Source organism: Nocardioides sp. NPDC101246 (assembly GCF_044767415.1).
Taxonomy (GTDB): Bacteria; Actinomycetota; Actinomycetes; order Propionibacteriales; family Nocardioidaceae; genus Nocardioides.
The window spans coordinates 375,674-433,344 of the sequence record NZ_JBIWNX010000002.1; the positions used below are offsets into that span (position 1 = coordinate 375,674).

The following is a 57,671-nucleotide window of genomic DNA, read 5'->3' on the forward strand; positions in this document are numbered from 1 at the left end:
CTCGTGGTCGAAGCGATGGATCAGCCGAGCTCGGAGTAGCCCGGCTCGTGGAGAACGGTGTCGATACCGGCGACCTCGTCCTCCTCCTTGGCGCGGAAGCCGACGGTCTTCTCGATCGCGAACCCGATGACGAAGGCGATCACGAACGAGTAGGCGATCACGGTGAGCGAGGAGAGGACCTGGGCACCGAGGAGCTTGAAGTTGCCACCGAAGACGAGGCTGCCACCGGTGAGCGTCTCCATGCCGAAGATGCCGACCCACACGCAGCCGATGAAACCGGCGACGAGGTGGATGCCGACGACGTCGAGCGTGTCATCGAAGCCGAGCTTGAACTTGAGCTCGACGGCCAGGGCGCAGATGGCACCGGCGACGAGACCGAGGACGAGGGCCCAGACCGGGCTGACGAACGCACAGGCCGGGGTGATGGCGACCAGACCGGTGACGATGCCGGACGCGGCACCGACGGCGGTCGGCTTGCCGTCCTTGAACTGCTCGACGACGATCCAGCCGATCAGGCCGGCGGCCGGGGCCAGCAGGGTGTTGAGGAAGATCAGCGAGGTCTGGCCCTCGTCGGCACCGAAGACACCGGTGTTGAAGCCGAACCAGCCGAACCAGAGGATCGCGGTGCCGATCAGCACGAGCGGTACGTTGTGAGCGACCGTCTCCTCCTTGGAGAAGCCGACCTTGCGACGACCGAGCACGAGCGCCAGGGCGAGCGCCGCGGCGCCGGCCGACTGGTGGATCACGGTGCCGCCGGCCCAGTCGAGGGAGCCACCGAGGCCGTAGACGTTGTTGGCGAGCCAGCCGTAGAAGTTGCCCTCGGAGTCCACGCCCCAGATCCACCGGAAGGTCGGGAAGACCACGAAGGTCGCGAAGAAGACGGCGAAGATCATCCACGGCCAAAAGCGCGCGCGGTCGGCGACTGCCCCCGAGACCAGGGCGACGGTGATGATGCAGAAGGCGACCAGGAAGGCGTGGCCACCGAAGAGGTTGCCCGCGTCGCCGCTACCGGCGGAGGTGACGAGGTCGGTCATCCCGAAGTCCTCGAACGGGTTACCGAAGAGCTTGCTGCCACCGCTGGTGCCGTTGCCGGCGATGCCGGTGCCACCGTAGAGGACATAGAGGATGGTGACGACGGCGATCGAGCCGAAGCTCAGCATCATCATCGAGACGACGGACTTGGCCTTCACCAGGCCGCCGTAGAAGAACGCGAGACCAGGGGTCATGAAGATGACCAGGGCCGCGCACAGGAGTTGCCATGCAAGTTCGACAGACATTCAGTGCCTCATAGATCTGAGTCTCGGGATGGGGCTGTGACGTCACGCGAGCCACATCGCTCGTCGTACGTATTGCCCGGCATCGTTGCGACGCTTCGTTTCAGGAACAGATGTCTGGTGTTACAGAAAAGTAACAGAGTGGTCGGTTGACGAACCGTTACCGTCGACGAGCGTGCGGCTTCGTCAGGATGACGGCACCTGGCGGGGCCTCCAGGTCACGGCGAAGCCGGAAACCGGCCTTCTTGTAGATCTTCTGGTTGCGCTCGCTCTTCGCCCCGGTGAAGAGCGAGAGCGTTCTGGCGCCCTCCGGCGCGACCGCCTGGATGTGATCCAGCAGCTGACGCCCGAGACCCCGTCCCTGCATGTCCGGGGCGGTCATCAGCCGTCCGATCTCCCACATGTCGCCCTCGAGCCGGGCACGGACCGAGCCCACCAGTCGCCCTGCGGAGCGGACCACGTAGACGTCGTGCGTCTCCAGAGCGCGCAAGGTGTCGTCGAGCGACTCGTGCAGCGGCGGGATCGCGACACCGGGGTTGTCGTGCATCTCCTGCACCCAGCAGGCGAGCTGGAGCGTGTGCAGCTCGGGCACATCGGCGCGTACGGCGGGCACGATCTCCCACTCGGTGGGTGCCTGGGAGGCGTGGAGCAGGTCGGGGCGGCGTACGGAGGTCCGGGCCACCGCCTGGTCGTGACGCCACTGCGCGATGCGCTTGTGGTCGCCGCTGAGCAGCACCTTCGGGACCTCGAGGTCACGCCATGAGGCGGGCTTGGTGTAGACCGGGTACTCCAGCAGGCCGTCCTCGTGGGACTCCTCCACGAGGGACTCGGCGTTGCCCATGAACCCTGGGAGCAGGCGTACGACGGCCTCCGTGATCGCCATCGCGGCCACCTCTCCCCCGTTGAGGACGTAGTCGCCCAGGGAGATCTCGCGGACCTCGGCGCGGGTCGCGGCGTGGTCGAGCACGCGCTGATCGATGCCCTCGTAGCGACCGAGCAGGAAGACCAGCCGCTCTCGGGTGGAGAGGTCACGAGCCAGCGCCTGGGTGAACGGCTCGCCGCTCGGGGTGGTCACGATCACGGTCGCGCCGTCGATGGCCAGCTCGTCGAAGGCCTCACCGAACGGCTCCGGCTTCATCACCATCCCGGCGCCACCGCCGTAGGGCGTGTCGTCGACGGTGCGGTGGCGGTCGTGGGTCCAGTCGCGTACGTCGTGGACGTGCATCTCCAGCAGCCCGGACTCGATCGCCTTGCCCGGCAGGCTCAGCCGGAGCGGCGCGAGGTAGTCGGGGAAGATGGTGAGGTAGTCGAGCCTCACCTGGCGTCGTCCTCGTCCTCGGCGAACGGCGTGACCAGGCCGGGGCGGTCGGCGATGACGACCTTCCTCTCGACCAGGTCGACGACCGGCACCAGCGCCTTCACGAACGGCACCAGCGCATCGCGCCGGTCCGGGGTACGGATCGTCAGCAGGTCCTGGGCTCCCCCGTGGACCAGCGCCTTCACCGTGCCCAGCTCGCGGCCCTCCTCGTCGAAGGCGGTCAGGCCGACGAGCTGGTGGTCGTAGTACTCGTCGGGGTCCTCGGGAGTCTCCTCGGCCGGGACGTCGGCGAAGAGCAGCGTCCCGCGAGCCGTTTCGGCCTCGTTGCGGTCGGTGATCTCCTCGAAGGCGACCTGGAGCACCTGCCCGTGCCAACGAGCGCCCTCCACGGTCAGCTCCTTGGCGGCGTACGCCGATCCCTTCGGCGGCTGCGCCCGCAGCACCGTGCCATCGGCGAACCGCCGGTCGGGCTCGTCGGTGCGCACCTCGACGGTCACGAACCCCCGGATCCCGTGCGGCTTGCCGATCCGTCCGACCAGCACCTCGATCAACTCCACGAGGTGAGCCTAGAGGGTGGCGTACGTCGGGCCGAACTTCTCAGCGTGGGTGGCGCCGCTCGCTGTAACACGAGTTCGGCGGCCCGAGAAGAGCAACAGGCGCCACCCCCGCGATGGGGATGGCGCCTGTCGTGAGTTGATGCAGCCGTGCTCAGCGACCGCCGTCGACGTCGACGAAGTCGATCCGCGCGCCGCCCTTGCCGGCCAGCGCTGCGATGACCGTACGGAACGCGGTGGCGGTGCGGCCGCCGCGGCCGATCACCTTGCCGAGGTCATCGGGGTGGACCCGGACCTCGAGGACGGAGCCGCGACGAAGCTGCTTGTCGCGCACGCTCACCTCGTCGGGGTTGTCGACGACTCCTCGGACGAGGTGCTCGAGAGCTTCGGCGAGCATGCTGCTCAGGCCTCGGCCTCAGCGGCCGGGGTCTCCTCGGCCTTGGGCTCCTCGGCCTTGGGCTCCTCAGCCTTCGGCTCCTCAGCCTTGGGCTCCTCGGCCTTCTTGGCGGACTTCTTCGTCACGGCCTCGGAACCGGCGGAGGCGTGCGCCTCGGCGAGAGCCTTGTTGAAGAGCTCGAGCTTGTCGGGCTTCGGCGGGGCGACCCGCAGGGTGCCCTCGGCGCCCGGGAGGCCCTTGAACTTCTGCCAGTCGCCGGTCACCTTGAGGATCGCCTCGAGAGCCGGGGTCGGCTGGGCGCCGACACCGAGCCAGTACTGGGCGCGCTCGGAGTCGACCTGGATGAAGCTCGGCTCCTCCTTGGGACGGTAGAGACCGATCTCCTCGATGACAGCGCCGTCGCGCTTCTTGCGCGAGTCGACGATGACGATGCGGTACTGCGGAACCCGGATCTTGCCCAGGCGCTTCAAGCGGATCTTGACAGCCACTGTTGGTGGTATTCCTTTGGAATCGAATATGGGTGAAGAGGCCCGTGTCGGTGTGGGGACACCCGTCAGGCAACTTCGGCGGGCACTGTCGCGCTGGGTGAGAGGGTCCCTGCGCACAGGACACGCGCCTCAGTTTGCCAGAGGTGGACGGAAGCGGCGAAATCTCAGGCGTAGATCTTCCCGCGGAGCACGACGGCGGCCGGACGCGCCAGCACCGTGAGGTCGTCGAGGGGGTTGGTGTCGTAGACGACGAAGTCGGCGGGGTCGCCCTCGGCGAGGCCGGGGTTGTGGCCGAGCCACTCCCGGGCGCGCCAGGAGGCGGCGCCGAGGACGACGTCGGCCGGAAGACCGAGCCGGTGCATCGCGAGGACCTCGACCGGGAGTACGCCGTGCAGCTGGTCGCCCGCGCCGTCGGAGCCCGCGTAGAGGGCCACCCCCGCCTCGTAGGCGCTCATGATCGTCTCGCGACGGCGAGCGTAGAGGTCCTCCATGGTGGCCGCGTACGTCGGGAACTTGGGTGCCGCAGCGGCGGCCAGATCGGGGAAGATCTCCAGCTGGGCGACGGTGGGGACCAGAGCGGTGCCCTGCTCGGCCATGGCCTCGACGAGGTCCGGGGTCAGCCCGGTGCCGTGCTCGATGCAGTCGATCCCGGCCTCGATCAGGCCGGGCAGGACCTCGTGGCCGAAGCAGTGCGCCGTGACCCGGGCGTCGTTGTCGTGGGCGACCTTGATCGCCTCGGCGAACGACTCCTCCGGGAAGGAGGGCTTCAGGTCTCCCTCGGCACGGTCGATCCAGTCGCCGACCAGCTTGACCCAGCCGTCACCGGAGCGGGCCTGCCGCTCGACGGCCTGGGCCAGGCCCTCGGGCTCGACCTCGTCGGCGTAGTTGCGCATGTAGCGCTTCGTACGTCCGATGTGGCGGCCCGCGCGGATCAGCCGGGGCAGGTCCTCGCGGGACTGGACCCAGCGGGTGTCGGCGGCCGAGCCCGCATCGCGCAGAAGCAGCGCGCCGGCGTCGCGGTCGGCGAGCGCCTGGGCCTCGGCGGTCTCGGCGTCGACCGCGCCGTCGGGCCCGAGCCCGATGTGGCAGTGGGCGTCGACGAGGCCGGGGACGATCCAGCCCGAGGCGCCGGTCTCCGCCCCCGACGGCCGCTCGTAGGTGATGCGGCCGTCGAGGACGTAGAGGTCCCGCACCTCTCCATCGGGAAGGACCGGGCCGGAGAAGCGCAGAGCAGTCATGTGACGCAGGTTACCTAGGGCGTGTCTCTTAAAGACACGGCGGCCGCGAGCGGCGTTTCGGGCCGATCTGGCAAGGCGCCCGTCGCGACGGCATCCTCACCGGCTGTTGAGCGGCGGCAACGCCGCCAGATCGGATGCGAAACGCCGCGTAGCGGGCGTGGATTTGAGAGACGCGCCCTAGTTGCCCGGGGTCGGCACCTTCACCCCGGCCGCCTCGAGGATCGGGAAGTGCTGGGCGAGCGGGATGACCTGGCCTGTGACGACGTTGTTGTCGTCCCACCCGATGGAGGTCGGTACGCCGACGAGCTCACCGTCGTCGTTGACCGCGGCGCCACCGGAGTTGCCGCTGGAGATCCGGGCGGTGACGTCGAAGACGGCCCGATCCTCCCCCTCGAAGGAGAGGATCGTCGCCACGTTGCCCTCGGCGACGGTCGGCGGCTGGAAGAGCACGCCCTCCTTGTCCGCGAAGCTCTCCTTCGGCAGCATCGGGAATCCGATCGTGGCGATGAAGTCGCCGCGGTCGACCGCGTTGGAGTCGCCGAGCGAGATCGTCGGCAGGTTGAGCGAGGACGGGTTGACCGGGTTGCCCTCGCCGTCGGCGATGATCTGCACGACCGCGCTGTCGACCTCGCCGTCGGACTCGATGACCTTGGCGATGTAGTCGGGCTCGCCGACCTTGTAGCCCTCGGCCGGGTCGGTCAGGTGGATGTTGACGACCTCGGGCGAGACCTCGCCCTTGGCGGCGTACTCCGGGATCTTCGCCGGGTCGGCGACGTGGGCGTTGGTGAGGATCTTGCCGTCCTCGCTGACGATCGACCCGGACCCCATCGCGATGGTGTCCTCGGTCGGTGCGTAGGTGATCCAGACGGCGGCTCGCTGCGCGCTGTTGAGCTCCTCCTTGGTCAGGCCGGTGTCCTGGGCGGCCGGGTCGCCGCCGGGCACCACGAACATCGCGACGACCAGTCCGATGACCACGACCGCAGCCGCGGCCCCGATCCCGCCCCACAGCAGCAGCTTGTTGCGGCGCTTGGCGGCGGCACGGGCGACCTCGACCTCGGCGGCGTAGATCGGGATGACCTTGAGGATCTCGCCGGCGACCGGGTGACCGAGGCGGATCTCGGTCTCCTCGTCGATCTCCTCGCGGATCAGCGGCTTCCCCTTGAGGAACGACCCGGTCTGGGAGCCGTTCTCGAAGGTCCAGCCGCCGGGGGTGGCCACCAGCCGGGCGTGCTGGCGGGAGACGCCCTGGTCCTCCAGCACGACCGAGTTGTCGGCCGCACGGCCGATGGTGACCGTGACCGGGTGGCGGAAGCGGTGCTCCTTGCCCTCGGCGACCAGCAGCAGGTCGGGGCCGCTCGGCGGGGTCGGCGGCTGGCCGGGAGCGACCGGGCGGGCCATCCCGGGAGCGATCGTCATCTCGGAGATGTCCTGGGTCGCCGAGGGCGCCGGGGGCGCGGGCGGCAGGTTGCCGGGCGGGGGCGGGGCCGCCGGTGCCGCCCCGGAGGGCGGAGCGGCCGTGGCGCCCGCCATCGCCGGCGGAGGCGGCGGAGCCGGCGCCTGAGCACGCGGAGCACCCGCCGCGACCGGCGCGTCGTCGAGGGTGACCGTGATCGTCGAGCCCGGCCCCGCCGGGCCGAGCTGGACCTCGGTCGCACCGGTCAACGGCACCTCGGTGACGCGGCTGCCGGAGACGTACGTCCCTCCGGCGGAGCCGACGTCGACCAGCTTCCACCCGGACGGGTCCGGGCGCAGCTCCGCATGAGCGCGGGAGACCGAGGAGGACGAGAGCACCACGTCGGCATCGATCGAGCGCCCGATTCGGACGATCTTGTCGGGCGGGAAGCTGAGCGCACGTCCCGATACGTCTACGCGTAGCGTCTGCATGCACGAATCATGCACCGAAATGGCCCGATCCAAGCGTCGCGAATCGAAGATTCGCAGAACTCGGACCGGGCCAGTTCCGTTATCGGTGGGTCTTCAGACCGTGTCCGTACGCAAACAGCGGGTCATAGTCGGAATCGCCGATGTTGATCGGCTCCTGGTCGACCGAGCGGGGCCAGGTCACCGGGAGCTTCCCGGTGAAGGGGCGCTTGCCGAAGAGCACGTCGGCGACGCCCTTGCCCTCGCTGCCCGGCAGCCAGGAGGCCACCAGGGCGTCGATCTGCCCGAGCAGCTCGGGCGGGATGATCATCGGACGCCCGGAGACGACGAGCACCGTGCAGGTCGCCGCGGCCGCGCAGACCGTCTCGATCGCCGCCGTGTCGGTGTCGCTGAGCTGCATCGTCAGCGCCGGCCGGAGCACGCCACCCTCACCGGGGTCGTAGCCCCAGCGCGGGCCGCCGACGTCACCGAAGCCCTCGGCGTACGGGTGCTCGCCGACGACCACGACGCCGTGTGCCCCGGCCGGGACCGGCGCGGAGGCGTCGGGCGAGTGGGTCACCTCGCCGCGGGCCGCGGACTCGATACCGTCGAGGATCGTGTCGCCGGGGATCTGGTGGGTCGAGTTGCCCTGCCAGGTGATCGTCCAGCCGCCGGCCTGGTCACCGATGCTGTCGGCCTTGCTGCCCGCGACGTAGACGTCGTCGCGGCCGGAGAGCGGCAGCGTGTGCCTGTTCCGGAGCAGCACCTGCGACTTCGCCACCGCCTCGCGCGCGACGCGACGGTGGTCCGCACTGCCGATCTCGTCGATGTTGCGCCGGTCGGTGAACGGCTTCTCGAAGAGCCCGAGGTCGAACTTCGCGGTCAGGATCCGGGAGACCGCATCGTCGATACGGGCCATGGGGACCTTGCCGGTCTCGACGGCCGTGGTCAGCGCCTCGATGAACTGCGGGTAGCCGACGGTGTCACCGGAGAACGGCTCCATGAACATGTCGAGGCCGGCGTTGACCGAGGTGGCCACCTGCTCGGCGTACGTCCCCGGGATCTGGTGGATCCCCCGCCAGTCGGAGATCACCAGGCCGTCGAAGCCCTGCTTCTCCTTGAGCCAGCCGGTGACGAGCTCCTTGTGGGCGTGCATCTTGAGCGGGTTGCCGAGTCCGTCCTCGGTCCAGTCGACGCTGGAGAAGGACGGCATCACCGAGCCCACGTCGTGCTTCTTGATGGCGGTGACGTACGGCGAGAGCGCCAGCTTCTCGAACTCGGCGCGCGAGGCCTGGGTGATGCCCTGGTCGATGGTGTAGTCGCCCTCGCCCGTGCCGAACGTCGTGAAGCCGTCGCCGGCGAAGTGCTTGGCGGTGGCCAGGACGCGGTCGGGATCGTCGAGCTCACGCTTGTCGCCCTGGAAGCCCTCGATCATCTGGGCCATCTGGGCAGCCAGCTTCGGGCTCTCCCCGAAGGACTCGTACGTCCTCCCCCACCGGTCGTCGCGGGCGACGCAGACGCACGGGGCGAAGGTCCACTGCGGCCCGGACGCGCGGGTCTCCTCCGCGGTGATGTGCCCGATCCGCTCGGCGAGCTTCGGGTCGCGGGTCGCGCCGAGGCCGATGTTGTGGGGGAACACGGTCGCGCCGTTGAGGTTGCCGTGACCGTGGACCGAGTCGACGCCGTAGAGCAGCGGGATCCCCAGCCGGGTCGAGAGCGCCTGCTCCTGGAAGGCGTCGACCGTGTCGGCCCAGGCCTCCGGGGTGTTCTCGGCCGGGGTCGAGCCGCCGCCGGAGAGCACGCTGCCGAGCCCGAGCTCGGCGATCTGTGCGGGGTTCGCGGCGACATCGGCACGCTCGGCCTGGGCCATCTGACCGACCTTCTCGGCGAGCGTCATCCGGGCGAGCAGGTCGGCGACGCGGGTCTTGGTCGCCAGACGTGGGTTCTTGTAGGGCAGCGTGTGGCCCGAGCGCGTGAGCGCATCGGTGGACACGCCGGCGGGCGCGCTGGTGGGCGCCGCACTGGACGCGGGGGCAACGAAGAGCGTGGCGCAGAGCAGACCGGCGAGAGCCGAGGCTCCACCGATCGCGCCGCGCCGTCTGTGTGATCGCACGGGACAGGCCTCCTGAGAGTGATCTGCCGGCACCTCGGCATTGGGGTGCCAGGACTCGTGAGAGCGCTCCCAGCGTGACGGCGATCACATCGTCGGTCAATGGCTACGCGTGCGTAACCCCGTGAATTTCCTCAGATCTGGTCAAGCAACCAGGACGGTCCCAGGGCCGTGGCGCCGCCGCAGCGTGCCTGCAGCATCCGGTCGGCGGTCACCAGCGTCACCCGGTCACCCTTCTCCTGCGCCTCACGGACGGCACCGACGATCGCGGCGTCCCCGTCCTTGGGCGCATGGACGGTGAGCACGTGGGCGTCGCGGCCGGGACGTACGCCGCCCTTGGCCTGTCCCTCCAGGACCAGCACGATCCGGTCGTGCGGGAGGTCGGCGACCAGCAGCGCCTCGTGCAGCCGGCGGGCCGCGCCGGCACGGTCCTTCCACCAGCCGTCGGGGCGGGCACCGACGACATTGGCGCCGTCGACGACCAGAACCGTAGCCACGCCGCCAGGATATGCACCCACCCCGGCGCAAGCCGCTGGGACCCTCTGCAAGAACCGCGCATGTGCGCCGAAGTCGCAAGCCGCGAGGGCCTCCGAGGTGCCACTTCCACGCATGTGCACGGAAGTGGCTGGACAGTCAGTTCACGGTGATCCGGGACAGCACCGAGGTGATGAAGGGAGCTTTCCCTGCCCGGTAGGTCACCCTGTCCTCGTCGTCGGCCTCGGAGAGGCGGCGCTTGATCGCGGCGTACGCCTCACGGTCCTCGGCGTTCGTGCGCAGGTGGTCGCGGAAGGCCAGCCAGGTCGGCCAGCCCTCCGAGGACTCCTCGACCACGTGCAGGTGATGGGTGCGATGAGCGATCGACGGCGAGCACCACGACCACTTCCGCTGCTCGACGTCGCGAGGCTCGGGGGCCCAGACCCAGCCGACCTCTTCCAGCGCAGGAAGAGAGCTCGCCACCGCCTCGTACGAGCTCACCACGGCGAGCATGTCGATGATCGGCTTGGCGGCCAGGCCTGGGACCGACGTGCTCCCGATGTGCTCGACCGGGCGCACCAGCTGCTCGGCCAGGAGTGGTTCCACCAGCGACCGCGCCGACTCGAAGGACCGTGCCCACTGCGGGGAGTGGTCGACGACGACGATGCGGTCGAGGCGGGTCACTTCAGGAACTTGGAGAAGTCCCCGGGCAGGTTGAGCTCGGCGGCGGCCTTCTCGTAGTCGATCTCCTCGCCGCCCGGCACACCGAACGGGTTGGCGGCGGCCGGCTTCTTCTCGGCGTCCGCCTTGGCCTGCTGGGCGGCCTTGGCCGGGTTGCCGGACTTGCGCGCGCCCTTGCCCTTCTTCTTCTGGGCCACCTGCTTGGCGCCGGCGCGCTTGCCGAAGCCGGCACCGGGCGCGCCGGGCATCCCGGGCATGCCGCCACCGGAGGCGAGCTGCTTCATCATCTTCGACGCCTCGGTGAAGCGCTGGATGAGCTGATTGACGTCGGAGACCTGGCGGCCCGAGCCCTTCGCGATGCGGGCGCGGCGGGAGCCGTCGAGGATCTTCGGGTTGGCGCGCTCGGCCGGGGTCATCGACTGGATGATCGCCTTGATCCGGTCGATCTCGCGCTCGTCGAAGTTGTCGAGCTGCTCGCGGAACTGGCCCATCCCCGGCAGCATGCCCATCAGCTTCGACATCGAGCCGAGCTTCTGGAGCTGCTGCATCTGCTTGAGGAAGTCCTCGAGCGTGAACTCGCCGGTCGCGAGCTTGGCCGCGTCCTGCTGGGCCTGCTCCTGGTCGAAGGTCTTCTCGGCCTGCTCGATCAGGGTGAGCATGTCGCCCATGTCGAGGATGCGGCCGGCCATCCGGTCGGGGTGGAACAGGTCGAAGTCGGTCATCTTCTCGCCGTTGGAGGCGAACATGACCGGCTTGCCGGTGATCTGGACGATGGAGAGCGCCGCACCACCGCGGGCGTCGCCGTCGAGCTTGGTGAGGACCACGCCGTCGTAGCCGACACCGTCGAGGAAGGCCTGCGCGGTGTTGACCGCGTCCTGACCGATCATCGCGTCGACGACGAAGAGGACCTCGTCGGGGTTGACCGCCGCCTTGATGTCGGCGGCCTGCTTCATCAGCTCCTCGTCGATGCCGAGGCGGCCGGCGGTGTCGACGATGACCACGTCGTGGAGCTTGCGCTTGGCCTCCTCGATAGCGCTCCGCGCTACATCGACCGGGTCCCCACCGTGCTCGATTCCTCCGGCGTTGCCGGGCTGGGGCGCGTAGACGGGGACGCCGACACGCTCACCGTTGACCTGGAGCTGGTTGACCGCGTTGGGTCGCTGCAGGTCGGCGGCCACCAGCAGCGGGGCCTTGCCCTGCTCCTTGAGCCACAGCGCGAGCTTTGCGGCCAGGGTGGTCTTACCGGCACCCTGCAGACCCGCGAGCATGATCACCGTCGGGCCGGTCTTGGCGTAACGGAGACGGCGGGTCTCGCCACCCAGGATCGTGACCAGCTCGTCGTTGACGATCTTGACGATCTGCTGGGCGGGGTTCAGCGCCTGGCTGACCTCCTCGCCGCGCGCCCGCTCCTTGACCCGGGCGACGAACTCGCGCACCACCGGCAGCGCGACGTCGGCCTCGAGCAGCGCGATGCGGATCTCGCGAGCGGTGGCGTCGATGTCGGCTTCGGTGAGGCGGCCCTTGCCCCGAATGTTCTTGAACGTCGTGGCGAGCCGGTCGGAGAGCGTGGCGAACAAAGCGGTCCTTCAGCAGAGTGGTGGTCCTGCCAAGACTAACGAACTGTTGTGTGTGGGGTGCTATTCGGCAGGCGTCATCGGAGGTGGCACGGTGCCGCTCAGCACTCGAGCGCCGCGCGGACCGCATGGGCCGCCTCGGCCGCCCGATGCTCGGCGAGGACTCCGGCCGAGGCCTCCTGGAGGTAGAACACGTCGACGGCCTGCGGGCCGAGGGTGGAGATATGGGCGGAACGGACGGCGATCTCCATCCGCGCCAGCGCGACGGCGACGGTGTAGACGACCCCGGGACGGTCGATGGTGCGCACCTCGAGGACCGTGGCCTTGCTGGACGCCTCGGGACGTACGACGACCGAGGGCTCGCTCCCCCGCGCGGCCGCGCTCGGCGCCAGCCGGGTCGTCGGGTCGAGGCGGCCCTCGGTGATGGCGGAGAAACGGGTGCGAAGCACGGCGGCGTCGACATAGGAGTCGTCGAGGTCCCACACGCTCACGCCGAAACCGCCCTGCTGCCAGGCGCGACAGGCCCTGACGGGCAGCCGCGCGACCGCGAAGGTGGCGGCCAGGTCGGCGAGCAGGCCGAGCCGGTCCGGCGCGATCACCCACACCCGGGCGCCGTCGGCGAGCGGCTCGGCACGGAAGGAGGTCGAGCCCGAACGTACGCTCTCGGGGATCTCCACCGCGGCCTGCGACCGCTCCCCCGCCGCGACGCCGGTGTCGAGGACCCGCGCGGCCCGGCGGGCGAGGTCGAGGATGAGCCGGGCCCGCCAGCTGGTCCAGGCCTGGGTGCTGGTCGCCCGCGCGTCCGCCTCGGTGAGCGCGGTGAGCAGGGCGAGCGCCTCGGCGTCGCCCATCGTGTCGACCACCAGGTCGACGGTCGCCGGGTCGTCGGGGTCACGGGTGGTCGCGGTCACCGACAGCAGCAGGTGCCAGCGCACCAGCTGCGAGATCAGCTCGACCTCGTCGTCCGGGAACCCCATCCGCGAGGCGATCCGGCGGGCGATCGGCTCCCCCGCGACGCTGTGCTCGGTCAGCGACCCCTTGCCGATGTCGTGGAGCAGCGCCGCGACCAGCAGCACGTCGGGGCGAGCCACGCGCGGCAGCAGCGCGACCGCCTCGATGCAGGTCTCGATGGTGTGCCGGTCGACGGTGAAGCGGTGGATGATCGAGGCGTGCGGGAGGAGCCGGATCCGCTCCCACTCGGGCAGGATCCGGGAGACCGCGCCGGTCTCCTCCAGGGTCTCCCAGACCGCGAGCAGCCCGCGCCCGGCACCCAGCAGACGTACGAAGAGCCGACGGGCGTCCTCCGGCCACGGCTCGGCCAGCGCCGGGGTGTCCTTGGCCAGTCGGGCGGCGGTCGGCGGCGCCAGCGCGACCCCGTGCTCGGCGGCCAGCGCCGAGGCGCGCAGCAGCATCAACGGATCCCGAGCGGGGCGGGCGCCCGGCACGAGCACGACCTCCCCGGAGGCGAGCGCCAGCCCGCCGCCCAGAGGCGTCAGCCGCGGGCGGCGCGGCGCTCCGGGCCGGGATCGCTCCAGGACCCCGTCGACCCGTCGCCAGGCCAGGCGGGAGAGGTGGGCGAGGCGGCGGCCGATGGTGCGTACGTGGGCCTGTGCCGTGCGGGCGTCGGCCAGCTCGAGCCTCTCGGCGAGCTGGTCCCACATCTCCGGCACGACCCGGTCGGTGGCCCGGCCGCCGGTCTCCTGCACGAGATCACGGACGTCGAGCAGGGCGCGGCGCGACTTCTCCAGGTCGACCGCGGGTACGTCGACCAGCCAGGTCGCCACGATCGCCTTGATCACGACCGCGTCCCGCAGCCCGCCGTACATCTCCTTCAGGTCCGGCACCGAGGCGTGGGCGAGCTCACCGGCACGCCGGTGTCGCTCCACGCTCATCGTCCTCAGCTCGGGCAGCAGGGCCCGGGCGTGCTTGCGCCAGTGCGCCAGCATCGTCGTACGCAGCCGCAGCACCAGGCCGCGGTCGCCGGCCAGGTGCCGGATGTCGAGCAGCCCGAGGGCGACCCGGAGGTCGCCGGTCGAGGCCGAGAGCATCTCGGAGAAGGAGCGCACCGAGTGGTCGAGCTTGGGGGCGGTGTCCCAGAGCGGGTACCAGACCTGCTCGGCGACCGGGCCGACGACGATGTCGTCGTCGTGCACCAGGACCACGTCCCAGTCGGAGAAGGGCGCGAGCTCGCCGCGCCCGTATCCCCCGACCGCGACCAGGGCGACCCCGACCTCGGGGCCGCCGGCCGCGGCGTACGCCTTGGCGCACTGCTCGTCGGCCTCGGCTGTGCGCGCCGCCCGGCCCTCAGCGGTCACGCCCAGCCCCCTTCATGGGATTCAGATAGCGGCGTCGTCGCGGTCGCCGGTGCGGACCCGCACGATGGTCTCCAGCGGGGAGACCCAGACCTTGCCGTCACCGATGCGCTCGGTCTTCGCCGAGGTCTCGATGGCGCTGACCACCGACTCGACCTCCTCGTCGGGAACGGCGATCTCGATGCGGATCTTCGGCACCAGGGCGACGTCGTACTCTGCGCCGCGGTAGACCTCGGTGTGGCCCTTCTGCCGGCCGTAGCCGGAGACCTCGGAGACGGTCATGCCGGTGACACCGACAGCTTCCAGGGCGACGCGGACGTCCTCCCACTTGTGGGGTTTGATCACTGCGGTGACGAGCTTCATTTCTCTCCTCCGGTGGGATTCGATGGACCGGCACTCGGACGAAGCCTAATGGTCGAGCGGTCCACTGGATCAGAGCGCCTCGGCGTCTCGCGCACCGGTCCGGACCCGGACGACGGACTCGATCGGGCTGAGCCAGACCTTCCCGTCGCCGATCCGTCCGGTCTGCGCGGTCTTCACGACGATCCCGACGACGTCGGCCGCGTCCTCGTCCTCCACCACGATCTCGATGCGGATCTTCGGCACCAGGGCGATGTCGTACTCCGCGCCGCGGTAGACCTCGGTGTGGCCCTTCTGCCGGCCGTAGCCGGAGACCTCGGAGACGGTCATGCCGGTCACGCCGAAGGCCTCCAGGGCCTCACGCACGTCCTCCCACTTATGCGGCTTGATCACTGCGGTCACGAGTTTCACGAGAGGGCGCCTCCAGAGGTCCTTGATCCTGTCATCTTCGCCGCCACCTTCACCCGGGGACGTTTCGACACCCCGAAGCGTCTGTTTCCACTGTGTAACAGACCATTTCCCCGTACGTCGCCGAAGCGTCGAAACAGCCGGTGAATCACCCGTGCCGAACCCGCGCGGCGCCACCAAAGGTCGCTACCCTCGTCGCATGTCGCACTACGCCGTCGAGATCGACCTCGATCACGCCAACACCAGCCATGTGCAGGTCATCGACCTGGCTGCGCCGATCTCCTCGGCAGACGGCGGGAAGCGGGTCCTCGACGTCGGCTGCTGGACCGGTGAGATCGGCCGGATCCTCACCGAGCGCGGCTGCACCGTCACCGGCATCGAGATCGACCCCGAGGCGGCGAGCCTGGCCGAGAAGGTCCTCGAGCGGGTGGTCGTCGCCGACGTCGACGCGACCCCGCTGACCGAGATCGTCGAGCCCGGCTCCTTCGACCTGGTGATCTTCGCCGACGTGCTCGAGCACCTCGTCGACCCGCGGGCTGCGCTCGAGCAGGCCCGCGACCTGCTCGCCCCCGACGGCCGGGTGGTCATCTCGATCCCCAACGTCACCCACGGCTCGGTCCGCCTCGCCCTGCTCCAGGGCCGCTGGCAGACCACCGACACCGGTCTCCTGGACCGCACCCACATCAAGTTCTACTCCCGCGAGGGGCTGCTGCAGCTCTTCACCGACGCGGGCTACGCGGTCGAGGACCTGCGCGGCACCACCGCCGACCCGCTCAACGTCGAGGTCGCCGTCGACCCGGGCCTGCTTCCCGAGGTGGCCGTGGAGTGGGTACGCCAGCAGCCCGACGCGCTGGTCTACCAGTTCCAGCTCTCCGCCCGGCCGCTCGCCGACGGCGAGCTCGCGCCGGCCGCCCCCGAGCTCGTCCAGGCCGCGCCTGCCGACGAGGTCCGGCTCCGTGACGTACACACCCGGAAGTTCGAGGAGGTCACCCGCTCCCGGCTGGCCACCCGTGACCACATCCTCGGCATCCAGGCCTCCGCCAACTCCGCCCAGGCCCGGGTCGGCACCCTGTCCAAGCAGCTGCGCGAGGCCCGCGAGGTCAACCGGCGCCGCCGCGAGCGCATCGAGCGGCTGCGCGGCAGGGTCGCCGGCCTCGAGGCCGACCTGACCTACGCCACCCGCCACCCGGTGCGGAACTTCGGCCGACGAGTCGTCCGCCGCCTCCGTCGCGCAGCCCAGGGCTGAGCGCCGAGTCGGCTCGTCCTGACCAACACCGCGGCCGAGTCGGCTCGTCATGACGCGCCGACTCGGCGATGAATCCGGTCAGGATGCGCCGACTCGGCGGTGTTTCTCGTCAGTTTGCGCCGACTCGACGACTTGCGGCGTCAGGATGCGCCGGGTCAGCGGACGCCGTTGGAGTAGGCCTCGCGTACGTCCTTGTAGTTGCCCCAGCGGTTGTTGATGAAGTCCTTCTCCCAGTCGTGGACGGCGTTGTCGCGGCTGACGGACTCGAAGTGGAAGAGCGTGACGTCGTGGAGCCAGACGAGGCGCAGACCCAGTGAGCGACGGACCTTGAGGCACAGGTCGACGTCGTTGTAGTTGACCGGCAGGCGCTCGCTGAAGCCACCGGCGTCGAAGAAGACCTCGCGCCGCATGGCGAGGCAGGCGCCGGTCAGCGCGGAGGTCTCCCGGTTGATGTGCAGCTCGCCGTGATTGCCGCGCTCCTCGGGGCGGGCCCGATAGTAGGCGTGGGTGATGGTGCCGCTGCCGTAGACCAGGCCGGCGTGCTGGATGCGGAAGTCCTCGAAGAGGAGCTTGGGGCCGGTCATGCCGACGTCGGGCTCGCGCAGCGGCGCGATCAGGTTCTCGATGACGCCCTCGGAGTAGGCCTCCATGTCGTCGTTGAGGAAGACCAGGACGTCACCGGTCGCATGGGCGGCGCCGACGTTGCACTTGGCGCTGAAGCTGAACTTCTCGGTGAACTCGACCAGCTTGATGTCGGCGCCCTCGATCGCCCGCAGCGCCTCCAGCACCGGGGCCGGGGTCGGGGTGTCGTAGACGATCACGAACTCGACGTTGCGGTGCTCGGTGGAGGCCACCACCGAGCGGACGGTCTCGACGACCATCGCGCGCTTCTCGCCCCACACGATCGCGCTGGTGCCGATGGTCGGGATGATCACGCTGACCGGGGTGTCCAGGTCGGGCTCCCGCTCGACGCGGTAGAGCCCGGGCGAGACGCCGTGCGAGGCCGTGGCCCGGATCCCGAGCCGGTCGAGATGGGCCTGCACGGCGCGTACGCCGGCGTCCCAGGCGTACGGCTTGGCGTGGTTGTCCGCGGCGGCGGAGCCCGGCACCTGGCGCCAGTGGTAGAGCACGCCGGGTACGTGGACGATGCGGCGCGCGCGCTCGCTGACCCGCAGCACGAGGTCGTGGTCCTGGGAGCCGTCGAAGCCCTCCTGGAAGCCGCCGACCTCCTCCACGACGGAGCGGCGCAGCACCGAGAAGTGGGTGCAGTAGTTGTGGTGGCGCAGTCGCTCCGGGGACCAGTCGGGCTTGTAGTAGGCGTCGCGGAGCTCGCCCGCGTCCGACATCAGGTCCTGGTCGCTGTAGGCGTAGTCGAGGTCCTCGAACCGGTCGTAGGCGCTGGCCATCTTCTCCAGCGCGTTCGCCTCGAGCACGTCGTCGTGGTCGAGCAGGGCGATCAGCTCGCCGCTCGCCTCGGCCAGCGACGAGTTCGAGGCGGCCACGATGCCACCGTTCTCCGCGCGCTCCACGATGCGCACCCGCGGCTCGTTCGCGGCCAGCTCCCGCAGCCGCGGCAGCACCCACGCAGCCGGCGAGCGGTCGTCGCTGAGGACCCACTCCCAGTCCTCGTGGGTCTGGCCGAGAACCGACGCGATCGTGTCCTCGAAGGCATCGGCGGGCGGGTTGTAGACAGCGGTGATCAGCGATACCCGGGGCGATGGCATGGTCTTCAGCCTATGACCCTCCTGGATGGTTCACAGGGCCCGACACGGGGCGCCCGGCCGTTTGGGGATGGTCGTCATCTCAACTTCTCGGCGAGTTCACCGGGTGTCCGCAAGACGACGGCAGCCGCCCCGGAGGGAGGGTCGGGGGCGGCTGCCGGGTCAGGAGTGGCGTACGTCAGAAGCGCAGGCCACGCAGGTAGGAGTAGCCCACCTCCGCGGTCTGGATCGGGGTGACGTCGGGACTGTCGTTCTCCACGATGTAGTCCTCGACCTGGTGGGCGCGGAAGATCTTGGCGAAGTCGATGAACCCGGTGCCGAGGTCGACGTGGTCGCCGGTGGCCTCGTTGCGGTCCTTGACGTGGTACTGGCGGACCTGGAGCGGAGCCCGGTCGACCACGTCGATCGCGAAGTCGATGGCTTCGTCGCTGGACATGCCGAGGTTCACCCCGCCGGTGACGGCCCAGTAGAGGTCGACCTCGAGGTGGACGTAGGCCGGGTCGAGCTCCCGCATGAACACGTCCCAGGGCGTGACCCCGCCACCGAGGTCGGTGGTGAACTCATGGGCGTGGTTGTGGTAGCCGTAGCGGAAGCCGCGCCGCTTCGCGGCCGCCGCCTCGTTGTTCATCTGGTCGGCCCAGGCCTGCCAGTCGGAGAGCGAGCTGGAGGCCAGGTAGGGGACGTTGAGGTAGCGGACCCCGAGCGTCTCGGAGTTGTCGAACTTGGTCTCGAGCGCCGCGAAGCTGCTGCTCAGGCCGTCGTGGCTGGAGTTGGAGCGGATCCCGAGGCCGTCGAGAACGCCTCGGATGTCCGCGGCGGTACGCCCGTAGAGACCGGCCAGCTCGACACGGTCATAGCCGATCTGCGCCAGCTTCTTCAGCGTCGCGTCGACACCGGCCCCGGTCATGATAGAGCGCAGCGTGTAGAGCTGGATGCTGATCTTGTCGGCCGGGACACGGCGGCCGCCGTGTCCACGGCCGGAGCTGACGGCGGCCTGTGCCGGCGCGGCCAGAGCACCGCCGACCCCGAGTGCGGCTGCACCCGCGGCGGCGCCGCGGATGAGGGAGCGCCGGCTCAGCCCGCGCTGTTCGAGTGAGCGCTGCAGCGCACCGTCACCGTCGAATCCAAAACACATCTCGTAACTCCTTCTTCTTGGGTGTTGCGGGTCAGTCGGCGGTCGAGAACGCCGCGTCGAAGGAAGCCTCAGGGGCGTCGAAGGCGAGCCGGCGGACGAACTCGAGCGCCTCGGGGGCGCCGATGAGGCGGTCCATGCCGGCGTCCTCCCACTCGATCGAGATGGGGCCGTCGTAGCCGATGGAGTTGAGCATCCGGAAGCACTGCTCCCACGGCACGTCGCCGTGGCCGGTCGAGACGAAGTCCCAGCCTCGGCGCGGGTCGGCCCAGGCGAGGTGGGAGCCGAGCCGGGCGTTGCGGCCGTTGCCGGTCTGCATCTTCGTGTCCTTGCAGTCCACGTGGTAGATCCGGTCGCGGAAGTCCCACAGGAACCCGACCGGGTCGACCTGCTGCCACACCATGTGGCTGGGGTCCCAGTTGAGCCCGAACGCCTCCCGGTGGCCGATCGCCTCCAGCGTCGCGACCGTCGACCAGTAGTCGTAGGCGATCTCGGAGGGGTGCACCTCGTGGGCGAACCGCACCCCGCACTCGTCGAAGACGTCGAGGATCGGGTTCCACCGGTCGGCGAAGTCCTGGTAGCCGGCCTCGACCATCTCCGCGGAGACGGGCGGGAACATCGCGACGTACTTCCAGATCGAGGAGCCGGTGAAGCCGACGACGGTCTTGACGCCCAGGTTCTTGGCCGCCCGGGCGGTCATCTTCATCTCCTCGGCGGCCCGCTGACGTACGCCCTCGGGGTCGCCGTCACCCCAGATCTTGGCGGGCAGGATGTCGCGGTGGCGCTGGTCGATCGGGTCGTCGCAGACCGCCTGGCCCTTGAGGTGGTTGGAGATCGCGAAGACCTGCAGGTTGTGCTTGGCGAGCAGGTCCAGCTTCGCCTGGACGTACGTCTCGTCCTCGGCCGCCTGCCAGACGTCGAGGTGGTCGCCCCAGCAGGCGATCTCGAGGCCGTCGTAGCCCCACTCGGAGGCGAGGCGGCAGACCTCCTCGAACGGCAGGTCGGCCCACTGGCCGGTGAAGAGCGTGATCGGTCGGGTCATGGTGTGTGTCCTTCCTCAGGGAGCAGAGATGCAAGCAGGTCGCGGACCTCGGTGGCCTCGAACCGGTCGCGCTTGACGGAGGCGTCGGAGCAGACGAGCACGGGTCCGTGCTCGGGGTCGTCAGGCAGCCGGCCGTGGCTGCCGGAGACCGGGGCGGGGTCGAGCGGCACGACGCTCATCGCGTAGCGCAGCCCGGCCGTCTTGCGGGCCAGGGTGGTGGCGGCGCGCAGCTTGACCCAGCGGTCCTCGGGGTCGAGGAACAGCTCGGCGGGGTCGTAGCCGGGCTTCTTGTGGATCTCGACGCCGCGGGCGAAGTCGGGCGCGTTCGCGTCCTCGAGCCAGTAGTAATAGGTGAACCAGGCATCCGGCTCGGCCACCACGACCAGCTCACCCGCGCGCTCGTGGTCGAGTCCGTACGCCGCCTGACCGGTGCGGTCGAGCACCTCGGCGACCCCGTCGAGGTCTTGGAGGAGCTTCCGGACCCGTTCCAGGTCGGCCGGGTCCTTGACGTAGACGTGGGCGATCTGGTGGTCGGCGACCGCGAAGGCGCGCGAGGTCCACGGGTCGAGCAGCTCGCCGGTGGCGTTGTGGTGGACGTGCAGGAGGCCCTCGCGGCGCAGCAGCCGGTTGACGTCGACCGGGCGGGTGGCGCGGGTGATGCCGTACTCGCTCAGCAGCACGACACGGACGCCCGCGGCCTCGGCGTCGTCGAGCAGCGGTGCCAGAGTGGCGTCGACGTCGCGGGCGGCCTGGGCCGCCTGCGGGCTGTCGGGACCGAACCGCTGCAGGTCGTAGTCGAGGTGCGGGACGTAGACCAGGGTCAGGTCGTGGTCGGGCATCACCTTGCGGGCGGCCGCGACGATCCAGGCCGAGCTCTTGATCGAGGCGGTGGGACCCCAGTAGGTGAACAGCGGGAACGGGCCGAGCTCGGTGGTGAGGGTGTCGTGGAGCTCGGGCGGCCAGGTCCAGCAGTCCGGCGACTTCTTGCCGTCGGCGTGGTAGGCCGGGCGCGGGGTGACGGTGGTGTCGACGTCGGCGCCCATGGCGTACCACCAGCAGATGTTGGCGACCTTCGCTCCCGGGCGCCGTCGGCGGACGATGTCCCACAGCTTCTCCCCCTTGACCAGCGCGTTGTGCTGGCGCCACAGGAGCACCTCGCCGAGGTCACGGAAGTACCAGCCGTTGCCGACGATGCCGTGCTCGCGCGGCAGCGCGCCGGTCAGGAAGGTCGACTGCACCGAGCAGGTGACCGCGGGCAGCACGGTGCCGAGCTCGGCGGTGAACCCCGACTCCCCCACCTGCCGCACCCGCGGCATGTGTCGGAGCAGCTCGGGGGTCATCCCGACCACGTCGATGACCAGCAGCTTGTCACTCATGCGGAGGCCTCCTGCAGCTGTTCCAGACCGGCCTCCAGGAGCCGGTCGCGTGTCCAGGCCAGCTCGGCCGCGATGCCCGCGACCAGACCGGCGTCCTCGTTCGGGCGGATCTGTTCGGGCAGGACCCCCCAGGTGTACGTCTCCACCTCGAGGTGGTCGGTGTGGGCGACCGGGCCGCCGAGGAGCGCGTCGAGCGTGCCGGCGAGGTGTTCGCGGGTGCTGCGCAGCGGCGGTGCCGGATCGGCATGGAGAGGTACGTGGAAGTGCACCCGCCAGGGATGCTCGGCCGGCAACGGGCGATGGCCGGTGAGCGCCTCGGGCAGGTCGTCGCGGCTGTCCACCCGTCCTCCGCGCGGCTCGCGGGTCTGGTGCAGGAAGCGGTCCTCGGCGTAGGAGGCCAGGGCTTCCCGCGTCGCCGGGTCGCTGGGGTCGTCGGCGTGCAGGGCCGCGGAGACCTGGACCTTGACGACCGGCAGCCCGGCCACGTGCAGCCGGTCGAGCGCCTCGGTGGCGTCCTCGAACTGGGTGGCGAGGTGGCAGGTGTCGACACAGATGCCGAGGTGGTCGGGGTCCAGCCCGGCGAGCCGGGTCACCGCGTCCCGGGTCGTCTCCACGACGCAGCCGGGCTCCGGCTCGAAGCCGACCCGCACCGGCCGGCCGTGCTCGGACTCGATGCCGGCCAGGCCGTCGGCGAGCTCGCCGATCAGCTCCCGCGCGGCCCGGTCGCGGTCGGTGAACCACGGGGTGCGCCAGCCCAGCGGGAGGGTGGAGATGCTGCCGCGGGCGGCATCGTCGGGCAGCAGCGCCGCCAGCACCCGGGCACAGTCGAGGGTGTAGTCGAGGCGGCGTCGCGTCGACCAGTCCGGTGCGTAGACGTCGCGCTTCACCACCGGGGCGTGGAACCCGGCGTACGGGAAGGCGTTGAGGGTGACGACCTCGAGTCCGTGGCGGTCGAGTCCTGCGCGCAGCCGGTCGAGGGTGGCCGGGTCGGCGGCCAGCTCGTGGGCGGTCGCGGCCGGGAGCCAGAGGCCGAGGCCGAGGCGGGAGACCCCGAGCCGGGCCCGCACCTCGCCGGCGTAGCGGCGCAGCTGGTCGAGGATGCCGTCGACGTCCTCGGCGGGGTGCACGTTGCTGCAGTAGCCGAGGTGGACGACCGTGCCGTCGCGGTGCCGGAACCTCATGCGCGCTCACCTCGCAGCAGCGAGTTGCCCGCGAAGGTGTCACCCTGGCCGGTCTCGGGAACATCGAGCAGGAGCCGTCCGCTCTGACCGAAGAACTCCACCGGGTTGCGCCACAGCACCCGGTCGACGTCGTCCTCGGTGAAGCCGGCCGCGAGCATCGCCTCACCGGTCGCCCGGGTGCGCAGCGGGTCGCTCTTGCCCCAGTCGGCGGCGGAGTTGACCAGCACCCGGTCGAGGCCGCGCCGCTGCAAGATGGCGACCATCCGGTCCGGATCCATCTTGGTGTCGGGGTAGATCGAGAAGCCCATCCAGGCACCCGCCTCGTCGACGACGTCGACGGTCATCTCGTTGAGGTGGTCGACGAGGACCATCCCGGGCTCCATCCCGGCCGCCTCGACCAGGTCGAGGGTGCGGCGGGTCCCGGCCAGCTTGTCGCGGTGCGGGGTGTGCACCAGCGCCGGCAGCGCGAACTCGCGAGCCAGCTCCAGCTGACGGCTGAACGCCTTCTCCTCGTCCTCGGTCATCGAGTCGAAGCCCACCTCGCCGACCGCGACCACCCCGTCCTTGGCGAGGTAGCGCGGCAGCAGGTCGAGCACCGGGGTGCAGCGCGGGTCGTTGGCCTCCTTCGGGTTGAGCGCGATCGTGCAGTGGTGGGCGATGCCAAACTGCGAGGCCCGGAACCGCTCCCAGCCGACCAGCGCGTCGAAGTAGTCGACGAATGAGTCGACGCTGGTCCGCGGCTGTCCGAGCCAGAAAGCCGGCTCCACCAGGGCTTGGACCCCGGCGGCCGCCATCGCCTCGTAGTCGTCGGTCGTACGCGAGCTCATGTGGATGTGCGGGTCGAAGATGCGCATCAGGACTCCCGAGTGGTCTGGGTGGGGGCGGGCAGGAAGGACAGCGCGTCGGCGGGCACCTCGCGGCCGGCCGCGCGCCGCTCGGCGGCGTAGTCGGCGACCATCCGGCGCAGCTCGTCGTCGGCTCTGTCCAGACCGGCGACCAGACGAAGAGGTACGCCGACGAAGAGGCACTTGAGCACCGCCTGGCGCCACGCGGCGTCGTCGAGCCGCGAGGCATACGTCCCCAGGGCCGCGGCCACCAGGCGCGGGTCGTTGGTTCGCAGCGCGTCATGGACCAGGTCGAGAGCGCGGTCACCGATCGCGTCCTCGATGTGCCCGAGGCCGAGCAGGACCGCCCGCCGCTCGTCGGCGTCGCCGAAGCGGTAGAGGTCGTGGATCTCGCTGCTCAACGTGTCCGGATCACCGGCCAGGGCACCGCCGAGCGCCGCCAGCAGCCGGAGGCGTGCGCCGTCCTCGACCCGCTCCGCGCCGGGCTCGGCCGAGGTTCCGGGCGTGCGCCCGATCTCCCTGGCCGCAGCTGGGAAGCAGGTTCTGATCCGGGCGGGGTCCGCCTCGATCTCAGCGCACCACGCGTCGAGTGTCCGCTCGTCGGCAACCGTGTTGGTCTCGACACGCTCGCTGGCGCTCGCGGCTCGACCGACGGGGGCATTGCTGGTCGAGCCGCCGGAGCCGCTAGGCGGAGGCGTGTCGAGCGTTGTATCGAGCTTGTCGAGATGATCAACACGGTCACCTTCAGCTGACGCGTTCATGCGCGCACCTCCTCAGGGTCGGGCAGCCCTTCGAGGGTCTCGCGCAGGAACGCGAGGGAGCGCTCGGCGACGACGGGGGCGGCGTGGGACTGGCGGGGCAGCTCGAGCGCGGCGAGCCCGGTGTAGCCGATCTCGACGAGGGTGCCGAGCGCGGCGGCGAAGTCGACCTCGCCGGTGCCCAGCTCCAGATGCTCGTGGACGCCCTCGACCATGTCGTCGACCTGCACGTTGGCCAGCAGCGGACCGGCCAGGCGGATGGTCTCGGCCATCCCCCGCGGCTCGTTGCACACCACATGGCCGAGGTCGAGAGTGACCCGCAGCAGCTTCGGGTCGTCGAGGCGCCGGCGCAGCTCGAGCACGGCGTCGAGGGTGTCGACGAAGTGCCCGGGCTCGGGCTCGACCGCACACACGACGCCACGGCGGGTGGCGAGGTCGAGGACCCGCCACACCCCGTCGCACAGGCGTCCCCAGGCCCGGTCCTCGTCGACGCCGTCGGGCAGGGTGCCCGACCAGAACGAGACCGCCTCCGCGCCGAGGTCGGCGGCCACCTCGACCGCCCGGTGCAGGTAGTCGACCCGACGGGTCGCGTCCGGGCCCGCGTGCAGCAGGGTCGGGTAGTGCTTACGGAGCGGATCGAGGATGTAGCGAGCGCCGGTCTCGATCACGACCGACAGGCCGAGCTCGTCCAGCCGGCGGCCGACCTGGGCGACCCGGCCCGCCAGGTTCGGCCGGAAGGGGTCCAGATGAAGGTGGTCCAGGGTCAGCGCGACCCCGTCGTAGCCCAGCGCGGCCAGGAGGCTCAGCGCGTCCTCGAGCCGGTGGCTGTGCATGCCGTTGGTGCCGTAGCCGAAACGCAACGTGCCGGTCGTGCTCATGTCGGCGACACCACCTTCGAGGCGGCCTTGACGATCGGGCCGGCGGCCAGCAGCGCGACCGCGGCCAGCGGGGAGCGGCGGGCGACGAGCGCGGCCTGGAGCGGGATCATCCCGCGGATCCCGGCGCCGGTGGCGTGCCGGACCGTACCGGCATCCGGCGAGGAGACCGCGGCGAGCTGGGCGGAGCCGACGCTGTGGGCGTACGTCGCGGCGAGGGCGACGGGCAGCGCCGCCCGGCCGTGGCCGGCCGTGACGGCCGCGGTCGCGACCGTGGCCGCACCTGCGAGACCCGCCGTGACGGGCCGGGTGCCGTGGACCTCGCCCCGGCTGAGCAGGGTGACCCCGGCGGTGTGGGCGGCGAGCAGACCGGCAGGCACCAGCCCGGCCCGCGTACGTCCGCTCGCACTCGCCCCGAGGAGCACGTCGAGACCTCGGGCCGCGGCCATCGCGACCGGCCCGGCCGGGGTGTCCTTGAGGACGGTGTCGTAGGCCCACACCGTGCCGGCCAGGGCTGCCGCTGTCGCCGCGGCCGGACGGCCTCCGACGAGGGCGGCCAGCCCGACGCCCGCCGCGGTCAGCCCGACGGCGACCCCCAGCGCCTGCCGCGGGCTCACCCGCCCCGACGGGATCGGCCGCTCGGGGCGCTCGACGGCGTCGAGGTCCCGGTCGGCCCAGTCGTTGAGCGCCATCCCGGCCCAGTAGAGCGCCACCGAGGCGGCCGGCATCGCGACCGCACGGGCCGCAAGCGGACCAGCAGCGGCGGCCCCGGCCAGGGTGTCTCCCGGCACGGTGAGGGCCGCCGGCAGCCGGACGAGCTCGGCGAAGGCTCGGGCGGAAGACGTCATGCGCCCACCTGGCCGACCCGGCCGCACCACGCGACCAGCTCCTCCCACTGGGTGCCGAGCCGGTGCTCGACCGAGCCCGCCGGGTCCTTGAAGAAGAACCCGAACGGAAGCGGTCCGCTCTCCCCTACTTCCTGCGCGCGCAGCGTCAGCCGGGCCAGGTCGAGCACCAGCGGCGCGGCCAGCGCCGAGTCGCAGCCGCTCCAGGTGAACTGCAGCGACATCCGTACCCCGAGGAACCCCTCGAAGGAGACGTGGTCGATGGCGGTCTTCCAGTCGCCGTGGTCGGGGACGTAGTCGATGTGCATCGGCCCCTCCACCGGGTGACCGAGCATCGCCTCCAGTCCCTGGGCCTTGGTGACGAGCTTGCTCTGCGCGTTGGCCGGGTCGGCGAGCGTGGCGCCGTCCCCGCCACCGAGCATGTTGTAGGAGGCCCACGCGTTGACCTGAAGCGCCCGCGTCGAGAACATCGGCGCCAGCGCCGACTTCAGCAGCGTCTCCCCGGTCTTCCCGTCCGAGCCCGCCCACGGGAGCCCGGCCCGCTCGGCGAGAGTGACGAGCACCGGAAGCCGCGGCCCGGGACTCGGCGTGAACGAGACCACCGGGCAACCGGCCCGGTAGGCGGCCAGGACATAGACGGAGCTGGCCGGCAGCGGTGACTCGCCCGCGGCCAGCGCCGCGTCGAGGGCGTCGGGATCGGCGAGCGGCCCGCCGTCGGTGACCTCGGCCGGCGGCTCGGTGCTCGCCACGTCCACCACGACCACCCGCTCGAGCCCGTGGTCTTCGCGGAAGGCCACCAGATCGGCGGTCAACCGCTCGACGGCAGCACCCTGGGGCTCGGCGCCCGCCGGGTCATAGCCCGTACGCAGCCGCCTCTCGACCTCCGCCAGGTCGCCCGCGATCGCCGGCAGGATCCCGGACGGCACGACCCCGCCCGCGGCGAGCCGCTCGGCCCGCTTCACCAGCGGGTCCGCGCCCACGTCGTGCCCACCGATCACCAGATCCTCGAGCGAGGGCAACCCGGCGGCCGCGATCTCCGGCTGCTCGGCGACCAGCCCGACCCGCCCGGCGAGCCCGGCACGTACGGCCAGCGCACCGACCGTCGTGGTGACACCGACCGAGCCGCGGGCACCGACCAGCCAGAGCCCGACCCTGGCGCTCATCGGTCCGCCTCGCAGCGGAACCGGGCGACGCCGGCGACCATCTGGATGCCGCCGAGCACGTGGGAGAGGAACTCCGGCTCGGTGTAGGACTCCGAGGTGTGACCCATGCCGGTGTAGAAGGCACGGCCGCCGTCGTACCGGTGGCACCAGGCGATCGGGTGCGGGTTCCCCATGGCATAGGGGCCCGGGTCGTAGCTGCGCTCGTCGAGGTCGGCGAGGACCCGGATCGAGTCGGCCGGACGGTCGCGGAAGCTGTACCACTCGTCCCAGCGGGTCCACCGCCTCGGCAGCTCGGCCGTCGCCGCGGTGTTGTGCGCGTGCACCTTCACCGTCGCGGTCTGCTGGGCAGGATGACCTGCGAAGTAGGCACCGACGAGGCCGCCGTACCAGGGCCAGTCGTACTCGGTGTCGGAGGCGGCGTGGACGCCCACATAGCCGCCACCGCCCTGGATGTAGCGCTCGAACGCCGCCTGCTGCCCCGCATCGAGCACGTCACCGGTGGTGGAGAGCCACAGCACCGCCTCGTACGCCGCCAGGTCGGTGTCGTTGAACACCGCCGCGTCCTCGGTGGCGGTCACCGTGAAGCCGTTCTCCGCTCCCAGCCGCTCGATCGCCGCGATGCCGTCGGGGATGGATCCGTGCCGGAACCCGGCGGTCTTGGAGAACACCAGGACGTCGTACGTCCCGTGCCCATGACCCCCACCATGACCCCCACCAGGGCGGTCGGCGGTGGCGGACGGCGCCGGCGCCAGTGCGGCGACGGCCACCAGTGCCGCGCCCGCGATCAGAGTTCTGAACCTTCTCGATCCGTACTTCATGATGAGGTCCCTTCCGAGCTGAGTGGCTGAGTCATTCCAGAGGTCGATTCAGGGCGCGGGCGCGGCGGCGGAGTGGGTCAGGTGGGGATCTCCTGCCACGTCCTGGTGTCGGAGCTGGTCTCGACGGCGGCGAGCACGCGCTGCACCTGGAGTCCGTCGGCGAACGTCGGCGTCGGCTCGGTGTCCTCGCCGAGCGCCCGGACGAGGTCGACGACCTGGTGGGTGAAGCCGTGCTCGTAGCCGAGGCCGTGCCCCGGTGGCCACCAGCCCGCGACCCAGGGGTGCTCGGGCTCGGTGACCACGATCCGGCGGAAGCCGCCTTCGGCGTCCGGCAGGGTCGCGTCGTGGAAGTGCAGGACGTTCATGTCCTCGAAGTCGAAGGCCAGGCTGCCCTTCGACCCGTTGATCTCGATCCGGATCGCGTTCTTGCGACCGGTGGCGAACCGGGTGGCCTCGAAGGAACCGACCGCTCCCCCGGCGAACCGCGCCAGGAAGAGCGCGGCGTCGTCGACGGTGACCGGTCCGCGCTCGGCCCCGGCGGTGGCGGAGAGCCCGGACGAGCTCTCGGCGACCGGGCGCTCCTTGACGAACGTCTCCAGCATCCCGGAGACCTCCAGGATCCGGTCACCGGTGATGTGCTGGGTCAGGTCGATGATGTGGGCGCCGATGTCACCGAGCGCACCCGAACCGGCCTTGGTCTTGTCGAGGCGCCAGCTCAGCGGGGTCTCGGGGTCGGCCAGCCAGTCCTGGAGGTACTGCGCACGCACGTGGTGGAGCTCCCCGAGCCTGCCGTCGGCGACCAGCTTCCGGGCCAGGGCGATGGCGGGCACCCGACGGTAGGTGAACCCCACCATGGCCCGCACCCCGCGCTCGGCTGCGACCGCCGCGGCCGCGGCCATCCGCTCGGCCTCTGCCACGCTGTTGGCCAGCGGCTTCTCGCACAGCACGTGCTTGCCGGCCTCGAGCGCGGCGATCGCGATCTCCGCGTGGGTGTCACCGGGCGTGCACACGTCGACCAGGTCGACGTCGTCGCGGGCGATCACGTCGCGCCAGTCGGTGACGCTCTCCTCCCAGCCGAACCGGGTGGCGGCCTCGGCCACGCGAGTCGCGTCACGGCCGCAGAGGACCTGCATCCGCGGGGTCAGGGGAAGGTCGAAGAAGCGGTGGGCACTGCGCCAGGCGTGGGAGTGGACGGCGCCCATGAAGGCATAGCCGATCAACCCCACACCGAGCGTGGCGTTCTGCTCGGTCATCGGAACTCGATCCTGTGTTTCGGTGGTGTCGCTCCGTGCCCGAGCACGGAGCGATCTTGCGGTCTGGCTGGGTCGAGCTCGGTCAGGACTCGAAGGCCGTGGGCAGGAACTCGTCCACGTTCTCCTCGGTCACGACCGGGGCGTCCAGCTGGATCGTGCGCGGCACGGTCACCTCGACCAGGTCGGACATCGCCTTGTCCTGCACCAGGAGCCGGGCGAGCTTGATGCCGTCCGCGGCCTGCGTGGAGGGGTAGATGACCGTCGCCTTGAGAACGCTGTCGCCGGACTCGATCTCGCGCATGGCGTTCGCCGATCCGGCGCCGCCGACCATGGTGAACTCGTCACGGCCGGCGTTGTTGATCGCGGCCAGCACGCCGACGCCCTGGTCGTCGTCGTGGTTCCACAGGAAGTCGATCTTCGGCGCCGCCTGCAGCAGGTTGGAGGCGGCCTTCTCGCCGCCCTCGACGGTGAAGTCGGCGGCGACCCGGTTGTCGACATCGAGGCCACACTCGGACAGCGCGTCCTTGAAGCCCTGGCTGCGGTCCTGGGTCAGCGGGAGCGAGTCGATGCCGGCGATCTCGGCGACGACGGCGTCGGTCTTTCCGTCGGCCTGCTCGCAGACGTACGTCCCGGCCGAGACGCCCATGCCGTAGTTGTCGCCGAGCACGGTGACGCGCGCGGCGTTGGGGTCGTTGAACTCGCGGTCGACGTTGATGACCGGGATGCCGGCCTGCATCGCCTTGAGCGCGACCGGCGTCATCGCGGCACCGTCGAAGGGCAGCAGCACGATGGCGTCGACCTTGTCGTTGATGAAGGTCTCGACCTGGCTGATCTGGAGGTTGACGTCGTTGGTGCCCTCCGCCAGGCGCAGGTCGACGTCCTCGTAGGAGTCGCCCGCGGCCTTCGCCTGCTCGCTGATCGCGCCCATCCAGCCGTGGTCGGCGGCGGGTGCCGAGAAGCCGATGACGACCGTGTCGCCCTTCTCGTCGTTGGAGCCGGCCTCGGCGTTGGACGTACCGCCGACGTTGTCGGACTTCTCGGGGGTGTTGCTGATGCAGGCCGAGAGGGCGAGCACCGAGGCACCGGCGACGAGGATCTTTGCTGTGGACTTCAGTTTCATGAGGTGCTCCTAGAGCGTGGAAGGGTGGAGGAGGGATGAGTCCGAGACCCGAGGACGGCTGGTGGGACGGCGTAGGGCGGTCATGACCCGGGCTGTCGTGAGAACCGCTTCTGCAGCAGCACGGCGGCGATGATGATCAGGCCCTTGGTGAAGACCTGGGCGGAGATCGAGAGGTTGTTCATGACGAAGACGTTGGTGAGGGTCGAGAAGATCAGCACCCCGAAGACGGTGCCGACGATGGTTCCGCGACCACCCGCCAGCAGGGTGCCGCCGATGACGACCGCGGCGATGGCGTCCAGCTCGTAGGCCCCGCCGTGGGTGGCGCTGCCCGTCGTGGTGCGGCTGACCAGCATGATCGCGGCGATGCCGCAGCAGACGCCGACGAGCACGTAGAGGAGCACGGTATGGCGGCGTACGTTGATGCCCGCCAGCCGCGAGGCCTCCGGGTTGCCGCCGATGGCCAGGGTGCGCCGGCCGAAGGTGGTGCGGTTGAGCAGGACCCAGCCGATCACGGCGACGATGACAAAGATCCAGACCAGGACCGAGATCCCGAGGATGTCGCGTGAGAACGCGTCGGTGAAGCCCGGAACGCTGAGGATCTGGGTCTTGCGCGCCGAGATGATCTCGGCCAGACCGCGGGCGCTGGCCATCATCGCGAGCGTCGCGATGAACGGCACCACTCCGCCGTACGCGATCAACAGCCCGTTGATCAGGCCGGCACCCGCGCCGACCAGGAGCGCAGTGGTCACGATGAAGATCCAGTGGTAATCGTTGGCCATCGCCTGCGTGGACAGTGTGGTGCACCAGACCGAGGAGAGTGCGACCAGCGCACCCACCGACAGGTCGATGCCACCACCGGTGATCACGAACGTCATCCCGATGCTGACCACGCCGATCACCGCAGCGAGGCGCAGGATCGTCATCACGTTGTCGACCGACGCGAACCGGTCACCACCGGTGATCACGCCGACCAGAGCGAGCAGAGCCAGCGCTACGACCAGGCCGAGGTTGTGGCCGGCACCGCCGCGCAGCAGGCGACCGACACTTCCCGATTCCGCCCGGCGTCCCCCGGCGGCCTCCTTCTCCACCCGGGCCGTGTCCGCCGGGGTCACAGCATCCGTGGGGGTGTCGCTCATGCGACCTCTCCTTCCATCACGAGGTCCAGGACCTTCGACTCATCGATCTCGGTGGCGGGTCCCTCGTGGACGACGGAGCCCTCGCTGACGACGAGGACCCGGTCCGCGAGACCGAGCACCTCCTCCACCTCGCTGGACACCACGACCACGGCGACACCTTCGTCGGCCAGGCGGCGGACGAGGTTGTAGATCTCGGTGCGCGCCCCGACGTCGACGCCCCGGGTGGGCTCGTCGAGGAGCAGCACCTTGCAGTCGCGCAGCAGCCACCGGGCGAGCACGACCTTCTGCTGGTTGCCGCCCGACAGGTTGCGGACCGGCCGGTCCACCCCGGCGGGACGTACATCGAGCGAGCGGCTGAGCTCCTCAGCGGCGCGGCGCTCGGCACCGCTGTCGAGGAAGCTGGCCTTCGAGAACTTGTTCAAGGACGAGACGGTCACATTGCGATAGACCGCTTGGTCCAGCAGCAGCCCTTGGCTCTTGCGCTCCTCGGGCGCCAAGCCGACCCCGGCGGCGACCGCGGCACGGACCGAGCCGCGGCGCAGCCGGCGGCCGTTGACGGTGACGGTGCCCGCGCTGGGGCGGCGGGCGCCATAGATCGTCTCCAGGATCTCCGAGCGGCCGGAGCCGACCAGTCCCGCCAGCCCGACGATCTCGCCGCCGTGGACCGCGAGGTCGACGTCGTGGAAGCGGTCGCCGGACAGGCCGGTGGCCTCGAGCACCGGCGCTGCGTCGCGGTCAGGTGGCGTCGTGGGGCGGTTCGGGAAGACGTACTCGATCTGGCGGCCGGTCATCAGCGTGATCAGCTCCGAGGTCGGCGTCTCCGCGACCGGGAGCCCGGTGGCGACGGTACGGCCGTCCTTGAGGACCGTGATCCGGTCGCCGATCTGGCGGATCTCCTCGAGCCGGTGGGAGATGTAGATGATCGCGACACCCTCCGCGGTGAGACCGCGCATCACCCGGAAGAGGTTGTCCACCTCCTCCTGGTCTAGGACCGCCGACGGCTCGTCGAGGATGAGCAGGCGGGTGTCGTGGGACAGCGCGCGCGCCATGCTGACGATCTGCTGCCCGGCGGGCGAGAGGTCCCCGACCAGGCGGTTCGGGTCGACCTCGCTGTGACCGAGCCGGGCCAGGAGCGTACGCACCCGCTGGGTCGCCTCCGCGCGGCGGCTGAACCCGGCGGTGGCGAGCTCGTGGCCGAGGAAGATGTTCTCGGTCACGGTGAGCCCGGGCACCAGGTCGAGCTCCTGGTAGATCGTCGAGATGCCGCGCTTCATGGCGGCGACCGGCGTGGTCAGCCGGACCGGCTCGCCCTCCCAGAGGATCTCCCCCTCGTCGGGCTGGTACGCCGCCGAGAGCACCTTGATCAGCGTCGACTTGCCGGCACCGTTCTGGCCGAGCAGGCAGTGCACCTCCCCCGCGCGGACGTCGAGGTCGACTCCGCCGAGGGCGAGCACGCCGGGGAACCGCTTCACGATCCCGGTCATCTCGAGCAGTACGTCACCTCCGCCCGCGCTGGCGGCGGGGCCGTCCGGCGACGGCTTCGGGCTCTGGGTCATCGGGTTCCTCCGTGCAGTTCGGCGAGGGCGGTGGGGTCGGAGAGCACCGGCTCCAGGGAGACCAGTGCGCCGCCGCGGACGGCGGCGGTGGGGCCGAAGGCCGAGATCGCGACCCGGGTGCCGCCTGCACGCGGCGCTAGGACGTCGGCAGCGAGCCGTGCCTCGACGGCCGGGCGCAGCCACTCGCCGAGCACGGCGAAGTAGCCGCTGAGCACGACGGTGCCGGGGTTGAGCGTGTTGACCAGGACGGCTGCGCCGGTGCCGAGCCAGGTGCCGACCTCGTCCAGCGCGGCCAGGGTGCGGCCGTCGGCGAGCCGGGCCCGCTCGACCAGGGTGGCGAGCCGCTCCTCCAGGGTCAGCACGGGGTCGCGAACCGGGTCGTCGGGGTCGGTGGCCGCCTCCAGCAGCGCCCGCAGGCCGACCACGGTCTCCCAGCAGCCGGTGCGGCCGCAGCCGCAGAGCCGACCGCGCGGGTCGATCGGGAGGTGGCCGATCTCCCCGGCCCAGCCGTGCCGGCCCGGGGCCACTCGGCCGCCGCTGACGATCGCGCCGCCCAGGCCGACCTCGCCGTAGAGCACCACCATGTCGGCGCGGTCGGCATCGGTGGGGTCGAGCTCGGCGGTGGCGGCGAGGGTGGCTTCGTTGGCCACGCGCACCGGCGGCACGAGCCGCACCGACCCAGCCGTGGCGCCCAGCCGGCGGCGTACGTCCTCGGCGGCGTCGATGTCGCGCCAGCCGAGGTTGGGGGCGAGGGTGACCCGCTGCGTGGCGGTGTCGACGAGCCCTGCGACGCCGACGGTGACGCCCGTGACGGTGGTGCCGGCGGTCCGTACCTCGGCGAGGGCGTCGGCGACCAGCCCGGCGAGCTCGGCCAGTACGCCCTCGGGCGGAAGACTGCGGCCGTCGATGCCGCGGCGGGCCTCGGCGATCACGGTCCCGGCGAGGTCGACGGCGACGACGGCGAGGTGGTCGACGTTGATCTCCGCACCGACCCCGCACACCGAGCTGCCGATGAGCCGGACCTGGACGCCCGGGCGGCCGGCGCCGCGGCGGTCGGCGTCCTCGCAGGAGACCAGCCCGAGCTCGGCGAGCTCGTCGACCAGGCCGTTGGCGACCGTGCGGGTCAGCCCGGTCTCCTCGGCCAGGCGGCCCCGCGAGCGCGGCCCGCGGTCGCGCAGCGAGCGCAGGAGCAGGCCCATCCGCGCGGTCCGGACAGCGGCCGGGTCGGCGGTGGCGGAGACCCGCACGGTGATGTCTGCGTCGCGCACGGTCGTCTCCTGTCCGGGGTCTACGTGTCCATCACAGACGCGGGCCTGTGATGGCAGTCACAGAATTCGGTGACCGAGAGACAAACTAGTGACACCGCTCACGTTGTACAACCCTTTCGCGGCGGTTTCTGCAAAGTTTCTGTCGAACTTTGAAAAGTGATTGGACAAAGTAGCCGAAAGGGGCACCCGACCACGGTTGGCCGGATGCCCCTTTCAGGTCAGTTTCGGGTGAGTCCCCGAGAGATCGCGAAGATCACTCGCTGGGTGCGATCACCACCTCGGCGGAGCCGGTCAGCGCCGGCAGACCGTCCTCGCCCGGATCGGTGTACTCGGCCACGAAGACGGCGTGGAGCTCGTCGTTGCCAGGGTCATGCCCACCGGGCACCGTGGTCACGATGGACCCGCTGCAGCCGTTGGCCGTGGTCTGCGGGTGACCGTGCTCGTCGTGCCCGAGGACGTACGTCACCGAGACCTTGCTGCAGTCGACGGCCTGGTCGTCGCTCACCTCGACCTGGAACTGCACGGTGTCGCCGAACTCGAAGGCCTCGCCTGGCGCCGGGTCGGTCGTCAGAGTGACGACCGGCACATCGTTGCCGACGACCACGTCGACGTCGGCCGAGGCGTGCTTGCCTCGCCCCACGCCGCCGTGGTCGGTCACGGTCAGGGTGGCCCGATAGGCCCCCACCTCGTCGTAGGAGTGGGTCGCGGTCGCTCCGGTGGCATCGAAACGGCCGTCACCGTCGAAGTCCCACTGGTAGGTCAGGTCGTCACCGTCGGCATCGGTGGTGCCGGCGCTGTCGAACGCGACCGTCAGCGGAGGCTGACCCGCGCTCTTGTCGGCGGTGATCACCGGCTTCGGGGTGTGGTTGCCGGAGCGGGCGATGTAGTCGATCCGGGAGACCTGGGCCTCCTCGTTCTCGCTGAAGAACCCATCGCCGTACTCGAGCATGTAGAGCGACCCGTTCTTGCCGAACTCCAGGTCCATGACGTTGTCGGTCGCGAAGGTGCTCAGCACATCCTCGATGCCGGTCAGCTCGCCCTTGCGGTCCAGCCGCATGCCCTTGATGTAGTCACGACCCCACTCGGCGAAGAGCGGGATGCCGTCGTAGTAGGCGGGCCAGGCGCCCGATCGGGCCGACTTCGTGTTGCGCTTGTCGTAGTCGTACGCCGGACCGGCCATCGGCGCGATGCCGCCGGCCGAGCCGAGCTCGGGGAACTCCGCCGAGGCACCGTAGGAGTACCAGACCGTCGGCTGGGTGACCGCGGGAAGCCGGGTCAGCCCGGTGTTGTGCCGCGAGTCGTTGACCGGAGCCTCGCAGTCGAAGGACGGGCCGGAGACGCCGGTCGCGAAGTCGTAGTCGCGGTACGGCAGCTCGGCGGTCGCGCACAGCGGCCAGCCGTAGTTGGCGGGCTTGGTGACCACGGTCCACTTGCCCTGGCCGGAGGGGCCGCGGTCCGGGTTGGCCGCGGCGGCGTCGGGCGAGTAGTCGGCCACGAAGAGCCGGTCGTTGTTCGGGTCGATCTCGATCCGGAACGGGTTGCGCAGGCCCATCGCGTAGATCTCAGGACGGGTCTTCGGCGTACCGGGCTTGAAGAGGTTGCCCTTCGGGATCGTGTAGCCGCCGGTGCGCCCCGGCTTGACCCGCAGGACTTTGCCGCGCAGGTCGTTGGTGTTGGCGGCCGTACGCCGGGCGTCGAACGCCGGGCTGCGGTCCGCCCGGTCGTCCAGCGGGGAGTAGCCGTCGGACTGGAACGGGTCGGTGTCGTCGCCGGTGGCGAGGATCAGGTTGCCGTCGGAGTCGAAGACGATGTCGCCGCCGACGTGGCAGCAGCGCCCGCGGTCGACCGGTACGTCGAGGATCTGCTGCTCGGTGGAGAGGTCGATCTTGCCGCCCTTGTACTGGTAGCGGGAGACCCGGATCGCACCCTTGAACGGCTCGAAGTCGGCCGGGGTGCCGTTCTCCGGGGCGTCGCCCTCGTTGACGTTCGGCGTGGCCGGGTCGTCGACCGGGGTGTTCAGCGGCGGGGAGTAGTAGGCGTAGATCCAGCGGTTTCGCTTGCCGTCGTAGCCGGGATCGAGGGCGATGCTCTGCAGGCCCTCCTCGTCGTGCTGGTAGACGTCGAACTCGGCGGCCACGGAGTTGACGCCGGTCTCGGCGTCGTTGAGCCAGACCTTGCCGGCCCGGGTGCTGTGCAGGACATCCCCGTTGGGCAGGACCGCAAGGTCCATCGGCTCACCGGGGCGGTCGTTGAGCGTCACCTTCTCGAAGTCGGTGTCCGGCGGTGGGGCGGCCGTGGGGGCCGCGTCCGCGGACGTGGTGATGGGGAGAACCAGGAGGCCGGAGACCACGGTGGTGGCGACGCTCCAGAGGGTGAATCTGCGCACGGTCCATCTCCTTCTCTCGCTGTCGTGGAGGGGAGCGAGATCGTCCGCGAACGTAGCGATGTGACGCCGGTCACGTCAAGTGACTTGCGTACTTTCGCAAGAAGATTTCGAAAGGTGGAACGATAATGCGCCTCTGGGGCGGTCGGGAGCGGGTCTACGCCTCTCCGCTGCTGGGCGCGTAGACCGAGGCGCTGATCAGGTGAGCGGCCCCGATGACGCCACCCTCGTCACCCAGCTCGCTGAGCACGATCGGGAGGTTGCCGGTCGCCAGCGGCAGCGAGCGGCGGTAGGTCACGCTGCGGATCTCGGCGAGCAGCCCGTGACCCAGCTTGCTGACCCGGCCGCCGATGACGATCAGGCCCGGGTTGAAGAACGAGACCAGGCTGGCGAGCACCTGGCCGATGCGGTGTCCGCTCTCCCGGATGAGCTGGACCGCCTGGGCATCGCCGCGGGCCACCGCGACGGCGATGTCCTCCGCGCTCAGCTCACCCTTCTCCGCGAGCAGCTCGGCCAGCACCGGCGAGCGTCCGGAGCGGGCCGCGGCGAGCGCCTCGCGGGCGAGCGCCGCACCTCCGGAGAACGCCTCCAGGCAGCCGGTGTTGCCGCAGGCGCAGGTGGGTCCGAAGTCCTCGACGCGGATGTGGCCGATGTCGCCGGCACAGCCGTCGACGCCGCGGTAGAGCTCCCCGTCGACGACGATCCCGCAGCCGATGCCGGTGCCGATCTTGACGTAGAGGAAGTCACGAGCAGTGCGGGCGACGCCCGCGTGCTGCTCCCCCGCCGCGAGCACGTTCACGTCGTTGTCGAGCACGACCGGGCAGCCCAGCTCGCGCGCGACCGCGTCACGCACCGGGTAGCCGTCCCAGCCCGGCATGATCGGCGGCGAGACCGAGACGCCACGGTGGAAGTCGACCGGTCCGGGTACGCCGATCCCCGCACCCATCGGCTCGGAGACGCCGTGCTCGTCCAGGAGCGCGCGGACCTCGTCGAGCGCGGTCGCGAGCACCTTCTCCGGGCCGCTGCGGATGTCGCACGCCCGGGTGCGGGTGCCGATCACCGACAGCCGACCGTCGGTGAGGCCCACCGACATGCTGGTGGCGCCGATGGAGATGCCGACGAACCGGATGTCCGGCGCGAGGTCGACCAGGGTCGAGCGCCGGCCGCCCCGGGAGGCCGCCGGCCCGACCTCGTGGGCCATGCCCAGCTCGGTGAGCCGGCCGACCTCGGCCGCGATCGTGGTGCGGGAGACGCTCAGCCGGTCGGCGAGCTGAACCCGCGACAGCGGGCCCTCGTCGCGCAGCTGGGCGAGCAGTCGTGCCTGCATGGAGGTCTCGGCCCGGCCGGCGAGTGAGTGGCGCATACCGGCGATCCTGCCATGTGGCACCGCCTGCTAGCCCAGGAGCGCGTCGACGAAGGCCTCCGGGGTGAACGGGGCCAGGTCGTCGGGGCCCTCACCGAGGCCGACGAGCTTGACCGGGACGCCGAGCTCGCGCTGGACGGCGACGACGATGCCGCCCTTGGCGGAGCCGTCGAGCTTGGTCAGGACGATGCCGCTGACCGCGACGGCCTCGCTGAAGACGCGGGCCTGGATGAGGCCGTTCTGGCCGGTGGTGGCGTCGAGGACGAGCAGGACCTCGGTGACCGGGGTCTGCTTCTCGATGACGCGCTTGACCTTGCCGAGCTCGTCCATCAGGCCGGCCTTGTTCTGCAGCCGGCCGGCGGTGTCGACGATGATGGTGTCGACACCGGTGTCGAGCCCCTCCTTGACCGAGTCGAAGGCGACGCTGGCCGGGTCGGTGCCCTCCGGGCCGCGGACGACCTCGACGCCGACCCGCTCACCCCAGGTGGTCAGCTGCTCGGCGGCGGCGGCACGGAACGTGTCGGCGGCACCGAGGACGACCTTGCGGTCCTCGGAGACCAGGATGCGGGCGAGCTTGCCGGTGGTGGTGGTCTTGCCGGTGCCGTTCACGCCGACCATCAGCACCACGCCGGGGGCGCCGTCGGTGCCGCTGACCTGGAGCCGGCGGTCCATGCCGGGGTCGACCAGCTTGATCAGCTCGTCGCGCAGCGCCGCCTTGGCGTCGGACTTGCCGCCCTCGACGCGCAGCCGGGTGCGCAGCCCGTCGACCAGCTCCTGGGTCGGGGCGACGCCGATGTCGGCGGTCAGCAGCAGGTCCTCGATGGCCTCCCAGGTGTCCTCGTCGAGCTGGTCGGAGGAGAGCAGGTTGAGCAGCCCGCGGCCCAGCGCGTTGGAGCCGGCCAGGCGCTGGCGCAGCCGCACCAGGCGCGAGGCGGTGCTCTCCGGCTTCTCGATGACCGGCGCGGCGGGTTCCGCCGTCGCCGGCTCGGCCTCCCCGGGGGCGGCCTCCTCGAGGGTCGGCTCTTCCGGGCGGGTGATGGTGTCGGTCCCCGCCTGGGTCGGCAGCGAACGCTCCTTGCGGCGCCGGGTGCTGGTGACCAGACCGACGATGCCGCCGCCGATGATCGCGACAGCGGCGACCGCGATGATGACGATGAGGGTGACCATGTCCATGGGCCTCATCCAATCAAACTAGCGGTTCTTTTCCGTAGTTCCTGGCTTGCGCTCACCGAGCAGCTCGTTGAGACGGTCCTCGCGGCGGGTCTGCAGGCGCGTGGCCGGACTGAGCGTGGGGGCGGTGTCGACGGCCCGCTCCATCGCCGCGCCGAGCTTGGAGACGTACGGCATCTTCTGCCCGCGGTGGGGGAAGACCGTGTAGACGATCACGAGTCCGGCCAGCGTGAGGATGAGCAGCATCGCCACGAAGATGACAAGGATGGTCAGCACTGGCTCGGCCAGCCCCCTTCTGGATACGCACGGACGGCGTCCACCCTTTCACACCGCACGTCCGGAGCACACAACGCCGCGCGCGCCCGCACGCATCCCGGCGTACGGCGCGGGATCTCGACAACCCGCACCGGGCCGGTAGTGTTTCACGGCATGAGGATCATCGGGACAATGATGGTCCGGGACGAGGTCGACATCGTCGCCGCGATGATCGAGCACCACCTGGACCAGGGTGTCGACACCTTGATCGTCACGGACAACGCGTCGGTCGACGGCACCACCGAGGTGCTCGAGCGCTACGCGGCAACGGGACGGGTCGAGCTCCACCACGACCCCGTCCACGAGAAGCAGCAGGGCAAGGTCGTCACCTCGATGGCCCGACGTGCCCGCACCCACTTCCGCGCCGACTGGGTCCTCAACCTCGATGCCGACGAGTTCCTGGTGCCCAAGGACAAGGGCATGACCGTACGCCAAGCGCTCGAGGCCACTCCCCTGTCGCTGAACGCGTTCACCGTCGAGGTGGAGAACCTCGTGGGCCCGCCCGCCTGGACAGGTGGCGGCATCGACCGGCTCCAGTGGCGCGACCGACGCTCCGACGAGCGCCTCGAGGCGGTCGGGCTCCACGCCCACCCGACGCCCAACGCCATCCACCGCGGCGAGTCGGACATCAAGGTCGTCCAGGGCAACCACTTCGTCTCGATGATGAGCAACGGCCAGCCCGCCGACGAGGTCGCTCTCGAGGTGCTCCACCTCCCGTGGCGCTCCTGGGCCCAGCTCGAGCGCAAGGTGATCAACGCCGGCAAGGGCTACGAGGCCAACCCGGACCTGAAGCCGAGCCCCCGCCACCACGGGATGCGCGACTACCAGCGCTACCTGAACGGCACGCTGCAGGACGCCTACCTCGCGCGCACGCCCACCCGGGCCGAGCTCGCCGCCGGCGCCTTCTCCGGGGACTACTCCTTCGATGACTGGCTGACCAACCACCTGCACATCGTGCTCGGCCGCTCGCTCGCCCCCGACCTCATGCGGGACGTGCTCGACCCCGAGAACGACAAGGCCGTCCCCGACGACGAGCACGCCCTCGGTGCCGAGCGCGGTCGGTCCGCACTGGCCGCCGAGCCCTACATCCCACCCCGCAAACGCTGAAACTCATCACCAGGAGGACCTGTCTTGCCCACCTTCAGGGGCGCCGTACGCCGCGGCCTCGCCGCCGCGGGTCTGCAGACCGTCCGCGCCGCCGATGCCGAGGCCGCGCGCCTGCACGGCCGGATCGACGAGCTCAAGCAGCGCAACCAGAAGCTGCGTACGAAGGTGGAGGGGCTGCAGGGCGACCGAAACCGCACCACCGCGGTCCCGGCCATCCCCGGCCTGGACCGGCTCGAGCTGCGCCGCGAGCAGGTGCTCGCCGGGGTCAAGCCCGACGCCCTGATCCTGGAGATCGGCCCCGCGCACAACGCGATCCTGCCCAAGCGGGACGGCTACGACGTACGCATCGTCGACTATCTCGACCGCGGCGGTCTGGTGCAGCGCTATGCCGGCTTCTCCCAGTACGACCCCGATGACATCGAGGAGGTCGACTACGTCTTCCGGCCGGGAACTCCCTGGTCGGACGTGATCCCGGAACGCTTCGACCTCGTCGTGGCCTCCCACGTCATCGAGCACACGACCTCGATGATCGACTTCGTCAACGAGTGCGAGAAGCTGCTCAACCCCGACGGCGTGCTCGCCCTGGTCATCCCCGACCACCGCTACTGCTTCGACCGGTTCCGCGAGCGCGCCTCGCTCTCGCGCGTCATCGACGCCTCGCTCTACCCGTCGTCGGTGCACACCATGGGCGCGGTCATCGAGGAGCGTCTCAACGCGGCCAAGCACGGTGGCATCACCGCCTGGGGTCCGCGCCACAAGGGGGACTACACCTTCGCCAACGGCCTGGAGACCGTGAAGGCCAACGGCGAGGAGGCCCGGCGCGGGGAGCGCTACATCGACACCCACAACTGGGTCTGCACCCCCAACCACCTCCGCCTGCTGCTCCAGGACCTCGCCGACCTCGACTTCGTCTCGATGCGGGAGACCTCCTTCCACGACACCGTCAAGCACGAGTTCTTCATCAACCTCTCCCCCACCGGCGAAGGCACCGGCCTCACCCGCGAGGAGCTCGTCGTCCTGGCCGACGACGAGCGCCGCGTCCTGGACCAGGCAGTCTTCGAGAAGGCGTAGCTGGGTGTAGCCGAGTCGGCGCAACTGCACGCCTTGGAGCGAAGCGAAGCGAGCGAGGCGTACGGTTGCGCCGACTCGGCGCGAGATCCTCTACTTCAGCCCCGAGCAGCCCGAACCTGACGGAGGGCCAGGGCGGCGGCGAGCCCGACAACGACCCCGAGGACCGTCTCGGCGAGACGCGCCCAGAGCAGAGCGTCGACAGGCTGCGGGTGGCCGAGCTGGACCATCAGCAGCGAGAGCGGGGTGATGGTGACGAGCGCGAGGCCGTAGTGACGCCCGACGAGCAGCTCGGTGACCGCTTGGAGCGCGGCGACGACCACCGCGACGACGAGCGCGGGGAGCGAGACCGAGAGCAGCACCGCGGCCAGGACGAGGCCGACCACGGTGCCGACCACGCGTTGCAGTCCGCGGGTCGTCTGCGCCAGCAGCCCGGTGACTCCGAACGGCACCGCCGCGGCCACCATCGCCCAGTAGGTGTGGCTGAGCCCGAGCGCGGTCGAGACCGTACCGGCGACCACGACCGCGACGACGACCGCCGTCGCATGGTCGAGCCGTACCTCACCACGGCTCGCCTCGACCGAGGCCCCACTGCCGACCAGTCGTTCCTCGAGCAGACCGAGGAGCACGGCGATCAGGGCCGCGGCGGCCGCGACGCCGACCGCGACCGCGACCCCCGACAGGGTCACCGGAAGCGCGGCACACGTCGCCACCGCGAACACCGGGAACATCGGTCCCGGCGGCCGCAGCACGAACCGGTCCGAGAGCATCGACCCGACCGCGGCCCATACCGCGGCGACGGGGATGACGAGCCAGGCCCGGTGCGGGGAGGTCGCGACGAGCGCACCGCACAGGACCGCCACACACATCAGCGCTCCGGCCGCGGCTTGGGTCCGCCACCGTCCTCGCAGCGGCTGGCGGCCGCCGTAGATCGAGGCGAAGGTGCCGAAGCAGGCGTACGCGGCCAGCTCGATGTGTCCGGTCACGGCCAGCGCCACCAACCCGACGAGCAGCGTCACGCTCGCGCGCCAAGCGGGCGAGTGGCTCCACGGGGCCTGCGAGACCCGGACGGACTCCTGCATCAGCCGCTCGAGCCGGCCCCGGTCGCTGCCCAATCCATTTCCCCCGTGCCGCTGTGCCGTCATCGCACCAGACACCTTACGGCTACCCGAACCCACCAGATAGTTCGGGACGCTTCCGCCCGTTACCGGCGGGTAGAGCGACCGATACGTCCCGAACTACCTCGACCTCAGCCGAGTCGTTGCGTCAACTCGGGGACGCCATCCCCGACGAGGCCATCGAGCACCTCGCGACGGCCGGCCATCGCCATCACCAGGTCGAGGAGCCGGCCACTGACCTCGGGGCCCTCCCCGGAGACGTACGCCGCGTCGACCGCTCGGAGGCGAAGTCCCGCGACCAACGACTTGCTGTTGACCGCGAAGTCCTTGGTGGCGAAGAACGTCGCGACCGCCAGCAGCCCTTCAGGGTCGGGGTCGTGCCGGATGCCGAGCGGCCGCCGGATGTCCTCGCTGTGCACGATCATCTCGCCCAACCCGCCGACGCTCTCCCGGCGCGGCAGCCGGATCGGTCCGATTCCGACGAACCTCGCGAGCGTCTCCTCCGGCGAGGATCCGCGGAACTCCTCGAGCCGCCGGCGGTTGTGTACGTCCGGATCGAACCGGGCCCCGATCATGCTGCGCAGCCAGCCCGGGAACGAGAGCCGTGAGGCCGCACCGAGGTGCGCCACGACCTCCTCCACGTCCCACTCCCCGCAGAGCGTGGGCGAGCGCCACTGCTCGGGCGACAGCGACCTCAGGTCATCGGCCAGAGCGTCCCGTTCGCGCAGCTGGATCACCGACAGCTTCGTCATGCGGACACTCTGACAGGTTCGTACGCCGCCAGAAGTGAAGCCTCGGCCGACGCAAGTGACTTCTCGACCGACGTACGTGACATCTCGGCCGACGCAAGTGACTTCTCGACCGACGCAAGTGACATCTCGGCCGACGGGGGTGACGCCCCGGCTAGTGCTTGGCGCGCTCCTCGAGCGCGATGTCGAGGAGGGAGCGGGCGCGGGCGTCGAAGCCGTGGTCGCGGTGGATGCGGGCGGCCTCGGCGCGGATGTGCTCGTCGGTGCCGAAGACGACCGAGGGGTCGGGCATCGAGGACCACTTCACCAGGTCCTCGGGGGTCTCGTAGACCTGCACGGTGTCGCCGAAGACGTCGCGGAGGCCGACGACGTCGTCGGAGATGACCCGGGCGCCGGAGGCGACGGCGTCGAAGAGCCGGTTGGAGATGAAGCCGTAGTCGCGCATGTCGGCCCAGTGGTCGTTGAGCACGACGCCGGCGGCCCGGTATTCGGCACCGAGCCGGGTGTTGGACATGTGCTGGGCCTTGACGTAGTGGCGCGGGATGTAGGGCTCCCAGCCGTGGCCGTAGACCGACAGCGGCAGCCCGCCCTCGACGGCGTCGTGGATGATCGGGCGCTCGACGTCGCGTGAGGTGCCGACGAAGAGCACCGGGTGACCGGAGTCGGGCAGCGCCCGGTCGGGGTTGAAGAGCTCTGGGTCGGTGGCCTGCAGCAGCGGGTCGATGCGGATCCCCCATCGCGCCGACATCCGCTCGGCCCAGATCGGACCGGCCGCCAGCAGCCGGTCGAACGAGGCCGCCTCGGCGCGGGTGACCGCGTCGGGGTGGGAGATCACCCAGCCGATGTTGATCCGGCCGTCGGGCGAGGGGAAGTAGCGCGAGAGGCCGCGCAGGGTGACGACGACATCGTCGTCGAGCGCGCTCGGCCGCTCCCACTCGTAGTGATGGTCGACGACCGCCGACTGGCCGAGCTTGCGCAGCGAGCGGGCCAGCGCGCGGGCGAAGTGGGTGTCGCCCCACCGCTCGCCCTCCGGTGCCCCGGGCGCGGAGATCTTGATCGACCAGCGCAGCTGCGGGACGCCCTCGACGACCGAGGCGCGCGGCATCGGGGCGAGGATCGGGCGGGTGGCGGCGTACGTCTTCGCAGGACCGGTCGGGTCCCCGGCCGCCGCCCGGCCGACGACCTGGTAGCCGCAGGCCGCCCAGGCGGCCACGTCGTCGCGAGGCTCGGTGCGCCCGACCCAGCGGTCGAGGTAGATCAGCCGGTTGCGCGGGGCGCGGGCGAAGCGGCCCTTCGACTTCGACTCGTGGTGGACGACCTCCGAGGTGGTCACGACCCGGAACGAGCCCGGACGGAGCGCGGCGAGCCGATGGCACAGATCGACGTCCTCCATGCCGTTGGTGAAGATCGGGTCGAAGCCCTCCAGCGCGACCACGTCGCGGTAGCGCATCACCAGCGCCGCACCGGTGAGCGCCGAGAACGGGTGACCCTCGAGGCCGGCGGCGTCCTCGGGCGGGTACTCGGCGAGCATGTTGTAGGGCAGCCCGCCGTAGGGCGGGAAGACGACCCCTGCCGACTGCACCGACCCGCTCGGGTAGAGCAGCAGCGGCTGCACCGCGAGCACCTCGGGGTCGGCGAGCGCGTCGACCAGGGGCGAGAGCCAGCCGGCCAGCGCCGTGGTGTCGTTGTTGAGGAAGACCACGGTCTCCCCGGTGACGTACGGGATGGCGAGGTTGTTGCCGAGCGCGAAGTTGTGGTTGACGGTGCTGTGCACCACCTTCACCTCGGGGAACCGCAGCGGCAGCGAGTCGAGCACCGCCGAGACCCGGTCCGAGGAGCCGTTGTCCCAGACCACGACCTCGAGCCGCTTGTCCCCCGCACCGTGCCCCATCACGGCCTCGACCGCGCCCACGGTCAGCAGCGAGTCGTCGTAGGTGGGGATGACGACCGAGACCACGTCCGGGTCAGGGGTGTGCGAGGCGAGAGCTGCCCAGTCGACGAAGGTCCGGTTGCGTACGACGTCCTCCCACGACTCCAGGTCGTGGGGGTCGAGCGCGAGCCGGTCCTGGCGCGGGCGGCGCGGGTTGATGCCCTGACGCCGCTCGACACCGACCTCGGGCACGACCTCGACGGTGGCCTCGGAGGTCAGCCGCAGCGCGAGGTCGTAGGCCCAGCCGAAGCCGATGTCGTCGCGGGGACCGCCGACCTCGGCCAGCAGCGGCGCCGAGATCAGCAGCCGCGAGAGCAGGGTCCGCATCAGCGGACCGGGCACGTCGGGTCCAGGCGAGAGCGGAGGTACGTCGACGGCGAACCGCTGCTCGGCCTGCCACGGGCGCTCCAGCACGTCGGCGACCAGCGGCCTGCCTGCCGCCTCGGCCACCGAGACCAGCCGCGCGAGACGACCGGGCCTCCAGACCTCTCCCCCGGCGACGTACGCGACGAAGTCGCCGCCCGCCTGCGCGAACGCCGCGACCACGCCGGGCTCGCCACGATCCGGGTCGCCGAGCACGACCTGCGCGCCGGGGAGGAAGTCGGCGACCGACGGGGTCAGCCCGCGGTCGATGACGATGATCTCGGTGCTCACCCCGGTCTGGGCGGCGACGCTGTCCATCGTCGCCCGGGCGAGCTCGTCGGAGGAACCGAGGTCGACGACGACGGTGACCGTCCCGACCGGCTCACGACCGGCCGGGGCGGCCGGGATCGCCGGGCCGCTGTCGATGGCCGGCCGCCAGGTCTTCGGGCCGCCCTGTCGGGCCTGCCACTCCGCGTGCCGGTCCCGGATCCAGTCGCGCAGGTCGGGGAACCGGCCGTCGACCTGCTCCATCCAGTCGTTGGCGCGGCGTCCGTTGCGGGCGCCGCGGTCGACGTAGTGACCGATCGCGCCGCCGTAGAAGCTCTCGGTCCTGCGCCGTTCGGTGTAGCCGTCGGTGTCGAAGAGCGGGTGGGTCGGCTGCAGCCAGAGCTCGGCGCGCAGCCAGTGGAGGAACGGGTCCTGGTCTCCCATCTGCTTGCGCAGCCGCGGGGTCAGCCGCGCGACGAAGAACTCCGGGTCGAAGAGCGGACTGGGCTGAGCCAGCGGCTTGGCCGGGTCCTGCTCCAGATAGTGCCGGGCGGCCCGCTTGCGGTCGAGGCGCTGGCCGACCTGCTCGGCGTACCACTCATGGTCGAACAGCGGGCAGTCGACGAGCAGACGTACGTCGTCGGCCCGGCTGTAGAGGGGTGAGTCGTTGTAGACCTTGCGAGCAAGGTCTCGCCCCCGGCGCAGGCCACCACGTGCGATGCGCTTCAACTCTTCGTCCACAGAGGGTCCCCCAAGACGCTCTAGATCGTGCTACGACGGTGGATCAGCCTGTCACAGTGCACGACAACGGTGAATGGTGCCACGCAAGGTTTAGCCAAGCACGGTCAGTTCTGCCGCCACAGCGGCAGGACCGCCTCCCGGATCTCGTCCGGCATCGGTGTCACCGGCCGCGACGGGTCGGTGTTGTCGACGTAGACGTGCACGAACCTGCCCTCGGCCGCGGCCTCCTCGCCCGGCCCCTGGAAGAGCCCGATCCGGTAGATGACCGACGAGCTCCCGACCTTGTCGACGACCAGGCCGGCCTCGACGGGCTCGGGGAACCCGATCTCGCGCAGATACCGGCACGAGGTCTCCGCGACGATGCCGATCTTCGGCAGCTTCCGCACGTTCACACCGGTCGTCTCGAAGAGGTAGGCATTGACGGCGGTGTCGAAGTACTCGTAGTAGGTCGCGTTGTTGAGGTGACCGTAGGCGTCGTCGTCGCGCCAGCGGGTGGTGATCGTGCGCCAGTGCACGTAGTCGGCGCGGGTCGGGGCCTTGCGGTCAGGAGTGCTCATCGCCGCCCAATAATAGGCAGAGCCTTAGGAGAGAGACCCCTCGACCGCGCCGACCAGGTGGGGAGCCAGCGTCTTGGAGAAGGTCGCGGTGATGTGGGTCTGGTCGCGGTAGGCAAGCACGTGGCCGATGACCAGCGGGCACCGGTCGGACGTGCAGTAGGCGTCCGAGAGGTCGACCAGGGAGGCCCCGGCGCCTGCGCGACGGACCGCGTCGGGGAGCGGGTCGGAGGTGGCGTACGCCTCCTGGCGGGTCATCTCGCACCGCGACGCCTCCGCCAGCGACTCCGCGCCGTCGAGACACGTCATCGCCTCGGAGGTCAGCATGGGGTTGTCGGCGAGCGCGACGACCTTCGTCCCCCGCTTCATCACCGGGCGCCAGGCCTCGACGAGACGGGCGACGACCGGGTCGGGCTCACCGGCGGCCAGGGACGGGCTGCGCCGCTGGGTGACCAGCACGACGTCGTACTTCTCCGTGCCGGTCAACCGGGCGAGCAGCGCCTCCCGGTAGGCACGGCGCTCGTCACCGGCCTCGGGCGCGACCAGGCCGCCGCCGTTGGCGACCATCACGTCGACCGACCACCCCGAGTCCTTCGCGACCCGGGACAGCCCGGGGATCAGCGAGGCCGCGTGGGAGTCGCCGACCAGCGCGACCCGGAGCGCGTCGGGCTCAGTCGAGCCGAGGTGGCAGACCTGGGGGCCGGCGTCGGCGGCGTAGGTCCGGCGCTCGGTGAGATAGCAGTCGTAGGCGGTGCCGGTGTCGTCCTTGCGGGCGATCGGGGCGGGCAGCAGCACCCCGTCGAGCTCCGGGTTCTCGCAGAACTCCAGCAGGGCCGAGGCCCCGAAGCACTCGACGTCACCCGAGGCCAGCGCGTTCGCCTGCTCCCGGCTCTGCTCGACCAGGTTGCGGCCGTGGACGATCCCGGGCACGGCGACGGCGGCGACCAGCGCCATCCCGACGATGGCGAAGAGGTAGGCCCGTATCGATGTCCCCAGGACCCGCCCGGTGCGGAACGGCGTCTCCACGAACCGGTAGGAGAGCGCCGAGAGCCCGAGGGTGACCAGCAGGATCAGCGGCTCGCGCAGCCAGGTGCCGAGCACCGGGCCGGTCGTGGGGACCACGACGACGAGCGGCCAGTGCCACAGGTAGAGCGAGTAGGAGACCGTCCCGACCCACTGCACGACCGGGTTGCCGACGAGAGCGCCGCCGACGTCGCGAACCGCGCCCGCCCAGATGACCAGGGCGGTGCCGAGGACCGGCAGCAGCGCCACCCAGCCCGGGAACGGCAGCGACTCCCGGAACAGGATCAGCGCACCGAGCAGCCCCGCCCAGCCGGCGATCGCGGCCGGCGCCGCCCACCGCGCCGGCGCCCGGCTCAGCGAGACCGGCAGCACGGCCAGCAGACCGCCGACGGCGAACTCCCAGGCGCGGGTGTGGGTCACGAAGTAGGCCGAGGCGCCGTTGGTCGCGGTGATGAGGACCGACGCCGCGAAGCTGGCCACGAGGACCGCGGCGATGATCGCCCGGATCGCCGGGAGCCGCAGCTCGGCCCGGCGCCGGGTGAGGAACGCGGCCGCGACGATGAGCAGCGGCCACAGGATGTAGAACTGCTCCTCCACCGAGAGCGACCAGTAGTGCTGCGCCGGCGAGGGCGGGTCCTCGGCGGCGAGATAGTCGACCGCGGCCCAGGACAGCTGCCAGTTCTCCACGTAGAAGGCGGCCGCGACCGTCTCCCGCAGGAACTGCTGCCACAGGGCCTCCGGCACCAGGACGTACGTCGCCACCGCACCGCACACGAGCACCAGCAGCGCTGCCGGGAGCAGCCGCCGGATCCGGCGGGCCCAGAAGGCGCCCAGCCGCACCCCGCCGGGCTTGGCGGCCTCGCGCACCAGGTGGGAGGTGATCAGGAAGCCCGAGATGACGAAGAAGACGTCGACCCCGGCGTACCCGCCGCGGATCGCCCCCGGCCACAGATGGAAGAGCACGACCCCCAGCACCGCGGCCGTACGCAGCGCCTGGATCTCCAGCCGCTTGTCCCGGACCAGCCCGGACTGCCCGGGCTGCCCGGACTCCCCGGTGCCGGGGGACGCGACGGCGACTGTGGTCACCGGCGTACCCTGCGGACGATCCGGCCCGCCACCCGGCGGGCCTTGCGGACGCCCCGTTCGCCGAAGGTCAGCGGGATCTCGATCCCGTGGCGCGGGCGGCCGTCGAGCTGGACGATCTGAGCGCGCTCGCCGATCCGCTCGCCGATGACGTCCTCGTGGATGATGACCGGCCCGTCGAACTCGCCGAGCGCGTCACGGCCCTCGAACCGGACCCGCCAGCGACCGCCGGAGAGGGCAGCGGTCGGCAGCGCCACCTCGAGCTGCCCGGAGGCGAGCTCGGCGGCGGTGTAGTCCAGGGTCCGGCGCTGGCGGTCGCGGAGGAACACCACCCGGAGCCGCTCGGGCTTCAGCATCGTGTGCGCCAACCGCAGGTGTGCACGTCCCTCCACGAGCGAGAGCGAGGTGGCGGTCACCGGGTCGGTGGCACCCGAGACGACCTGGCGCAGCAGCTCGGGACCCTCCTCGAGGGCCGCCATGATCCGGCCGAGCCGCCAGACCGGTGCCTCGCCGGACGCGCCGGCCTCGACCGCCTCGGCGACCACGGTGAACAGGTCGCGGTGCTTGAGCACGAGGTCGGCGAGGTCGTCGCCGACGAGGGTCTCATCGCCCAGCGAGATCGTCGCGACGGCGTTGACCAGCGGCCGCTGGAGCGTACGCAGCGGCACCACGCCGCTGTCGGCGACCAGCTGCAGCGTCTCCAGGACGTCGGCGACCGTCCGGTCGCCCCAGCGGACGTCGTCGCCGATCAGCCGGGCGGCGGTGGCCCACTGGCCCGAGGCGACCAGCCGCCAGCCCCACCGCTTGTCGCGCTCCAGGTCGTCGATCAGGTCGTCGATGACGGCGTCGTCGAAGAGCCCGACCAGCTCGGCGACCAGCGCCCGCGCCGGCTCCAGCGCGACCGGGTCGATCACGGCCATGCCCCGCAGCGCGCGCACGATCGCCATCCAGCCGTCGGCGTCGAAGATCAGCGAGGCGTACTCCGCACGCACCTCCGGGTCGCCGAGCGCGACGATCCGGCGGGCGCAGCGCAGCTCCTGCTCGAGGTAGCTGATGATCCCCGCCGGGGAGTGCGACTTCGCCGTCATCGACCCCGGTCCGGGCCGGTCACGGTAGACGTAGACCGTCTCGGTCACGATGTCGAAGCGGGCCGTGATCAGCGCGTGCACCATCGGCTCGATGTCGTTGGACCGCGAGGCGTCGGGGAACTCGATCCGGGCGGAATCCCAGAAGTCGCGCCGGAAGACCCGGTTCCAGCAGGCCCGGTTGCGCAGGGCCGACGGCACGTCTGCCAGCCTCACCAGGGTGCGCTCCTCGTCGAAGGCCGGCCACGCCCGCACCGGCCACCAGACCCGGTCGCTGAAGAGCTTGAAGAACCGGCCGACGACCATGTCCGAGCCGGTCTCCCGCGTCTTGCGCAGCATCGTGGCGTACGCCCCGCGGGGCACCAGGTCGTCGCCGTCCGCGAACGCGAGGAAGCGGCCCCGCGCCAGCGAGACACCGTGGTTGCGCGCGTGTCCCCCGCCCCTGCCGGGCGAGCGGACCACCCTCAGGCGCGGGTCGCGGGCGGCGTACGCCTCGACGATCTCGAAGGTGTCGTCGGTCGAGGCGTCATCGACGACGATGACCTCCAGGTCCACCGGATCGGCAGGCGTGGACTGGTCCTCGAGGATCGAGGAGAGCAGGTCCCCGACCCACAGGCCGACATCGTGCGTCGGGACGACGACGGAGAGCTCAGGCGTGGTCATCAGGCCACACCCTTCAGGTCGCCGGCCAGGTCGCCGGAGAGCCCGTCGAGCAGCCGAAGGTAGTCGCGCGACATGTCGTAGGGCGTGTACGCGCGAGTGAACTCGTGGGCGGCCCGATGCCGCGCCTCCTGCCCCTCCAGGGCCTCTCGAATCGCTTCGGCCAGCGCCACCGGCTCATCGGGCTCCGGTGCGTACGTCACCACCCACGGCTGGTCGGCGAACTGCCGCGCGACCGGGGTGTCCTCGGGGATGAGGGCGGTGCGGCCGAAGGTGCCGGCGGCCAGCAGCGAGCCGGAGTTGAGGATGCGGCGGTAGGGCAGCGCCACCACGTCGCTGGCCCGCATCCAGTCGGAGAAGTCGGCGGTCTCGACGAACCCGAGCCGCTTGACGATCTTCGGCGCCGAGAGCATCTCCTCGACCGTCTCCACGTCGGTGGCGGGCACCACCTTCCCGGCCACGACGAAGGTCAGGTCGGGCACCTGCTCGGCGGCGATCTCGACCGCCCGGCACAGGACGTCAAGGCCCTTGTACGCCCGGATCTGACCGATGAAGCCGACCGTCGGCACCCCCTGCGGGACGCCGATGCGCTCGCGCGAAGCGGCGTCGTCGCCGCCGTCGGGGTAGACGCCGAGGTAGGACGAGTGCGGCAGGTCGACGACCTTGTCCGGTGGGAGCGCGTAGTAGGCGGCGGTCTCCTCGACGGTGGCCGGGTTGAGCTGGATGATCCGGGTCGCGTAGCTCGCCAGCGCCTTGGCGACCGCAAGCTCGACATCGACGTAGTCGGCCTCGTGGGCGATCGAGTTGTGCACCGTCCACAGCACGTCGGCGCCACGGTCGCGCAGACCGCTCAGCACGTCCTCGAAGCGTGCGGCGTTGGCCCAGGCCTCCTCGAGACTCTCGCAGCCGGCGGTCACCGGCGAGGTCCAGTGGACGTGGAGCACGTCGCCCCGCCCCATGTGCCCCGCACGAGCCTCGAGCCGGTGCAGGCCCTGCACTCCCTCGACCACGTCCCAGCCCGCCGCGCGCGGTGCCACGGTGAGCATCGTGAGGTAGGGGTTGCTCCGGTAGTAGGGGAACGACAGCAGGGTCGAAGGCATGTGGTGGGGTCCTCAAAAGTACGTAACCGTGACGATCCCCCGAACGCCGAGAACACGTCTCGCCGGTGCCCCGGTTGGCCGGTGACCGCAGGATTCTAGGCAGGCAAAAGAACCCACTTTGACCACTCGGACGGCTTGCCCGCATGCCTTCATCACGGGTTCATCGACGGTTCATCGAACCCACCCCCGCTGGTGGTCGAGCCTGTCGAGACCCCGTCACCCAGCGCCGTCTCTCGCCTTCACCCACTCGTCGTACGACACCGGGTCGGCGTCCTTCTCCGCCTGACCGACGATGCTCTCGGTGAACCAGGTCCGCAGCGACACCATCTCCGGCGTGGAGCGCAGAGTGAGCAGCTGGTGGGTCTCGCTGATCTCGTCGGCCAGGTTGTCGGCGGCCAGCAGCTCCCGCAGCAAAGGGCCCATCTCGCGGGGAAGGGTCATCTCGATGTCGACGTGCTCCAGCCCCGCCGCGGCTGCGTCCAGGGCGGTACGACGGCCCAGGTGGCGTGCGAATGCCGGTCGAGTCACCAGCCGTTCGATGAGCTCGCCGAGCTCGCGTGGAGGGGTCGGGCCGTCCTCGGAGTCGATGAGCTGGAGCTCGCGGACCAGATCGTCGAGGCGCTGGTCGATCTGGAGCCCGAGCTGCACCGGGCAGCGGGGAAGCCGCACGGTGACCCAGTCCGCAGGCAGGGCTGCCGGCTCCGGCATCGCCTGCTCGCCGTACGCCACCAGGGGAGGCCGTACGTCATGCTCGACGCCGTCGCCGGCGAGCTCGGCCCAGATGCGCCGCCCGTCGACACGCTCCTCGATGCCCCACGACTGCGCGAGCACCGAGACGATCGCCAACCCGCGCCCGGTGGTGCCCTGGCTCACGACAGGGGGCGGAGAGACGGCTGGGAGCGGGATCAGTGCGCCGTCGTCCTCGACGCTGAGCCGTATGCCCGGCTCGAGATCACGCAGACGGACGTGCATGTACGGGCTGCCGCTGTGCAGGGCGGAGTTCGCCGCCATCTCGGTGACGCACAAGGCGGCATCGTCGATGAGATGCCGGCGGCCCCACTCGACGAGCCCGTCGGTGACGAATCGGCGCGCACCAGGCACGCTCGCGGTCTCAGCGGCAAGACGCACCCGCAGCTCGGGACGGCCTCCGTCGGACACGGACTTCATGGAGCCAGTGTGCCCCGCGTCCGCCCCGGCCGTCAGCGACTCGACCTGACGGCGCCGGTCAGTAGGCGGGTTCGGTGGACGGGGTCAGCGGACGGCCTGGGAGCGCCGGGCGCGGTGCCGTCGGACCGCGGCGCGGTTGGCACAGCGGACCGAGCAGTAGCGCTGCCGCCCGTTTCGGGTGACGTCCACGACCACAGCGGAGCAAGGGTCCCCCTCCACCTTCCCGGCTTCGCACCGGCTCAGGCGATGGATGCCTCGCGTGGTCAGATGCAGCGCCGTACCCACGCTGATCACCGCCCGCAGCACGTCGGGAAGCGAGTCGTTGGCATCGTCGCGGAAGTGGAGGTGCCACCCCTCCCCGTCGTGGTCGGTCAGCCGCGGATACGCGGTCGCAGCCGCCATCAGATCGTTGAGCAGCCGCGCCCGCTCACCGGGCTCGGGAGCATCGACGACGCGAAGCCACTCATCGATCACCTGCCCGGTGCGCCGGTGGTCGTCCGCAGACTCACCGAAGTCCATCGTCATCCCGAACTCCCGGGTCCGGGCCTCGATCCCGGCCCGGTCCTCGGGCCAGTCGTCGGCGAGCGAAGCGGCCATGAGCACGGCGTACTCACCGTAAGGGTTGAGATGCATAAGACCATTACAGCAGAGTGGCGACCATGACCGACAGCGCAACCGAGGAGTCCCGGCGCACGGACGCCACCCATGAGCACGGCTGGCTCACCGAATCCAGCCATCAAACCTCGGAGGGCCGAGTCCTCTACGTGCGCTGCGCGCAGTGCGGCGTACGTCGCGTCGATCTCCTGCCTCATCCGCACCTGCCGCCGCGGCCGCTGAGCCGCGAGCAGGGGTGACGGGCGGAGCCTCGGTCAGGCCGGCTGGGCGTCGCGGAGACGCTGCGAGATGACGGTGGTGACACCGTCGCCGCGCATGGTCACGCCGTAGAGGGCGTCGCCGACCTCCATGGTGCGCTTCTGGTGGGTGATCACCATCAGCTGGGAGTTCTCGCGCAGCTCCTCGTAGATCTCCAGGAGCCGGCCGAGGTTGGTGTCGTCGAGCGCGGCCTCGACCTCGTCGAGGATGTAGAAGGGCGAGGGGCGCGCCTTGAAGAGGGAGACCAGGAACGCGACGGCCACCAGGGACCGCTCGCCACCGGAGAGCAGCGAGAGCCGCTTGACCTTCTTGCCCGGGGGCCGCGCCTCGACCTCGATGCCGGTGGTGAGCATGTTGTCCGGGTCGGTGAGCACGAGCTTGCCCTCACCTCCGGGGAAGAGCCGCGCGAAGACGTGGTCGAAGGCGACGCGTACGTCCTCCCAGGCCTCGGTGAAGACCTGCTCGACGCGGTTGTCGACCTCCTTGACGATGTCGAGGAGGTCCTTGCGGGTCTGCTTGAGGTCCTCGAGCTGCTCGGTGAGGAACTTGTGACGCTCCTCCATCGCGGCGAACTCCTCAAGAGCCAGCGGGTTGACCTTGCCGAGCGCGCGCAGGTTCTTCTCGGCGATCTTGAGCCGCTTGGCCTGCTCGGCTCGGACGTAGGCGATCGGCTCGCGCTCGTTGCCGTCCTCGTCGGGGTGCTGCGGGACCAGCTGGTCGGGGCCGTAGTCCTTCACGATCGCCTCGGCGTCGAGACCGAGCTCCTCGAGGATCCGCTCCTCGAGCTGCTCGATCCGCATCCGCTGCTGTGCGCGGGCCATCTCGTCGCGGTGGACGGAGTTGACCAGCTCCTCGAGCTCCTTGCCGAGGTTGCGCAGCAGCGAGCGGCACTCGCGCAGCGACTGCTCCCGACCGGCACGTGACTCCTCGATCTCGGTGCGGGCCCGGGCGGCCTGCTGCACCGAGTCCTCCAGACGATCCAGCGCGTACGCCACCGCGGTGCCGACCGCTCGCGCGGCCTCGCCCTCGCGGCGCATCTGCTCGCGGCGGGCGGCCGCCTTGGCGCGCTGCTCGCGCTCCTGACGGGCCGCGCGGAGCAGCCCGTCGGCACGACCGGCCAGCGCGCGGGCGCGCTCCTCGGAGGTGCGTAGCGACAGCCGGGCGTCCATCTCGCGCTGTCGTGCGTCGCGGGCCGCCTGGGCCAGCTCCTCGCGGGCGCCGACGTCGGGCTCGTCCTCGGGGTCCTCCTCGGCCATCGCGAGCCGCTCCTCGAGCTCGGCGAGCCCGGCGACGGCGTTCTCGCGGGCCTCCTGGGCCTGGGTGACGGCCGCCAGCAGTCGCTCGGCCTCGCCGCGCGCCGCCCGCGACTGCGCGCCGAACTGGCCGAGCTCCTCGGCCACCGCGGCCAGGGTCGCGTCGGACTCGTGCAGCTTGGCCAGCGCGACGTCGACCCGCTTCTGCGCGGCCAGCCGCTCCGACTCCAGGCGGGAGGTCTCGAAGGTGGCCCGCTCGGAGACCGCGTGGGCCTCGGCGAGCTGGGAGGTGGCCTCGTCGACCGCGGCCTGCACCTCGATCAGGCTGGGCACGCTGGAGGAGCCGCCGGAGGCGAAGTGGGCGCCGATCAGGTCGCCCTCGCGGGTCACCGCGGTGATCTCCGGCGAGGCCGTGACCAACGTCTGTGCGGCGGCGAGGTCCTCGACCACCGCCACCTTGTCGAGCAGGCGAGCCACCGCGGGCCGCAGGACGGCCTGGCACTCCACCACGTCCAGGGCGTACGCAGCGCCGGCAGGCAGCGCCGGCCAGCTGCCGGTCTCCTCGGGCGAGCCACCCAGGAGCAGCCCGGCCCGGCCGAGGTCCTCGGTCTTGAGATGCTCGATCGCGCCGATGGCCTCCTCGGAGGAGGAGACGACGACCGCGTCCGACGCGGACCCGAGCGCGGCCGCGACCGCGGCCTCGTAGCCGGAGCGCACCGCCAGCAGCGAGGCGACCGATCCCAGCACTCCCGGGAGGTCGGAGCCGAGCAGCGCACCGGCGCCGTCCTTGCGGTTCAGACCCATCTCCAGGGCGTCCTTGCGGGCGGCCAGCGTGGAGCGGTCCCGGTCGGCCTGCTGAGCCTCGGCCTGCAGCTTGGCGAGCCGCTCCTCGAGGTCCTCCAGCACGGCTGCGGCGGCCTCGTGCTCGGCGTCGAGGCCCTCCTCGCCCGCGTCCAGCCCGGCGACCTTGGTCTCCAGGGCGGTGAAGTCGCGCTGCGCCCGCTCGGCACGCGCCAGCGCCTCCTCGCGAGCAGCGGTCAGGCGCCCGACCTCGTCGTCGGCGGCAGCGGCGCGCGACTTGAGCGCGTTGACCTGACCGGTCAACCGGGCCAGCCCCTCACGACGGTCGGCGGCGGCGCGCTCGAGGCCCTTGACCCGGCGCTCCTCCTCGGCTGCCGCGTCTTCGGCCGCCTTGCGGGACTCGACGGCCTCCTCGAGGGAGTAGCGCAGCTCCTCGACCTCGGCGTCGGCCGTCTCCTCCTGCTCGCGGGCCACCTCGGCCTGTGCCTCGAGCTCCTCGGGGTCGCGCCCCTGGCGCACCTCCAGATCCTCGGAGCCGGCCGCGTTGCGCACCCGCTCGGAGGCCAGCGACTGCGTGCCTCGCAGCCGCTCGCGCAGCGAGTTCAGCGCGAACCAGGTCTCCTGTGCCGCGGCCAGCGCGGGCAGGTCCTCACGCAGCGCCGCCTCCAGGACGGCCTCCTGCTCGCGCCCCTCCGCGATCGTCTCCTCGACCTCGGCGCGCCGGGCCAGCAGCGCACCCTCGTCGGCGACCTCCTTGTCGAGCTCGGTCTTGGCGGTGACCAGGTCGTCGGCGTAGATGCGGGCCTTGGCGTCGCGTACGTCCATCTGCACCGTCTGCGCCTGCCGGGCGACCTCCGCCTGGCGGCCGAGCGGCTTGAGCTGGCGGCGGATCTCGACGAGCAGGTCCTGGAGCCGGTCCAGGTTGACCTGCGTGGAGTCGAGCTTGCGCAGCGCCTTCTCCTTGCGCTTGCGGTGCTTGAGGACGCCGGCGGCCTCCTCGATGAAGCCGCGCCGGTCCTCGGGGGTCGCGCGCAGGATCGTGTCGAGCTGGCCCTGGCCGACGATGACGTGCATCTCGCGGCCGATACCGGAGTCCGAGAGCAGGTCCTGGACGT

The 57,671-nt window shown here is 70.9% G+C and carries 48 protein-coding genes (1 of these 48 cut by a window edge); 4 read left to right on the top strand and 44 right to left on the bottom strand.

Features of this window, described 5'->3' with window-relative positions; translation table 11 throughout:
- Positions 1-20: 20 nt before the first annotated feature.
- From ACIRON_RS04950 to ACIRON_RS05015, 14 genes are all read right to left on the bottom strand, one after another.
- Complete coding sequence (locus tag ACIRON_RS04950) at positions 21-1,277, bottom strand: ammonium transporter (protein WP_402989692.1); 1,257 nt, start codon at positions 1,275-1,277, stop codon at positions 21-23.
- Between the two features lie 157 nt (positions 1,278-1,434).
- Entirely contained in the window at positions 1,435-2,592 is a 1,158-nt protein-coding gene (gene trmD, locus ACIRON_RS04955) for a tRNA (guanosine(37)-N1)-methyltransferase TrmD (RefSeq protein WP_402989694.1), read from the bottom strand.
- Positions 2,589-3,149, bottom strand: coding sequence for a ribosome maturation factor RimM (gene rimM / locus ACIRON_RS04960; protein WP_402989697.1), 561 nt, complete (start codon positions 3,147-3,149; stop codon positions 2,589-2,591). The genes trmD and rimM overlap by 4 nt, the downstream gene beginning before the upstream one ends.
- Positions 3,150-3,300: 151 nt before the next feature.
- Positions 3,301-3,543, bottom strand: coding sequence for an RNA-binding protein (locus tag ACIRON_RS04965; protein WP_091049713.1), 243 nt, complete (start codon positions 3,541-3,543; stop codon positions 3,301-3,303).
- Positions 3,544-3,548: 5 nt separating this feature from the next.
- Complete coding sequence (rpsP, locus tag ACIRON_RS04970) at positions 3,549-4,031, bottom strand: 30S ribosomal protein S16 (RefSeq protein ID WP_402989701.1); 483 nt, start codon at positions 4,029-4,031, stop codon at positions 3,549-3,551.
- Positions 4,032-4,195: 164 nt separating this feature from the next.
- Positions 4,196-5,269: an amidohydrolase family protein gene (locus tag ACIRON_RS04975; RefSeq protein ID WP_402989704.1), complete on the bottom strand. Its 1,074-nt coding sequence runs from the start codon at positions 5,267-5,269 to the stop codon at positions 4,196-4,198.
- A gap of 177 nt (positions 5,270-5,446) precedes the next feature.
- Positions 5,447-7,153 carry an FHA domain-containing protein gene (locus ACIRON_RS04980; protein ID WP_402989707.1) on the bottom strand — a complete coding sequence of 569 codons (1,707 nt, stop codon included), beginning with the start codon at positions 7,151-7,153 and terminating at the stop codon, positions 5,447-5,449.
- Positions 7,154-7,232: 79 nt separating this feature from the next.
- A complete protein-coding gene (locus tag ACIRON_RS04985; protein WP_402989710.1) occupies positions 7,233-9,242 on the bottom strand; it encodes a glycoside hydrolase family 3 protein in 2,010 nt (669 codons plus the stop codon).
- A 131-nt stretch (positions 9,243-9,373) separates the two neighbouring features.
- Positions 9,374-9,736, bottom strand: coding sequence for a hypothetical protein (locus tag ACIRON_RS04990; RefSeq protein WP_378727834.1), 363 nt, complete (start codon positions 9,734-9,736; stop codon positions 9,374-9,376).
- Positions 9,737-9,872: 136 nt separating this feature from the next.
- A complete protein-coding gene (locus ACIRON_RS04995) occupies positions 9,873-10,397 on the bottom strand; it encodes a GrpB family protein (protein ID WP_402989714.1) in 525 nt (174 codons plus the stop codon).
- Entirely contained in the window at positions 10,394-11,971 is a 1,578-nt protein-coding gene (ffh, locus tag ACIRON_RS05000) for a signal recognition particle protein (RefSeq protein ID WP_402989717.1), read from the bottom strand. Before ffh ends, ACIRON_RS04995 begins: the two co-directional genes overlap by 4 nt.
- A 98-nt stretch (positions 11,972-12,069) precedes the next feature.
- Positions 12,070-14,283, bottom strand: a complete 2,214-nt coding sequence (locus ACIRON_RS05005) for a [protein-PII] uridylyltransferase (RefSeq protein ID WP_402989720.1) — start codon at positions 14,281-14,283, stop codon at positions 12,070-12,072.
- A gap of 21 nt (positions 14,284-14,304) precedes the next feature.
- Complete coding sequence (locus ACIRON_RS05010; protein ID WP_008363338.1) at positions 14,305-14,643, bottom strand: P-II family nitrogen regulator; 339 nt, start codon at positions 14,641-14,643, stop codon at positions 14,305-14,307.
- Between the two features lie 69 nt (positions 14,644-14,712).
- A complete protein-coding gene (locus tag ACIRON_RS05015) occupies positions 14,713-15,051 on the bottom strand; it encodes a P-II family nitrogen regulator (protein ID WP_141803747.1) in 339 nt (112 codons plus the stop codon).
- Positions 15,052-15,247: 196 nt separating this feature from the next.
- Here ACIRON_RS05015 and ACIRON_RS05020 point away from each other — a divergent pair, with 196 nt between their 5' ends.
- Positions 15,248-16,294 carry a class I SAM-dependent methyltransferase gene (locus ACIRON_RS05020; RefSeq protein ID WP_402989724.1) on the top strand — a complete coding sequence of 349 codons (1,047 nt, stop codon included), beginning with the start codon at positions 15,248-15,250 and terminating at the stop codon, positions 16,292-16,294.
- A 155-nt stretch (positions 16,295-16,449) separates the two neighbouring features.
- Here the strand turns inward: ACIRON_RS05020 and ACIRON_RS05025 are convergent, their stop codons facing one another.
- The 20 genes from ACIRON_RS05025 to ACIRON_RS05120 form a co-directional block, all read right to left on the bottom strand.
- On the bottom strand, positions 16,450-18,018 hold the full coding sequence (locus ACIRON_RS05025) for a glycosyltransferase (RefSeq protein ID WP_402989727.1): 1,569 nt from the start codon (positions 18,016-18,018) through the stop codon (positions 16,450-16,452).
- Positions 18,019-18,193: 175 nt separating this feature from the next.
- Positions 18,194-19,150: a sugar phosphate isomerase/epimerase family protein gene (locus tag ACIRON_RS05030; RefSeq protein WP_402989730.1), complete on the bottom strand. Its 957-nt coding sequence runs from the start codon at positions 19,148-19,150 to the stop codon at positions 18,194-18,196.
- Positions 19,151-19,181: 31 nt separating this feature from the next.
- The gene (locus ACIRON_RS05035; protein WP_402989733.1) at positions 19,182-20,189 is read right to left on the bottom strand and encodes a sugar phosphate isomerase/epimerase family protein; all 1,008 of its coding nucleotides are present in this window, start codon (positions 20,187-20,189) and stop codon (positions 19,182-19,184) included.
- Positions 20,186-21,565, bottom strand: coding sequence for an alkaline phosphatase family protein (locus ACIRON_RS05040; protein WP_402989736.1), 1,380 nt, complete (start codon positions 21,563-21,565; stop codon positions 20,186-20,188). The genes ACIRON_RS05035 and ACIRON_RS05040 overlap by 4 nt, the downstream gene beginning before the upstream one ends.
- The gene (eboE, locus tag ACIRON_RS05045) at positions 21,562-22,746 is read right to left on the bottom strand and encodes a metabolite traffic protein EboE (protein WP_402989739.1); all 1,185 of its coding nucleotides are present in this window, start codon (positions 22,744-22,746) and stop codon (positions 21,562-21,564) included. The genes ACIRON_RS05040 and eboE overlap by 4 nt, the downstream gene beginning before the upstream one ends.
- On the bottom strand, positions 22,743-23,600 hold the full coding sequence (locus tag ACIRON_RS05050; RefSeq protein ID WP_091049680.1) for a TatD family hydrolase: 858 nt from the start codon (positions 23,598-23,600) through the stop codon (positions 22,743-22,745). The genes eboE and ACIRON_RS05050 overlap by 4 nt, the downstream gene beginning before the upstream one ends.
- Complete coding sequence (locus ACIRON_RS05055) at positions 23,600-24,352, bottom strand: EboA domain-containing protein (RefSeq protein ID WP_402989743.1); 753 nt, start codon at positions 24,350-24,352, stop codon at positions 23,600-23,602. The genes ACIRON_RS05050 and ACIRON_RS05055 overlap by 1 nt, the downstream gene beginning before the upstream one ends.
- Positions 24,349-25,227, bottom strand: coding sequence for a sugar phosphate isomerase/epimerase family protein (locus ACIRON_RS05060; RefSeq protein WP_402989746.1), 879 nt, complete (start codon positions 25,225-25,227; stop codon positions 24,349-24,351). The genes ACIRON_RS05055 and ACIRON_RS05060 overlap by 4 nt, the downstream gene beginning before the upstream one ends.
- Entirely contained in the window at positions 25,224-26,072 is an 849-nt protein-coding gene (locus ACIRON_RS05065) for an SCO3242 family prenyltransferase (RefSeq protein ID WP_402989749.1), read from the bottom strand. Before ACIRON_RS05065 ends, ACIRON_RS05060 begins: the two co-directional genes overlap by 4 nt.
- Positions 26,069-27,232 (bottom strand): inositol-3-phosphate synthase, encoded by a 1,164-nt coding sequence (locus ACIRON_RS05070; RefSeq protein ID WP_402989752.1) that lies wholly within the window; start codon positions 27,230-27,232, stop codon positions 26,069-26,071. The genes ACIRON_RS05065 and ACIRON_RS05070 overlap by 4 nt, the downstream gene beginning before the upstream one ends.
- Positions 27,229-28,050 (bottom strand): ThuA domain-containing protein, encoded by an 822-nt coding sequence (locus ACIRON_RS05075; RefSeq protein WP_402989755.1) that lies wholly within the window; start codon positions 28,048-28,050, stop codon positions 27,229-27,231. Before ACIRON_RS05075 ends, ACIRON_RS05070 begins: the two co-directional genes overlap by 4 nt.
- Before the next feature lie 77 nt (positions 28,051-28,127).
- The gene (locus ACIRON_RS05080; RefSeq protein WP_402989758.1) at positions 28,128-29,303 is read right to left on the bottom strand and encodes a Gfo/Idh/MocA family protein; all 1,176 of its coding nucleotides are present in this window, start codon (positions 29,301-29,303) and stop codon (positions 28,128-28,130) included.
- A gap of 82 nt (positions 29,304-29,385) precedes the next feature.
- On the bottom strand, positions 29,386-30,423 hold the full coding sequence (locus tag ACIRON_RS05085) for a substrate-binding domain-containing protein (protein WP_402989761.1): 1,038 nt from the start codon (positions 30,421-30,423) through the stop codon (positions 29,386-29,388).
- A gap of 80 nt (positions 30,424-30,503) precedes the next feature.
- The gene (locus ACIRON_RS05090) at positions 30,504-31,559 is read right to left on the bottom strand and encodes an ABC transporter permease (RefSeq protein WP_402989763.1); all 1,056 of its coding nucleotides are present in this window, start codon (positions 31,557-31,559) and stop codon (positions 30,504-30,506) included.
- Positions 31,556-33,115, bottom strand: coding sequence for a sugar ABC transporter ATP-binding protein (locus ACIRON_RS05095; RefSeq protein WP_402989766.1), 1,560 nt, complete (start codon positions 33,113-33,115; stop codon positions 31,556-31,558). The genes ACIRON_RS05090 and ACIRON_RS05095 overlap by 4 nt, the downstream gene beginning before the upstream one ends.
- The gene (locus tag ACIRON_RS05100; protein WP_402989769.1) at positions 33,112-34,383 is read right to left on the bottom strand and encodes an ROK family protein; all 1,272 of its coding nucleotides are present in this window, start codon (positions 34,381-34,383) and stop codon (positions 33,112-33,114) included. The genes ACIRON_RS05095 and ACIRON_RS05100 overlap by 4 nt, the downstream gene beginning before the upstream one ends.
- Before the next feature lie 253 nt (positions 34,384-34,636).
- Entirely contained in the window at positions 34,637-36,769 is a 2,133-nt protein-coding gene (locus tag ACIRON_RS05105; RefSeq protein WP_402989771.1) for a PQQ-dependent sugar dehydrogenase, read from the bottom strand.
- A gap of 154 nt (positions 36,770-36,923) precedes the next feature.
- Positions 36,924-38,129, bottom strand: a complete 1,206-nt coding sequence (locus tag ACIRON_RS05110; RefSeq protein ID WP_402989774.1) for an ROK family transcriptional regulator — start codon at positions 38,127-38,129, stop codon at positions 36,924-36,926.
- Between the two features lie 30 nt (positions 38,130-38,159).
- Positions 38,160-39,302, bottom strand: a complete 1,143-nt coding sequence (ftsY, locus tag ACIRON_RS05115) for a signal recognition particle-docking protein FtsY (protein ID WP_402989777.1) — start codon at positions 39,300-39,302, stop codon at positions 38,160-38,162.
- A gap of 18 nt (positions 39,303-39,320) precedes the next feature.
- Positions 39,321-39,575, bottom strand: coding sequence for a hypothetical protein (locus ACIRON_RS05120; protein WP_402989780.1), 255 nt, complete (start codon positions 39,573-39,575; stop codon positions 39,321-39,323).
- Positions 39,576-39,728: 153 nt separating this feature from the next.
- On the opposite strand from ACIRON_RS05120, the gene ACIRON_RS05125 reads away from it, so the two are divergent.
- Together ACIRON_RS05125 and ACIRON_RS05130 are read left to right on the top strand one after the other, a co-directional pair.
- The gene (locus ACIRON_RS05125) at positions 39,729-40,721 is read left to right on the top strand and encodes a glycosyltransferase family 2 protein (protein ID WP_402989783.1); all 993 of its coding nucleotides are present in this window, start codon (positions 39,729-39,731) and stop codon (positions 40,719-40,721) included.
- Between the two features lie 24 nt (positions 40,722-40,745).
- Positions 40,746-41,792, top strand: a complete 1,047-nt coding sequence (locus ACIRON_RS05130) for a methyltransferase domain-containing protein (RefSeq protein WP_402989786.1) — start codon at positions 40,746-40,748, stop codon at positions 41,790-41,792.
- Between the two features lie 95 nt (positions 41,793-41,887).
- Here ACIRON_RS05130 and ACIRON_RS05135 read toward each other — a convergent pair whose 3' ends face one another.
- The 9 genes from ACIRON_RS05135 to ACIRON_RS05175 all read right to left on the bottom strand — a co-directional run bounded on the left by ACIRON_RS05135 (position 41,888) and on the right by ACIRON_RS05175 (position 54,262).
- A complete protein-coding gene (locus ACIRON_RS05135; RefSeq protein WP_402989789.1) occupies positions 41,888-42,934 on the bottom strand; it encodes an FUSC family protein in 1,047 nt (348 codons plus the stop codon).
- 104 nt (positions 42,935-43,038) lie between these two features.
- A complete protein-coding gene (locus tag ACIRON_RS05140) occupies positions 43,039-43,659 on the bottom strand; it encodes a maleylpyruvate isomerase family mycothiol-dependent enzyme (protein WP_402989792.1) in 621 nt (206 codons plus the stop codon).
- A 151-nt stretch (positions 43,660-43,810) separates the two neighbouring features.
- Positions 43,811-46,945, bottom strand: a complete 3,135-nt coding sequence (locus tag ACIRON_RS05145) for a glycosyltransferase (protein ID WP_402989794.1) — start codon at positions 46,943-46,945, stop codon at positions 43,811-43,813.
- A gap of 116 nt (positions 46,946-47,061) precedes the next feature.
- The gene (locus tag ACIRON_RS05150; protein ID WP_350834662.1) at positions 47,062-47,514 is read right to left on the bottom strand and encodes a thioesterase family protein; all 453 of its coding nucleotides are present in this window, start codon (positions 47,512-47,514) and stop codon (positions 47,062-47,064) included.
- A gap of 24 nt (positions 47,515-47,538) precedes the next feature.
- Positions 47,539-49,620, bottom strand: coding sequence for an acyltransferase family protein (locus tag ACIRON_RS05155; RefSeq protein WP_402989798.1), 2,082 nt, complete (start codon positions 49,618-49,620; stop codon positions 47,539-47,541).
- The gene (locus ACIRON_RS05160; RefSeq protein ID WP_402989801.1) at positions 49,617-51,365 is read right to left on the bottom strand and encodes a glycosyltransferase; all 1,749 of its coding nucleotides are present in this window, start codon (positions 51,363-51,365) and stop codon (positions 49,617-49,619) included. The genes ACIRON_RS05155 and ACIRON_RS05160 overlap by 4 nt, the downstream gene beginning before the upstream one ends.
- The gene (locus tag ACIRON_RS05165; protein ID WP_402989804.1) at positions 51,365-52,462 is read right to left on the bottom strand and encodes a glycosyltransferase; all 1,098 of its coding nucleotides are present in this window, start codon (positions 52,460-52,462) and stop codon (positions 51,365-51,367) included. The genes ACIRON_RS05160 and ACIRON_RS05165 overlap by 1 nt, the downstream gene beginning before the upstream one ends.
- 216 nt (positions 52,463-52,678) lie before the next feature.
- Positions 52,679-53,629 (bottom strand): ATP-binding protein, encoded by a 951-nt coding sequence (locus ACIRON_RS05170; RefSeq protein WP_402989807.1) that lies wholly within the window; start codon positions 53,627-53,629, stop codon positions 52,679-52,681.
- Positions 53,630-53,713: 84 nt separating this feature from the next.
- A complete protein-coding gene (locus ACIRON_RS05175; protein ID WP_402989810.1) occupies positions 53,714-54,262 on the bottom strand; it encodes a CGNR zinc finger domain-containing protein in 549 nt (182 codons plus the stop codon).
- Between the two features lie 26 nt (positions 54,263-54,288).
- Here ACIRON_RS05175 and ACIRON_RS05180 point away from each other — a divergent pair, with 26 nt between their 5' ends.
- Entirely contained in the window at positions 54,289-54,483 is a 195-nt protein-coding gene (locus ACIRON_RS05180) for a hypothetical protein (protein WP_402989812.1), read from the top strand.
- A 15-nt stretch (positions 54,484-54,498) separates the two neighbouring features.
- Here ACIRON_RS05180 and smc read toward each other — a convergent pair whose 3' ends face one another.
- A protein-coding gene (gene smc, locus ACIRON_RS05185) for a chromosome segregation protein SMC (protein ID WP_402989815.1) crosses the window boundary here: on the bottom strand, positions 54,499-57,671 show its 3' portion. The gene runs 367 nt beyond the window's last position; 3,173 of the gene's 3,540 nt are visible here — the last part of the coding sequence; its start codon lies off the right edge, out of view; the stop codon is at positions 54,499-54,501.

Coding starts and splice junctions, on each gene's coding strand:
- ACIRON_RS04950 (WP_402989692.1), bottom strand. CDS start 1,277: ATGTCTGTCGAACTTGCATGGCAACTCCTGTGCGCGGCCCTGGTCATC.
- ACIRON_RS04965 (WP_091049713.1), bottom strand. CDS start 3,543: ATGCTCGCCGAAGCTCTCGAGCACCTCGTCCGAGGAGTCGTCGACAAC.
- ACIRON_RS04975 (WP_402989704.1), bottom strand. CDS start 5,269: ATGACTGCTCTGCGCTTCTCCGGCCCGGTCCTTCCCGATGGAGAGGTG.
- ACIRON_RS04980 (WP_402989707.1), bottom strand. CDS start 7,153: ATGCAGACGCTACGCGTAGACGTATCGGGACGTGCGCTCAGCTTCCCG.
- ACIRON_RS05010 (WP_008363338.1), bottom strand. CDS start 14,643: ATGAAGCTCGTCACCGCAGTGATCAAACCCCACAAGTGGGAGGACGTC.
- ACIRON_RS05020 (WP_402989724.1), top strand. CDS start 15,248: ATGTCGCACTACGCCGTCGAGATCGACCTCGATCACGCCAACACCAGC.
- ACIRON_RS05025 (WP_402989727.1), bottom strand. CDS start 18,018: ATGCCATCGCCCCGGGTATCGCTGATCACCGCTGTCTACAACCCGCCC.
- ACIRON_RS05030 (WP_402989730.1), bottom strand. CDS start 19,150: ATGTGTTTTGGATTCGACGGTGACGGTGCGCTGCAGCGCTCACTCGAA.
- ACIRON_RS05035 (WP_402989733.1), bottom strand. CDS start 20,189: ATGACCCGACCGATCACGCTCTTCACCGGCCAGTGGGCCGACCTGCCG.
- ACIRON_RS05040 (WP_402989736.1), bottom strand. CDS start 21,565: ATGAGTGACAAGCTGCTGGTCATCGACGTGGTCGGGATGACCCCCGAG.
- eboE (WP_402989739.1), bottom strand. CDS start 22,746: ATGAGGTTCCGGCACCGCGACGGCACGGTCGTCCACCTCGGCTACTGC.
- ACIRON_RS05050 (WP_091049680.1), bottom strand. CDS start 23,600: ATGCGCATCTTCGACCCGCACATCCACATGAGCTCGCGTACGACCGAC.
- ACIRON_RS05055 (WP_402989743.1), bottom strand. CDS start 24,352: ATGAACGCGTCAGCTGAAGGTGACCGTGTTGATCATCTCGACAAGCTC.
- ACIRON_RS05060 (WP_402989746.1), bottom strand. CDS start 25,227: ATGAGCACGACCGGCACGTTGCGTTTCGGCTACGGCACCAACGGCATG.
- ACIRON_RS05065 (WP_402989749.1), bottom strand. CDS start 26,072: ATGACGTCTTCCGCCCGAGCCTTCGCCGAGCTCGTCCGGCTGCCGGCG.
- ACIRON_RS05070 (WP_402989752.1), bottom strand. CDS start 27,232: ATGAGCGCCAGGGTCGGGCTCTGGCTGGTCGGTGCCCGCGGCTCGGTC.
- ACIRON_RS05075 (WP_402989755.1), bottom strand. CDS start 28,050: ATGAAGTACGGATCGAGAAGGTTCAGAACTCTGATCGCGGGCGCGGCA.
- ACIRON_RS05080 (WP_402989758.1), bottom strand. CDS start 29,303: ATGACCGAGCAGAACGCCACGCTCGGTGTGGGGTTGATCGGCTATGCC.
- ACIRON_RS05085 (WP_402989761.1), bottom strand. CDS start 30,423: ATGAAACTGAAGTCCACAGCAAAGATCCTCGTCGCCGGTGCCTCGGTG.
- ACIRON_RS05090 (WP_402989763.1), bottom strand. CDS start 31,559: ATGAGCGACACCCCCACGGATGCTGTGACCCCGGCGGACACGGCCCGG.
- ACIRON_RS05095 (WP_402989766.1), bottom strand. CDS start 33,115: ATGACCCAGAGCCCGAAGCCGTCGCCGGACGGCCCCGCCGCCAGCGCG.
- ACIRON_RS05110 (WP_402989774.1), bottom strand. CDS start 38,129: ATGCGCCACTCACTCGCCGGCCGGGCCGAGACCTCCATGCAGGCACGA.
- ftsY (WP_402989777.1), bottom strand. CDS start 39,302: ATGGACATGGTCACCCTCATCGTCATCATCGCGGTCGCCGCTGTCGCG.
- ACIRON_RS05125 (WP_402989783.1), top strand. CDS start 39,729: ATGAGGATCATCGGGACAATGATGGTCCGGGACGAGGTCGACATCGTC.
- ACIRON_RS05135 (WP_402989789.1), bottom strand. CDS start 42,934: ATGACGGCACAGCGGCACGGGGGAAATGGATTGGGCAGCGACCGGGGC.
- ACIRON_RS05140 (WP_402989792.1), bottom strand. CDS start 43,659: ATGACGAAGCTGTCGGTGATCCAGCTGCGCGAACGGGACGCTCTGGCC.
- ACIRON_RS05150 (WP_350834662.1), bottom strand. CDS start 47,514: ATGAGCACTCCTGACCGCAAGGCCCCGACCCGCGCCGACTACGTGCAC.
- ACIRON_RS05160 (WP_402989801.1), bottom strand. CDS start 51,365: ATGACCACGCCTGAGCTCTCCGTCGTCGTCCCGACGCACGATGTCGGC.
- ACIRON_RS05165 (WP_402989804.1), bottom strand. CDS start 52,462: ATGCCTTCGACCCTGCTGTCGTTCCCCTACTACCGGAGCAACCCCTAC.
- ACIRON_RS05170 (WP_402989807.1), bottom strand. CDS start 53,629: ATGAAGTCCGTGTCCGACGGAGGCCGTCCCGAGCTGCGGGTGCGTCTT.
- ACIRON_RS05175 (WP_402989810.1), bottom strand. CDS start 54,262: ATGCATCTCAACCCTTACGGTGAGTACGCCGTGCTCATGGCCGCTTCG.
- ACIRON_RS05180 (WP_402989812.1), top strand. CDS start 54,289: ATGACCGACAGCGCAACCGAGGAGTCCCGGCGCACGGACGCCACCCAT.